This window comes from Mesonia phycicola (assembly GCF_900141885.1).
GTDB classification, from domain to species: domain Bacteria; phylum Bacteroidota; class Bacteroidia; order Flavobacteriales; family Flavobacteriaceae; genus Mesonia; species Mesonia phycicola.
This window is the reverse complement of the sequence record NZ_FQYY01000010.1, coordinates 1-57,671: the sequence shown is the minus strand read 5'-3', so window position 1 is coordinate 57,671 and position 57,671 is coordinate 1. Positions and strand designations below refer to the sequence as shown.

The window sequence follows — 57,671 nt, the reverse complement described above, 5'->3', positions numbered from 1 at the left end:
AAGCGGTAAAGTAGACTTTGGAGAAATTAATAACACAGATTTAGCAAATTTAGACAAAGCCATAGAGAATGTATTACTTGCTTTTAAAGATGGTTTATTCGTGGTTTTTGTAGACGATGAGGAAATAACCGATGTAAAAAAACCATTACAACTAACACCAGAAAGTGTTATTGCTTTTATCAGAATGACATTTTTAGTCGGTACGTATTGGTAAACTTTAAAATAATGACTACCAAAAAGATACAAGACCAATTGGCAAATCAAATTTCAAATTCTAATAAAACGTGGGGAAATTTACTTGCCAAATCAGAATTAGGAAACACTGCATCTAGCTATTGGGATGTGACGTTAAATTCTATCAATATCTTAGTAAACAGCACAAAAAAGAACTTTAAATTTAAAAATGCAGCCTTCACGTTTGATGTTAATACTGGCGTTTCTTATAACGACAATCATCAGTTATTTACAAAACAAATTTCGGGAGCTGGAAGCTTTCAAATTTTAGATACTAAAACTATAATGCTAGAAACTTTAATTCTAGATGAGAATTAAATTGTTTCGAAGAAATAAAATATAATTTCACCAAAAAATGTTATTTCACATAAAAAGAAAAACAAATTGTAATGGTTAAAATTATAAAAGCAAATTCCACACATTCCAATTTAATTGCAGAACTAGGAAAGCAAACTTTTTTTGAATCTCACGGTCATAGTGCTTCCAAAAAAGATATTGAAGATTACATCTCTAAAACCTATCGTAAAGAATTAATTATTAAAGAGTTTGAAAATGATAATGTACATTATCACCTGATTTATTGTGATGATGTTATTGCTGGATTTTCAAAAATCATATTAAATACGACCAACAAAAACATAAAAGATTCAGTAATTACCAAGTTAGATAGAATCTATCTTCTAGAAACTTTTCACGGAAAAAAACTAGGCGTAGAACTTTTTAATTTTAATGTAAAACTATCTAAAGCAAATAAACAAAATGGCATTTGGCTTGCCGTTTGGGTAGAAAACAAAAAAGCAATTCAATTTTATAAAAAAATGGGATTTAAAATTGTAGGCGCTTTTGATTTTAAAATATCAGAAACGCATACTAATCCCAATCATATTATGTATTTAGAGTACTAAAAAAATGATCCGTAGATTAATTAAAAGCAGTAAGCATCATTCTTCCGAAGAAAAAAATAATGAGAATATATTTTTTGTCATCAATGTTTTTGGAGCAAATCTTTATGAAAAACCTACCTTAGATTCTAAAGTTATTAAAAACATTAAAATTGGTGAGAGCATTTTAGCAAATAAAACGCTTAAAATAAGTCAAACCATATATATTGGGACTAGATTTCAGCTTACCGGCAACTTTGTTCAAGTAAAAAATCAAATATATTCAGGGTTTATTCACAGTTCAGATTTGACAAGATTTAAACCTAAGTTAGAGCCTATTTATGAGGATATAAGTATTCCTGATTTTAAAGGAAAAATTATACAAAAAACAACAAATAAGAGAATAGAAGTATTTAATAACCACGAATACGAAATAGAAGAAGAAATAACCACCTATGAAAATGTAATCCATACTTACACTAATTTTGGAGATTGTTTTGAGCATACTTGCTTGTATAAGTATATGACACTACCTGAAGTCTATCACCAATTGCCTGTTCATAATCCTAAAATTGATGTCACTCCAAAAGGAAATTTTATTTTAATGCCTGAGTTTATAAAAAAGACTGACAACAAATACGATTTTAAAGGGAGAGGTATTACTCGTAGTATCTCAATTATTAAAAATAAAGACCAACAGTATTTAATATCGTCATTAGATTGTCCATAAATAACTCCAATTTTTCATCCGCTAATTCTCTTATATAACTAAAACGTACTATTTATCTGTCAGAACTTTTTCTATAAGATTATCATTTAAAAAACTTGTTTAAATAATCCATTAAATCTTTAAATGGCTGAATACCGTGAGAAATAGATTGAAAGGCTTCTCTAGTTTTGTAATACACAATAAAATACAATCTTATGAGTAGTACAATTTACGGCCCAGAAAAAACACCAGAAGAAATAGCTAAAATAGTAGAACAAACTGAAAATAGCGATAAAAAAATCTATCCAATTTTAAAACCAGGCAACTGGGTTGGCTTAAAAGCTGGGGCTTTGAGTTCTACTTTAATTCCGTCTGCAGATGGTGCTGAAGTTGTGATTGGGTACGGTATGGATACACCAGACAACTTTGTATTTTTAACGCAACAGCATTTAGAGACTATGGATGCTAAACAGATTACCCAAGAGGCTTTTACCAATTTAGAAGCTTATCATACAGATTTCGAATTTGTTGAAGCACTTAACAATAAAGCTCTTGCCTCTAGCGGAAATGATTTTTCTAGTGAACGTATTCTTTCTAAATCGCATATGTTAAAAGCGCACGCTATGTTAGAAGCCGAAGAATTATTAGTTTCAATTCCAAGACGTTCTTGTATGATGGTGATCTCTAAAACCGCCGATGAAGATACGGTGAACAAATTTGTTTACTTACACAACCATACTTGGAATGACGATAGTTTTGGAAATGCTCCCATCATTAATGCTCTTTTTGTTGTAAAAGATGGTGCTATTGTTGGGCATATTTCATTATAAATATATAAAGTAAAAGCTGCTTTAATAGCAATTACGCTTCTTTAAAAGATATTTACATAGTTGTAAGTATCTTTTTTTTTATTTCTTAAAATTAAAAAAATTAGTAGATGAATCGTAATAATTAAATTCTTAAATGGCTGAATCCCGTGATAAAAATAACAAGGTGCTTTTATAATTTTAAACTCTATTAAAATGCAAAATGAGAGGGGTATTTATAACCTTTTAATAAGCATTACAGTAAAAATTAAAACGATTAAAAATGAAATATTTAGACTTTAGTATTAACGGTAGAGTACAAAATTTAATGGTAGATGTTTTTGATGCCATAAGTACATCAAAAGAATCAGAAATAAAAGTAAGTGAACTATTAGATACCAGAAGCATTTTTGAACTTGTTTTTGAAATTGTAAGAGAAACAGGCTTTTACAATCAAGATGAAAACTTTCATATAATTAAAGCCTTAAATATAGATACACAAGAAGAGAATAGGGAAGAAGCGCTTTACAATACTTGGATATCTATGGGGAGCAATTTAAACACTGCCAAAACTCAAGAAGAGTTTAATGCTAAGTTTGCCTTGTTTGTGCCTATTATTTTAAAAAGAATGGAAGCTATTAATCGTATTGCAGTATAAAAAATATGGATTTTAAAATAGAATATCTTAGTAGTTATTATAAAAATGTAAAGACTGCACCCAAATACCCAGAAGCCTTTTTATACGAGCTTTTTCTAGTAGGAAAAATCTCTAGAGACGAAAATATAGTTGCAGAAATTACAGAAACCTTAGAGCGTTTTGGGACACCAAAACTTAATGCTGCTTTTAATACCCGAAATAAGCTGCCTGAAGATGGTGAAAATTCAGGGAAGGTTTTAGGCACCTTACTTAAATTCGGACTTAAAGACCCATTGTTTCCTGTCGGGAAACTTTATACTATGCTAGAGTTTTCAAGACTTTCTATTAGAGATGAGGCGATTGCAGAACTACTTGAAAAGCAACCTGATCTTATTTCAAGTTTAAACGGTATTACCCATCTAACAATAGAAGATGTGTTTACCAACGGTTTCCCAAAAGAAATTTGTGATATTACCTCTTTAACAGCTTTAGAAATTGAAGGCGATTACCAGAAGTTACCTAGCCATATTGGAAATTTAAACCGTTTAGAAAAGCTTAGTTTGGAGTTACCACAATTGGCTTCATTTCCAGAATCGTTTTGGTCTTTAAAAAACATAAAAGAGTTAGAATTAAGTGACATAGAAACGGATTTTCAAGCATCGCTTCAGCTAGAAAAACTCACCAAATTAGAAGAATTAGGTTTCTACGAAGTCAATTTAAAAGACACGTCTCAACTTAAACTGCCTTCGAGTTTAAAAGAATTAGATTTTATAAGACTAGAGCACCTCACAAAACTGCCCGCTAGTATTTCTACACTTGTAAACCTTGAAAAATTCAACTTATTTAAATGTCCAAATCTTATTGAAATTCCTAACGGATTCCATCAATTAGATAAGCTTTTTGTTCTTAAGTTTAAAGCCATTCCTTTAATTAAAACCATCACAGACCATCAAATATTTACCAAGAGCTGCGAATACATCACTTTAGATGATGGTTTAGAAATTGTACCCGGAAATGCGCCAATTTTAAATACAGAATTATTAGTTAGAGATGTAAAAATCTTAAACTACATATTATCGCATCCAGAACGTTTTACGCATCTAGAAAAAATAATTATTCAATACATCACAGATTTTTCTGCTGTAACGCTCGGTTTCGGACAATTAACAACACTTAAAGCTATCGATATTCATCAAGGAACCCAAATGGAGACCTTGTTTCAAGATATTGAAAAATGTAAGCAACTCAATTATTTAAAATTGTATGGCGCCAGCATAGAAAGTATTCCTGAAGGTTTAAAAGACCTGAAACATTTAGACTATGTAAGTTTCAATAGTTGTCGTGAATTAATATTGAATGCTGCTAATTTACCTTCTAAAATTAAAGAATTACACGTATTCGACATACAAGAATATGTTGCTTCTGAAAAATTATTAGAAACAGAACAGGCTTATTTTGGGAATTTAGCGATTGAAAATCCTAAAATGTTATTTAGTAACCTAATTGCGAAAACACTTCATTTTTCGGGTATTAATGAATGCGAAAACACAGAAGAAGACTTAATACAATACTTGCCAAAACCGGAAGTATTGGCTACTCTAAAGGCTTATACCAATACGGGTCATTTTCAAAATGTACTTCACTATTGTACTAATTTAGAACATTTACATTTAGATAATAACGAAGCTAGTCTTGTGCTTTTAACGTCTAAACCTGCGCCTCAATTAAAATATTTTAAATTAGATTTTTATAAAGGCGACAACTTAGAATCTATTATTAAAAATATGCCCAATTTAGAGGGCTTAAATATGGCACATTATGACGTTTCAACTACGTTTCCTAAAGTAACGTTGCCGAATTTAAAAGCTTTAGATTTAAGTTATACCTCTTTTGAAACACTGGAAACTTTAGAAGCTCCGGCTTTAGAATCGTTATATATTGCCTTAAGTTACCAATTTGGAATGCAAGGGTATGCGAAATTAAATCAGTTTAAAGCTTTACAAAAACTAACCCTTTTGGGCATTAGTGATAACGTAAATAGCATTCCTGAAAGTATTACAGAATTAAAGCTTACCGAATTTTTAATTGGACACAAATACGACGCTTTACCAGAATACATTCAGCAGATTAAAACTTTAAAAACCTTATCCTTAGGCGGAAATGACTTTGTAGATTTACCTACTTGGATAGCCGATTTACCCCATTTAGAACGCTTAGATATTGATGGTTGTAAGTTTGAAAATGCCGTACCAGAATATTTTCAGAAACTACAACTGAAAGAACTTAAATATTACATCTCTGGTTTTGACGGATATAATATGAATCCAAAAAAATACAACAACTTAATAACGCCAGGTTATACAGAATTGAAAAAAGAGTTTAGCAAAGAAGCCAGTGCCTAACTTTTGAGGTTGTTTCTTATTTAAAACAAAACTATGAACATAGAAAAATTAATTAAAACTCGGGAGCCTTACCAAGAAAGATTATTTGAGAGTTTCTTAATCGAAAACATAAAGTCGTATGAGGAACTTATGAACGTTTACCAAACCTATAAACAAAATCATCCTGACAAGACTATAATCTTAACCCTTGATGATTTAGGTCAAGCCGAATATACTAGTGGTCACGCTTGTGATTACAATTCTCTGCTAGATACAGAAGGTTATGATTTAACTGGACTTGATGAAGCGTGTTATGATGAAGATAACGAACATTTGGGGCATCTTTCTACACCATCGGAATATTTTATTATCCGAGAAAACTTTTTAAAACAAACAAAAGGGATTGATTTTAAAACGGTTTGTGAAAAAGGCATAAGCAATGCTGAAGACGATGTTATCGATTTAGAAAACATCAACGAATCTCCATTAGCCTTTTTAGACCCACAAGTTATTTTGAAAATTCTTCCAGTAGAACAATCATACGAAGGACTTACGGGATTTCCTAATGGATATTTTGATGCCGACTTTAGTCCTTTTGAAAATTACGCGCTATCAAAACACCTATTTGAAACCTACAATTTTGAACTTTTTGGCATAGGCGCTTCCTTTTTAGGATTTATTAGAAATGAGCCTTTAAAAGACAATGAATTAAAAGCATTGTTAGCCGACTTAGCAAAACTGTATAACACCACCGAATCAGAATTTGAAAAATTAGCAGACATCCTTAAAAATAAAAACCATTTATTTTTAAGATATACCGAATAATTTCTGTCTTAAAAAAAACTAAAAATCCCAATTATAAAATTTATAATTGGGATTTTTTATTATTTACGATGCGTACCTAAAATTTACTCAGAAAATTGTTTTATAATTTCAAACAAGGTTAATTTAGTTCTCTTTATACTGCCATCATCGTGACGAAATATATGTACTTTAGTATTATCATAGCAACCAAAAAACAATAAATCACCTTCAGAATTAGCACCAATAGCTTTACCTAAAGCTAATTTTTCTAAACTCCACCTGTACCCATCTAAATCTTTAAATGTTGGGTTCATAAATTCACTTAAGGTTTTAACATACGGATGTAATGCGTAAATACGGCTAACTTCCATTCCGTCTATGTTGGTGCGTTCCATCATCTTTTCAAAATTATATAAGGTAAATTCTTCTTCCTCAAAAATTACAGTCCTTGGTTTTTCTGCAATAAACTCCCTGTAGTTTTTTCTAAATAGTGGTTTTAGTTCATCTACTGAGGATATAATTAAATTTTCATTCATAGTTATAACTTTTTAAAGTATTAATGCTTAGTATTTTCTTTGGTCTTTGTATCTACAATCTGTAATAATGTTGGCATTCGGTATTTACCGTGCATACGTTGTATGGCGCTACAAATCTTATCTCTGTCCGTACCAATAGTCGTAACATATAATGGTTTTTTACTTTCGCCACGAAACACTTCTTTAAATACCGCTGTTTTAGACACAAACTCAGATTTTGCAATACCAACAACCGGAATTTTATGGTCTAAAGCTTGGTACAAATAGCCACCTAAACCCAAGTGTTTTTCTTCTAAAATCACGTAACCATCTACAATAATTAATTCTACCTCATCTAAATTCACTTGTTTTAGTAAACTTAAAATACACGGCAATTCGCGTTTATAAAAAGATCCTGGTTCGTAAGGTGCTACACCTTCAATAATATCGGTGTAAATTTGCGTTGGAGCTTCATCTTCCCAATCTTTAAAGCTTACCGCAATGGTTTTGGCTTTTCCGTCGTAATAATACGTATCAAAAGCGAGTATCATAATTCTTGTTTAGATTTTAAAAATTTAATTAGTGCTTGTTTTTGTCAGACTTTCAATTAATAAAAATCGTAATACAAACTCCATTGGTTGGTATTGTTGTTTTTGGCGAACATTAAGCTACCACCATCTACCACGTTGAAATTTGCTTTATAATCTGATACAATTTGAAACACAAATTGAAAACCTTCACCAAAGCCCTCTGCATCGCCAATTCCTGATTGACAAAAAGAAGGGTAACCGCCTATTTTATGATCGTAGATGTGGTCGGTGATATCAAAATAATCATCAATAATGCCTTCGTTTTCTAGTTTTAAAATTTCATCTTCATCTTCTAAAGATAAACCGCCGCCATCCCATAACGGAAAATCATTGTTGTCTAATTCTGCTTGTAGCGGAAAGGCTTTTAAAAATGAATTTGGGTTTTCTAAATTTTTAATCTGAATATTTTCTAGGCTATCATATGTTCTAATTAGCCAACGATCTCCCATTTCTTCAAAACACTCTGGCCATTCTGCGGAAACAAAAACAGTGATGAGTTTTGTATGCTTTAGACTTGGATGAACGTATGGCAAATTAGGTAGGTAAAATTGCGCCAACGGAAACATTGGATTACCGTTTTTATCTAACGGAATCTCTTCATCGTCGTGATACGCAAAGACTTTACCTATCCAACTTTCATCTATCGTGTTTTTGGGTCTAAAGCCGCCTGTGGTAAATTTGGTAATCGGTTTAGATATTTTATTTTTAAGTTCTTTTACAGTCATTTTTTATGTTTTTTATCCAAACATTGTGGTATCGTCAAAGTTTTCACCGTCATAAGATTGTGCGATTAAATAATGATTCCCAAACATTCCATCTTCATTATAAACGACGTCTATTAAATCTTTGGCGTAAAAATGAATAGCTGTTATTGTTAATTTTTGTCTGAATTCTTCCGCACTTAACTCTGGATATCCATTCTCTTCATCTGCCCAATTTTCATTATAATTTTTGTGAAACGCACTAACAATTTCATCGGTTGCTTTTTTCTCCTTATTCTCAAAGTCGTCTAAAAATGAATTTCCTAAAGCAATCATATCCTCTAAACTAATGTCTTCTAAATTTAGACTGATATCAATTTTTTGCTGTCCAGATAAAATTGTTGTTCTATAACAATCTTCACTTAGTGAATCTTTTTTAAGCCTATCTTTGGTTATTTTCATTAGTATATGTTATTAAAACTTAGGCTATATAATTACCCTAAATCGGTTCTAATATTAGAGAAGTCGCCTTTGGCAAGTTTGTCTTTTTCAATAAAAAACATTAGAAACTCATCCCAATCCCAGTCCCAGGAAAAACAAATATCACTACGTAATGTAAGTAAAGACACCCATTCATCTGTTTTACGAGGATCGTAACCTAAGGTGTTGTAATACGGATATCCAAATAAATAGCTATATGTTTTTTTGCTTACCATATCTGGTATCTTATCACACACATAGTCCATCTGTTTTTTATTTAATCCTTTCTCTTTAAATAAATCTTTTCTATAAGGTATATCAACATTTTCGTGCAAGTCTATGCGTAGGCAATATTCTATGTTAGAGTAATTTAAATTAGGGTTAACATAGGTTTTTAACGGAGTACCTTCTTCAAAATAATAAATTTTAGCGTAATCTTTTGCTCCAAAAAACACATTTTTATCATCGTCATTTGCAATAAAAAAACTTAGCATCCCTGTTTTTGGTAATGGGGTTTCAAATTTAATTTCACTTAAATTAATCTGTAACGCAAAATGGTAATCGCCAAATTCGTGTTTAGGCCATTCAAAATCTTTAGGTACTTCAGGGAAACCACCTAGCTTACTTAAACCTACATTTTCTTTGCTACGGTTTTCGTGTTCTATTTTAATAGAGGGCAACATAATGGACCTTAAATACGCTTCTTTTTTATATAAATCATATTTTTCAATTTTAACTATCTCTTCAAATTTAGCTTTGTCCATAAGGTTATTTTTATTTCTGATACATTACAAAAATGAAGCTTTACTTAGGTTTTTAGGTAACGGTTTTCCGTGATATTATATATTCAACGGTTTATAATGCCGCTTTTCGTTCTTCAAGTTTTTTAATAAGTAAATCGATATTTTGTAACTTTTCTTTATATGCTTTTTTAATAGCTATTTGAGATTCTGTGATGGTTTGAGAAGAATTAAATTCTATAGGTTCTATATTTTCTTTATCATTAATTATTTGTTCTGCATTATTTATTTTGAATAATACAGGAAATGATTTGTTAGTAGCTTGTAAATCTTCTTTGGTAATTCTTTTTATAGCCCCGTACTGAGCAATATTTATATTTTGAGTATCTAGCGTAATACTGTTAATTTCTGTGTTTAATAGAGTAGGGGAAGTTTGAAGACAAAGAATACCTTCTATTGGCTCTGTTTTAGAAGAAGCAGAAATTTTAAGTTCTGGTAATTTAGGCGTAGTTAATTTTATGGTATCTAAAAGAACGGTATTTTCTTTAAAAATATACGTGGGGTATACAGTATGGTAAAGTTGATTGTTTTTTAATTCAGACCATTTACCTTCTTCAGTATATAGTTTTGCAGGATCAATAACTACCGTGTATTTTATTTTTGATTTTTTTATGTAGGGTTTAAAGTCATTATTAAAAGTTTGAAACTGAGATTTGTAAAATGAAACTAAATTATAGGTCATTTCTAAATCTTTTTTGGTTTTAATTTTAGAAATGTTATTCAGAATTTCTAATACTGCGTTATAAGCTTCAGTTTCTAAATCAGAGGCTGTTAGATTTGCAGATAGGGTAGAGGTAGAATTTTTTATGTTTTGAAGAGTTATTGTAGTAGTATCTTCTACATAAATATTTTTTTGCACAGAATCACCATTAATAAATTGCGAGTTAGCTAATTGCTTGCCTGTAATTACAAATTTTCTCGAAGTATCTGGAGCTAGCAAATTAGTTATTTTTATGGGATCTTCAATAGTAATTTTAGTAGTACTAGTGCTTAAAGGTAGATCTATTCCACTTTTTTCTACTCTTGGCTCATTTAAAGTATAAATTACCTCTAATTGCAGTAAATTTTTTGGTAAATAATATGGAGTTTGGTTAGAAACTGAAACGTCAGTTTCTTGGTATAAAGCCGTATATGTTTTACTACTACAAGAAGAAAGTATAACTAATAATAATACGAAATAAGAATATTGATTTTTCAATTTAATTTTTTTTAGTGAATGTTTTTATAAGAATAGTAACCACTTAGTGCATTATTTTATCAAATATTATAGCACTAGTAAGCTTGCCTACTTGTAAAAATCAAGCAGGAAAAATTTTTTATTTTAATATGTAAATGAAAAAAATTAGGTCTCTATGAGAGATATTTTACCATTTTAAAACAGGCTCTTCTTTCCAGAAAAACATACGGAAATCTTCATAATGGTTTCTGGTATTTATAGAATGATTATCTGTTAAAATCATTGCAACTCCCTGTTTTTAATTACACCTGCAAATAATATTGCAGGTATTATGATGAGTTTTATTTCAAGAAAAATTCAACTAGAAAATTAATTAAAAAGGATTGCTGTTTTGTTTTGAATACTAAATTTTGCTGCATCTATAAGAGTCACACACACTAAAATTTCGATCCAAAAATTGTCTTCGTTAGTTATAATTGCATTCAATTCATCCACATTAGTAAGGTTGTCATTTTCATCTAAACCAATGCCTAAATGTGCGGTAAGACTTTTTAATTCACTTAACAAATCATAAGACGAACCAATCATAGCTCCAGGTACCGGTGCTTCTTCTGTATCAAAAAGAACTTCTGGTAATTCTACAGGAAGATAAAAACCTTCTGCATCAGAGTGTGTTAAAAGATGACTAGACATATACGTATAATGCTCCTCTAAAATTGCATCTGCACCAGGTTCATCATCAATAGAAAATGGTGTTGGGGTCCAGTCCCAATTTTCATTGTCTTTCTGTTCCCAAACGTGTGCTGCAAATCGTCTTAAATGGTGTAAAAAACTATAAGGAAAGCCGCCAAATTGTAATGGCTCTTTATTCATCTCTATAGGTTCTTCGTACGGCGCTACACCATTTTTTGCAAGAATAGTATTTATATTTTCAAAAATCGCCTTGTAAGCTTCAAAAGCTTCAGGTTCATTGTCTTTAAAATCTACTAATATCCCACTTGAAATTGTTAATCCCATAATCTTTTTGCTTTATTGTTATAAGACAAAATTAGAGCTAATGCGGTTTGTTCTTATCCCTGAAACCAATGATAATTATAAATACTGTTTTCAATTTTATCTAATTTTAGACAAATAAAAGGCAAAAAAAAGCACGCCAATTAAAGCGTGCTTTTATAAGTATTTACAGCTAAATTATAACCATTCTGTCTCTATCCCTGATTGTTCAAACTCCTTATACGCTGCATCTGTAGCATAGCATAATGTTACTTTTTTAAGATTAGGAAATTGTTTGGCATCTATGGCAGTTTCTATATCCCAATACTCAACAGCACCACCAGAAAACGGACATAAATTCATATAAATATCGTTTCCGCCGTCTTGGTAAAAATCGGTAATTTCAGAAGCTAAACGTTTTGGTATGGGTAAATCTTTAAAATACTGGGTAACTTCTGCAATGGGTTCATAACCTTCTTCATCAATATCTATTGCTCTTGCTCTGTACCATTTTGCAAATTCATATACATCAAATACAGGTTCAATAAGCGCTTTCATATACATCAACTCTTCTATAATAGATAGCTTAAATCCAAAATCTGTAAATGTAAGTACTTCTTCTTCTAAAGGTTTTATACTGTATTTATCTTCCGGAATACCTTCCCAACGTACGTAAGGATTGTAAGAAGAAATTTCTATCGCGTTAATGTTTTTCTTTCTAACACTAAACCAGGCAGAAATTGTATTTGCTACTAAAGCTCCAGTTCTATCACCTTCAAAAAGTTTTACACGTTCTTTTTTATGAGAATTATAATAGCTAATAATGTCTTGATTGTTAAAGTGAAAAATTCCAGAAAACGCATTTTTCGGACTAAAATCAAAAGTTTCGGGATGGTATTTTACAGTAAGAGACTCAATACTTTTTCCATCTTTAGAATACGCCGTAATTCCTAAATCATCCCAAGTAAAAACCGTATTATTTTTACCATTTAATGTTCTGTATGTGGTGTGTAAACATCCTTCTAACTGTGATAAAGGTATCGGAAATGTAATGGTTTCCGCATTGATTTGGAATCCTTTTGGTGATAAAAATAATGCTATCATAACTCTGTGTTTAAGAGTCACAAATATAAGCGGCTTATTTAAGCGGTAAATGCCTGTATTCCGTGATTTTTTCTTCGGAAGAATTTAACGCTACACAATATCACTGTTATCAGGGATAAAAATGAAGACCACAGCCGCTAACTTTGTAAAAAACCTTTTTTTATGGAAGACAACACCAAAACTGCTGCGTTTTTAGAATCTCTAAAACGTAACAACGAAAAAATAAGAGACGACCGCGCTCACGCTATAGCAGAAGATGCTCAATTAATGTATAAGCGCGAAACAGAAGATTTAGCCTTGGCGTTAAAACGTTTAAAACGCGAACAAGATAATATGTTAGATATGAGTCCTACAGATGCTAACAGTTTAGTATTAGCTTCAGATTTTGATGCTAAAGATTATGTAGCAAAAGACTTAGAATTATCTGTAAAAATTAGAAACCTAGAAATTAAATTAGAACTAGCCAAAAAGCGTTATGCGCATTTATTTGGTGCCACAATAAACGAACTGTAATTATGGGAGGAGGAAGATTTAGTAACGATGCCTACGCACGTTTAAGAAAAGCAAAAAATTACAGTAATAAATCTAGAGAAGAAATATTTACATCTAGAACACTAGACCCAGAAATGGACCCCGTTAAAGCACTTGTTAGAGAATCTAGAGATTCTGAAGAGCATCCAGAAAGTGTATCTATTATTGTAGCTTTAGATGTTACCGGTAGTATGGGGTTTGTGCCAGAACATATTGTAAAAGAAGCGCTACCAGACCTTATAGGCTCATTAATGGAAGCGGGAATTGAAGACCCACAAGTACTCTTTTTAGGGATTGGTGATTTTATATACGACAGAGCACCTTTGCAAGTAGGTCAGTTTGAATCGTCTGCCGAGTTGTTAGACCGTTGGTTAACTCGTGTTTACCTTGAAGGAGGCGGTGGTGGAAACAATCAAGAAGGTTATAATTTAGCACATTTATTTGCGGCGCGCCATACGTCTATTGATTGTTGGGAAAAAAGACAACAAAAAGGATTTTTATTTACCATTGGAGACGAACCTGTTTTTCCTACCATTCCTGCAGAAATTATTAAAAGATATACCTGTACTAATCAAGCAGAAACCATTACTACAGAAGCTATTATTGCAGAAGCACAAGAAAAATATAATGTGTTCCATATGCATTTAGAACATAACGAATGGGCAAAACAAGAAAGCCGTAAAGGCAATTGGAAAACACTTTTGGGAGAAAATTTTATTAAAATTCCTGATTATAAAACCGTTGCTAAACGTATTGCAAATGTGGTGATAGAAAACCATAAACCTTATACAGCTACAAGCAATACCAATACATCTTCAGATGATTCTGAAGTAGAAAATATGTTATAAATGCCAAAGTGTAGCTTAGTAATAGATTTAGGATTTGGTGATGCTGGAAAAGGGTTAACTACCGATTTTCTGGTATCACAACATCCTGAAGAAAGCCTTGTAGTTCGATTTTCGGGTGGCCACCAAATTGGGCATACAGTAACTACAGAGGTGCTTACGCATACCTTTAGTAATTTTGGTTCAGGAAGCTTGTTGGGCGTACCAACCTATTATTCAGAACATACCACATTATTTCCGCCTGCTATTGTAGATGAAGGTAATTTCTTAAAAACCTATCAGCCAAAATTGTATGTTCATCCGTTAGCAATGATAACCACGTTTTACGACATTGCTTATAACAGAGCGATAGAAAAACAACAACAGCACGGTTCTTGTGGTTTGGGATTTGGAACTACAATTGCCAGAAATAAAGATGAAGTTTACCTGTATGCTAACGATTTACAGTTTCAGTGGGTTTTACAACAACGCTTGCAAAGTATAAAAACCTATTACAAAACACAGTTAGAGCATCAACCAAAAGCGGTACAAGATTATTATAAAAACGAGCTAAAAGATTATAACGAAGCCTATTTTTTAGAAAGTTGCAAATCTCTGCAACCGTTTTATAATGTGGCAGCTCTTTCTCAACTAGCTTCTAAGTTTGAGCATTTTATTTTTGAAGGCAGCCAAGGTATTTTACTCGATACGCAGCACGGTTTTCATCCGCATACCACGTGGAGTTACACGACGTCTAAAAACGCAGTTCAGCAAATAACATCGCATTTAAAAACCATTTCTGAAATAGACATTTATTATGTAACCCGTTGTTACCAAACCCGTCACGGCAGTGGCCCAATGGCAGAAACCGAACCTGTAACTCTTCAGAATAATGAAAATGAAGCAAATGTGACTAACGAGTTTCAAGGTGTATTTAGAACACAAGCTTTAGCTACCGAATTACTGAATTATGCGTTAAGCTGCGATGCTATTCATCATCAAAATTTGCAGAGCAACAAACATCTTGTAATAACTTGTTTAGACCAATTGCCTCGGTTTTCTTATGCTAATTTGATTCAAAAAGTAAACACAAATTTTAAAACTGTATACGGTAGTTACGGACCAAAACGTCAGGATATTAAGAAACTTTCTCTACAATAATCCGTATTCATTTTTAAAAAATAGATGCTGTAGTTTTCAAAATCACTAATTTCAGTGATAAGAACTTCAAGCATCCAAGTTACCTTAGCTATCTAAATTTATAAGCGTAAAATGATTAACTATACCGCATATTCAGATAATTTTAAAGATTTACAATGGAGCGATTTTAATGTAGAACGCCTTCAAATCAATACTTTTCCTGTTCTTGAAGACCCGTATCATTATAATAACAGTTTTACATTTAGAGACGCTCTTTTAGAAGCTGTTGAAAAACATACAGAAAAAGCCGTCTTTAAACTCTTATTTATTACGCCAGATAACATCCATATTCACAAATTTTATGGCATTGCCTATCTTGAAGGTAAAATTGTTTACGTCTTTGAAATTGAAAAAACACCACTTTTTGAGGAATGGTGTGACACTATTTTAGATGAAGACCCAGATGAAAAAACGCTAACATCTTCTGTGTATTCTTTCAAACAGAATAGTTTTAGCTCACAACCGGTTAGCAATTTAAAAAACATCACGTTTCAAGAGCATACTGGTGCTTTTATAAATCATTTCATCCCAAATCAATTTATAGCCGAACAATTAGCTAAAGAGAAATCTGATTTTTTAGCGCCGTTTATTCAGCTTGATGCAGAAATAGATATGAAAGCCTTGGTGCAATCTTTTATGGCGTTAATTACAGAAAAACGATTAACCATACATCCACCAAATAATAACGAGGCTATATATGCAAAGTTTGAAGCAGAAGCAGGCTACCCATTTCCGCAAATTATTAAAAATTATTTAAGTCTACATAACGGGATAGACCGATGTGCCATTATGGGAGCAGAAGATATTTATAACGAATGGAAACAGTGGAAAGATATTTATGACGATTGGACGCAAGAAGAGTTGTTAGATACGTACTCTACCAATGAAGGCAAAGCCTTATTAATGTACACCACACCTTATTGGATTCCGTTTTTCGATTTAGAAAATGGTAATTTTTTAGCCTTCGATTTTGCGCCGAATACAAAAGGTAAAGCCGGACAAATTATTCGTTATGGTGCCGACCAAGAAATTGGATATATCGAAGCCGACGACCTTGTTTCTTTTTTTGAGAGTTTAAGACGAAGCGATAGCGAAATAGAAGATAACGAATGGTTTTATATTGCTTAAAACTGCAATAATACACAATCTATAATTTAAATAATGCACAGCAAATGTCTGCGATTTTTAAAGAACATATAGTCCCTAATATTACAATTGAGTCTTTACAGACTACAGAAACCAATGCGTTACTTCAGGTTTTAGAATTAATGGACGCTACAGAAACCAGTGCTTATAACAAGCTTAAAAATAGTAGTGAGGCTACAGAAAAGGAAGTACATTTTACAGAACAAATAGCACAGTCTATCTATTTTCATCCGAGAATATATGCTAACGAGCAAGAAGGTTTAGAGCTTGTTGCTTCTTGGCTTCCGTTGGTGAAACACGGATTTTATCCAGACGAAAAAAGTACCGACAAACTGATTACATTTTTATATTTCAGTTTAAGTTATTTTAATTCTGATGCCATTTCAGAAACACTAAAAACACAAATTTTTCAAGTGTTAAAAGCTTTGGTACAAAGTAAATCTGTAGCTGCTCTACCCGTAGCACGATTTTTAGTACAGCGTATTTTTGATATTCGTGATGTACTAAATTCAGATTTCTTAATCCAAAACTGTATAAATCACCACATTTTAGACCAAACGTATGCTGTAGTAAATACAGATAATACGATAACCGAATTTCCGTTTAAAATAGACAACGATTTTATTCAGTATTTTTTTGATAATAATTGGCGACATTTTATAGCAGAATTTCATCGCGTATTACCTGTTGGTCGTGTGTATGCAAAAGGGGCTTACGACTTAATGCTACCTTGGTTTTCTGAAGATTTAGCCGATTATTACTACAATAATCTAAGCCTTATTTATGAAGCTCATAAAGCGCTAAAAGACCGATTTATTTTTGGAGAAAGTAAAAGTTTAGAATTACTAAACCTACAAACCTCAGAAGGTTTTTATCCGTTAATAGCGGGTTTAGGACCAAAAACTTGGGATGCTGGAGATGTGTTGTTATTTAGTAATCGTGATAAAAACATACCTCAAGAGTACTTACAAATCTGTTACGAACAATTTATAGAATGGTTAAATGCTGATGGCGGAAGTAATTTTTACACAGAAGCTTTTAACGATTATGGAAAAAAAATACTCACCGAGCAAACTGCCGAATTGCTTCCCGTGCATTTTATACCATTTTGGTTTAGTAAATGTCATCCTAAATCTGGCATTAAAACACAGACGGAAACTTACAACACTATTTTTTCTAAGTTATTGTTGGAAGACCCCAAGGGAACATTACCAAAAATGTATTTTCAAAATGAACCTTTTCAAGTGACTGGTACATTTTTAATTCAAGAGGTGTTTCAAATAAATGATAATTTAAAAGCTTGGCTTCACCACTTAACTAAAGCAGGAATTTCTAATCCGTTAAATCAGTTTTTAGTGTGCACTTTTTATGATGCAGACAAAGAAATATTAGAACATTATTCCACAGAACAACAAGACATATTGCAGTTGTATTTGTTAGAATTAGCATACTCGGCAAGGGATGCTAACACTGATATTAGAACACAATATTTGCCATTAATTGTAGCTACATTAGGCAATCTATGTGTAGAATCTGGCAATTTTACACGAGTTAATGAAATTTGGGCTTTAAAAGATATTGATACTTGCGTAACCAAACAATGTAACGACTTTGCACGCGCTCACTATGTTAATGAAAACAATCCGTTAACCTTACACATTGTACAGGCGTGGTTTAATTATTTAGCCGATTATTATTATAGTTTCACCCAAGAAGCCGTTTGGGTAGAAAATGTGTTAAGCACGCAAGGGTTTAAAATGGCAAGCTATTTTAATCATTACAACGATGATGTTCGTTTCTTTTTAGACCGCGCATTAAACAGAATTATAACATTTCATAGAAAATCGAAACTAAAACAAGCAGAAAATGACGTTTTAGGAGGTATATCAACAAAAATAGAATACTTTTTAACCGATTTTCTTACAGAGTTAAATGAAAATAAGCTAAACCAAAATACGGTACAATACCTTAAAAATTATAATGAAAATGACGTTGCTAATTTTAAAAATCATCCTGAATTAGTTACCGCTATTGATGGTTTTTATGATTTTTATTTTAAAGAAGAACCACAAACAGCTCCAAAAGTTAATGTTGAGCAATTACCAACCTCTAAAATTGAAATTGAGTTTGTAGAAATTAATAAAAATTATGTAGAAGCTGTACTGCACAATTTAGAGCATTATAAAGACAAAGGTGATTGTAATACCGAGCTGTTACAAGTTTTTGAAGATAAGATAGACGATTTAAAAATCTGGTTAGCAAATGATACAACCGGAATTGAAAACCGATTTAGTCAAGCACTATATATGGCATTACTAGACCCAAATCTTGCACCAAAAACCCAACACGAAAAATACGGAGCCTTATGCCGAAGCTTATTTACCCATTTAGTAAAAGGCTCTAAAATGGCAGCATCTTATGCTATGGGATTACAAGCTATGGCAAAATCTGGAGCCTATTCAGAAGCGTTAACAACTGCATTATTGCAAGTGGTAGACCAATTAAATGCATAGAAAATGACACAAGAAATTACACCCAAAATTCAAGACCAATTAAATCTATCGGCCTTGATTTTAAAGAAAAATTATAAAAAAGCCGAATTAACTACTTGGTCAGGTTTCGAATTAGAAGATGAAATGCAGGTGAAACAAGCCAAACGCCTTTTAAAACTATTTGGCATAAAATCGGGTTTGCATTTACGTAATAGTTTACAACGTTATGAAACCGGACAAATGGTATCTCATACATTTCATACACTAGCTTTAGAGTTTAGAATGATGACAAGCACCGACTTTGATGCTAAATACAACGCTGAGCAAAACCCACAAACTAAAACCATTTACAAAATGGTTTGGAAATACCGTTTTATACTTAAAAAACAAAAACTTATTGGGTATGAAATGGCGTATTACATATTTCAAATGCGCTTAGGTCACGTCTTAGGATTTATAGAAACAGACGAAATGATTTTACGTTTAGAAGAAGCCAACCACATTATAAAATCTCACTTTTCCAGTTGGGGAGAATTTCATCGTAATGTATGTTTAGGAGACGAATATGTTTTAGGAGGAACTGAGCAAGATATGAGTAAATTTCCAGGAACAGAAACCCTTTGGGAATGCTACCAACGTTTACATATACAACACGCCGACTGGTTTAAAGAATGGAAAATATGAGTTTAGAAGTACAAGACCTTATTAAAAAATTAGAGCGTGCCGAAGCACTTTTTAAGGCCTATAATTACGGTCCTTTACAAGAAATAATTACCAATCTTCAAGAAGATATTGAAATGCTAAGCGATAAATACCCTGCAGTAAACGCAAGGTATTACCGTATATATATGCTTTACATTGGTGTGTATGAAGAGCTAAATATGACAGCAATGGAGTCTTATTTACAAGCTTTAATTAGCATTGGGCAAGAACTACCATCAGATTACGAACACGTTTGTAGCTATTACAAAGAATGTAGTGAATGGATATTTACTACAGCTTTAATGACCAATCCCTATAACGAAACTTTACACTTATTTTATGCGTTAAAGTTACAAGCAGAAAAACGTTACGACGAGGCTATATTAACATTAAAATACATCTTAGAGTGTTATCCCGCACTTACAGAAGCCCGTTTTTTACTTTGGGAAATAGAAGCTGCACATTTAGAAGTTTTATGCCATTCTAACGAAGAAGAAGATTGTAATGAAATACTAGAATTAGCTTCTGCAACCCATAACAACACCGTATTAAAAGGTTTAGAAATAGAAGACCGTTTAGACCAAACTAGTAGAAATTTAGCAGCCATTCAGGTAGCTTTATGGGAAGGCAAAGCCTCTGAAAATAAAAAACGTTGGATATCAGAATGGAGGCATCTAGAATTAAATAATAACACCCGTATATTATTAGCAGATTATGCCAAATCATTTATGATGTACGATATGGTCTCTCAACTTATAAGCGCTCCAGAAGAACCTCAATTTCCTGAAGAAAACTATATTAATTTTTCAGAATATGAACAATATATGGAGGCGCTAGTAAATTCGGGTTGGCAATTGGCGCAGCATCAATATTTGTTATTAGGTAATTCCTCTTATTATTATTCTAAAAACAACACAACCATAGAAATTTGTGTGGAACGCGGCTTGGCTTTAAACCCAAAAAACCCATTGCTTTTAGTTTTAAAATCTAATTATTTTTTATTAGAACAAAATTATAATGAGTCGGGAGCAGCTCAACACGAGGCATTTAAAAATGGCCTCCGAATGAGCGAATATCTATTTAATTTACTAACTATAAATAGCAGAATAGAAAGCTGGCAAGGTATTTTAGATATTGTAGTACAATTTCATAGAAGACAAACCCCAACCTTAAAAACCTTATTTTTTCAAGCTAGAGCCTTGGTAAAATTAGGTCGTTATGAAGAAGCTCTAACAGTGATTAATGAAGCCCTTTCAGACTATCCGTTGCCACCACATTCTTACGCACCTTGGTTGTATAACTTACGTATGGTGATTCATAAAATCAATCATAACTACACTGCGTTTTTTGAAGATATGCAATCAGAAATCAACTTTTATGTAGATGGTGATTCCGATTATTTTAATACAATGAATATGTGTATTGAAGCCTTACTAGAAATGAAAAATTATGAAGAATGCCATAAATACGCCATCTATAATTTTGAGCAAGGGTATTTACTAGATGAGTTAAAACCCGTTTTTCAATGGATTTGCTATCAAACTTTTTTAGAAAATCCTGAAGCATTAGGAGAAGCCAAAGCCGAAGATTTAATAGATAACCCAAAAACCTTCGAAGAATACAGAAACAACGGATTTATACAATGGATGCTAGATGACTATACTGCGGGAGCAGCATCTTTAAAAATGGCAGCAGAATTATCTACCAATAAAGCGTTTTATATAACTCTAGCTTTAGAATGTTTAACCTATGGCACTAATAATAACGCCGTAATTCAACTCTGTGAAACGATAAAAAGAGAAGTGCCAGAAGCCAGAAATTGGAAAGTAGATTACAACTATGCCAATGCATTTCAACAAGAAAAACGCTATAAAGAGAGTTTAGTGGCAAATTACGATGTAATGCAACGTTATACCGAATACACTTTTTTTAATTTTGAAAAAGACGATTATCATATCATGTTAAAGACAGTAAAAGAAGCTACTAAAGGTTTAGAAAACATAGAAGAATTTACGAAATACAATGCAATGTTTTTAAGTAAAGACAATCCGTCTGAAATGGCAATGTTAGAGCATTTAGAGTTAGCACAAACCCATTATGAAGAAGCAATTTTTCTTCAGCATAATTTATTAGAAACCATCTCTAAATTAGATGTAGAATTAGAAGACAACATCTTAGAAACTTTAAATAGTGTGAAATCTAAAATAAGAACCCAATATTTCGCTTAAAGGCATTAAGTTTGCGATTTTAAGATGACACAACCTATAAAACATATTTTTCTAACCTTATGCCTAATTTTAGGCGTATATACGGTTTCTTGGTCTCAACTTTCAGATAATACGTCTTTAATAGACTCTTTATCTCAAGCTTACCAAACTAACTTGTATACCAAACCACAATTAGCAAAAGAAGCGGCATTACAATGGTTAGAAGAAAGTAAGTCATCTAACATACCTTTGCAAGAAGTGAGGGCGCTGTATGCTTTAGGGAATTTAAGTAACGTTACGGGAGATTATAAAAATACAATATACTTTACCAACAATGCTATCACATTACTTAAAAAACTAGAAATACAAGAAGGTTTAGCAGCTTGTTATAATATATTAGCGTCTGCCTATAAAAATATAGCCGAGTACCCTAAAGCTATAGACAATTTTATGGAGTGCTTACGTTATGCTGAAATAACAGATGATAAAACTCAAGAAGCCAATGCATATCAAAATATAGCGACCCTCTATTTATTGCAAAAAGAATATAAGAAATCTGCAGAAAATTTAGATCGTGCTGCTAATTTGTATCGTGAATTGGGAGACGATGATGGTGTTTTAACTACTCTATTTAATTTTGCTAATATTTTAAAAGAAGAAGGTAAGTTTGATCAAGCAAGAAAGCATTATCAAACTGTTTTAAATTATAGAGAAAAAGAAGGAAACAAAGCAGTTGTAGCTTATATAAATATTAACCTTTCTCAAATGTTAGTAGAAGAGGGTAAATGTGAAGAAGCTATACAGCCCTTAAAAAAAACATTGTCGCTTTTAAAAGAACTTCAATTTACTTCAGACATTGCTATAGTTTTAAATGATTTAGGTTTATGTGAATCTAAACTTGGGCATACAAAATTAGCAATTAATTACTTTCAACAAGCCCTAACCATAGGGGAAAACCAGTCTTTACTACGTTATAATTCTGATATATATAAAAACTTAGCTAATTTATATGAAGAAGAAAATAATTATAAAAAAGCTTTAGAATATTACCAGAAAGGAGTAGCGACTGTAGAAGAGAAAAACTCACTGGATAAAGAAAAATACGTAGCAGAAATACAAGAACGTTATGAAACAGAATTAAAAGAAGCACGTATTCAGTTATTAGAAAAAGAACAAAAATTAGGAGAAGCAGAATTACAAAAAGCAGAACTAACAGTAAAAAGACAACTCTTAGTAAGAAACGTTTTAATAGCAGGCTTTGTATTAATTTTGTTAACCTTAATTATTTTAAGAATTTCTTATGTAAAAAGGTTACGAATACAAAAAGAATTAGGAGAGCAACAAGAAGAAAATGCCAAGCAAAAGATAAATCAAATGATTAACGATCATAAATTATCTGTTATAGAGCGTTACCAAGAAGGCCAAGATGAAGAAAGAGCTAGATTAGCAAGAGAAATACATGATGGTATTGGTAGTGATTTGGCCGGAATTAAAATTGCATTTGAGCATTATGTAGAAAATCATGAAAACGAAGCACAATCTAATAGAATTGCAAAAGCTATAAATAATGCTTGTATAGACGTGCGTAGTCTCTCTCACCAATTACACCCTTTATCATTTTCTAAAATAGGATTTACTAGTTTTTTAAATGATTTTATTGAACAAATTTCAGTTAAATCAGAATTAACTATTAAAACTTTTTTCTTTCCAGAAGAAGAAGTAGATCAGTTATCAGATACTATTTTAGCAGATGTGTATCGTATTGTACAAGAGCTAATTAATAATATTTTAAAACACGCAGAAGCTACCGAGGCAGATGTGCAGCTTACTAAACATGAAGACCATCTCAATATTGTTATTAACGATAATGGAAAAGGTTTTCAGAAAAATAAAAAACCAGGAATAGGTCTACGTAATATTAAAGATAGAATTCATAAAATGAAAGGCACACTAGAAATAGATAGTACCTTAGGGAGCGGAACTTCTATTATGATAGATATACCTATAAATTAATAGCTTATGAAAAAGATAAATATAATTATAGCAGACGATCACTTAATGTTTCTTGAAGGTATTAATACTATTTTAAGTGATATGGAAGAGATTAATGAAGTTCATTTAGCTACAGAAGGGAAGCAGGTAGTTAGACTATTAAATCAGTTTGAAATTCATTTAATTATAAGTGATATTAGTATGCCTAAAATGGATGGTATAGAGTTGCTTACAGAAATTAAAAAGAAACATAATGGCGTAAAAATTATTATGTTAAGTATGCTAGATAACCACAGAACTGTGCATAAAGTTATACAAAAAGGAGCAGATGGTTTTGTACCAAAATTTACAAGTAAAGAAGAGTTACAAAAAGCAGTAAGAACGGTTTTAAATGACGAACAATACTTCTCTGAGTTAATTAAACAGCGTTATATGGAGAGTGTTTTTGAACGTAAAAAGTATAAAAACATAGAACTTTCTCCAAGAGAAAAGCAAGTTTTAGAGCTTTTAGGTGAAGAGCTAACTTCTAAAGAAATATCTGAAAAGTTATTTATTTCTGTAAACACTGTAGAAACGCATAGAAAAAATATTCTTTTAAAAACAGGCTCTAAAACAACTACAGGAGCCGTGAAATTTGCCATAGAATCTGGCTTGTTTGATTAGATTAACATTAAAACGGGGGAAGCATAATGTTATAATCCGTTTTAATTAGCTATTCTGTTACAATGCCTTCTTCATTTAAGGCTTTTTTAATTTTGTTTATTTCTTCTTCATAAGAAATTACACCATTATTTTCAGTAAGCATTTCTCCTCGATAAATAAAGTTTGTTTCAAAATCAAAATACACTATATAAATTCCCACTAGCGGATTTTCGTATTTTTCATTTTCTTCATTATTAATTCTTGTATCTAATAAATATTGTACCCAAGCACCTTTAGATAAAGATGATTTGTCTAAAAACACTTTTTTATATTCATTTATTTTGTAATATGGGTAATGTTGGTCTAGTTTAGCTTGTATATTACTTTCAATTTTTGTTTTAAAAGCTTCAGCATTAACTAAGTTTTCTGCTAAAAAATAATAACCTATAGACCACTGTTGTTGTTCTTCTATTTGTAAAGGAATAGATACTAATCCATCATTAAAATTAGGTGTTTTTACAAGTAGTTTACGTGAGGTACCATTGTGTAAAATTTCATAAGATTCATTTAATCTATTTAAAAATTTAGTGCAAAAGGTTTTTAATTCTTCAGCGTTAATTTCATAATTAAAATTTAAAGCAATTATTTCGTTATCTAAAAAGTCTACAGATAAAGTATCATTACTAAATTCTGTTATTACTTTTTGTTCTGTGTTATAATATTCTACAATTCTTTGGTATTGCTCTTCCAATTTAATTTTATAAGAAGTAGCATATTTGTTAGTCACAATTTTTTTTGCATCTATGTAGGTATAAAATTCTATTTCTGGATTTTTTTTATTGTAGACGTGAATAAAAAATGAATTAGGGTTCATTGTAGCGGTGTTAAATGCTCTACTCAAATTTTTATATGCAAGTTTACCTTTGTATTCTTTCTTTAAAAATTCATCTATATTTTTAGCTGCTTTTTTTTTAGATATTCCACCAGCTATTTGCGCGCAATTGGTAAAAAGAAATAAAATAAGTAAAAGGCAAGAGCCAACAATTAGAATAGTTTTCATAAAAAAATGTATATAAAAAGTAAATTTAAAACTATAACCTTTTTTAACGCTCACGGAATTCAGTGAGTTTTTATATTCACTTAATAGTGTTGCTTAACTGTGGTAAGAGAAATATATTTTTGATTTATAAACTAAAAAATAAAATTATGGGCTTACAAGAGAAAAGAGCAGCAAAATCTATAGAAGAACAATATTTAGGAGATTACCAAAAAGAAATTAATGAAATTGTAGGAAAAGAGTTACCTATCAACATTAATTGGGATACTTTTGAGTTAGATTTTATAAAGTTTGTGCCAAGTGTGTGTTTACAACGTCTTACAGACGGATTAAAAGAGGTTTGTAAAGACGATATGGGGCAAGAGGCTATACAAGAAAGCGTAAACTCAATAGAGGTTTTTTGTATACCAAATGAAGATGCAGAAGCTAAGAAAGATCTTAAATTAGAGAATGGAGTATTTTCTTTAACGGCTTGTTGGGGTGGTCATCACAGCGGTTATTATACAGATTTAGTAATACGTGAATATTTAGAAAACAATTTATAGTAATATAATTGTAATAAAAAAATAGGGGAGAAGCTACTGTGGTTTTTCCCTTTTTTTGTACACTAAAACAGAAGTAATATTCATAAAAAAACCTTTAAGAAACTATCTTAAAGGTTTTTACTATTGTATGCTTTGCTGTAATAAAAGATGTTTTTTTAATTCAATTTTATGTTATTAAAAGAAACACCTTTAAGAATAACAGTAAAGTAGGCATCATTATGAGAGTTATACTCAGAAAATGATTGGCTAAAGCTTACTACAAAAGATTTATCAAATTCTAAAGAAATAGAAGCTTCTTCTTGATCTCTATGAAATACTTTTGCACTACCAGACCATTCTGCTTCTGTGTTAGCAAGCCACTCTATAAATAAAGAATCATTCATCATTTTAGTAGTTCCGGAGAAATTAATATCTATCGGGTTTTTTTCTTCTGAATAAAAATCTTTATTAAAATTATAATCACATTGACTTAAAACAACTTTTTTTTCAGCGTTATTATCTTTTCTAATTATTAATTCAATTTTACTTACTACGTTAGAATCTTGCATAATATATGTTTTAAATTTATAAACCTTTTTCTATTTGTTCTTGTAATTGCTTTTCTTTTGGGAAACTCTTTAATCCTTTAGAAGTATCAATAGTTATTGTGATAACTTCTTTTTCTTGAACGGTTTTGTTTTCTAAGCCTAAGCAGAAGTTAACAGTAGTTATAGTATCTGTAAACGCTGTTTTTGCTAAATTATCTGCTGCTATGTTAGATAATGTTTTTTGTAATAATTTTATCACTTTAGAAGCGTAAAATTTATCTATAGCTTCAGGAGTACCGTTATAGTTAAAAGCTATAGAAAATCCTTTTTCTAAATTTGCCTTTACTTCCTCTTCTAATGCTTTGATATCTTTTTTAAGCTGAAGTACTGTTGGTATCTCATCATCTTCAGGAACAAAAGGAATATTTCCGTCTGATAATAAATAGCTGTATTTATTAATGTTACTTACAGTAATTGAAGCAACAGAATGTACTTCTATATATTGAAATTGTGCCTTGCGGTCATACATATCACATAATAAAATAGTATGCTTATCTGAGTCGTAATTCACAAAAAAACCATTTGCACTGCTAGAAGAAGTGGTTATGCTTACTTGAGGCATTTGAGGTCTTTCTTCGTTTCTTTCTATATCTGCAATTTCTTGAAGTACGTTTATCACGGTTTTAGTATCTAATACCGGTAATTGTAACATTGTTTTAAAATCCATCTTTGTATCTTTTGTTTAATACAAATTTGGCTTTATCAAACGGATATTCTTTAACTGTATTCCGTGATATTATAAATTGATAAGAAAAAGCACATATACTTTTAAGTTATTGTGTAGCTTTTTTATTTAAAGCTATTAAACCCAAAATGGGACCTATTGCTAAAACCACATAAACAATAGTTGGGTTATAATTATTTTGTAAAAAACTTAATAGTTGTATACTTAAAATAGTTACCAAAAACCCAATAGAGTTTATAATTGTAAGTGCGGTACCTGTTAATTCTGCAGAAGTATTTTTGGCAGCTAATGTAGAAAATAGAGGAGAGTCTGCAACTACCACCATACCCCAAAAAAGTAGAAAACTAAGAAATAAAGAGGAAGAGTTTGTACTAAACATTATAGGGGAAATTAAACAACAAATACAAGACAATAGTAATATTATACTTGTCATTTTTTTGGTTTTTATATATTTTGTTAGTGTACCACAAACAATACAGCCTAAACATCCTGCAGCTATAATTAAAAAAGACCATAACGGAATATTAAAAGTAGCGTGGGAATGAAAGCTTTTATAGGTATTTAAAATAAGAGGAATAAATGCCCAAAAAGCATATAACTCCCACATATGGCCAAAATAACCAAATGCAATAGAGCGAAATTTTCTATTTTTAAAAACATCAAGAAAAGCAAATAACTTTACCTGTTGCGCTTCTTTTCTAAAAGGGCCATTTGGTACTAGAAAAAACATTAAAAATCCGCCGAGAATAGCTAAAAAAGACGTGAATAAAATAACATAATACCAAGGGAGTGAGTTAGATATTTCTTTGGTTAAATGAGGGAAAGCTGTACCAATTGTTAGTGCTGCTACTAATAAACTAAGAGATTTGCCTAAACCTTTTTCAAAATAATCTGCAGCAATTTTCATGCCTACAGGGTAAATTCCTGCTAAGAAAAATCCTGTAAAAAAACGAAGAATAAGTAGAGTAGTTAAAGTATTATTATTCCATATAATACCAGCATTAAACAAAGCGCCTATTAGAGCACAAGTAAAAAATACTCTAGATGGAGCAAAACGATCTGCAATTGTTAAGATGGCAAAAAGTAAAGTACCAGAAATAAAACCTAGTTGTACAGCAGAGGTTAATTGCCCTAGAGCATTACTCTGTAAATTAAAATTGAGTATAAGATCACTCATTACTGCATTACCTGCAAACCATAATGAGGTACAACAAAATTGAGAAATTACAATAATTGGTAGTATTTTTCTAGTATACTTCATAAATGGTTTGGTTAAATAACTAATTGCAGAATAATACTTTAACTTTATTTAAATCTATGTCTTGGCTAACTTTATAGAAATAATTTAATTGCCATTTTTGAGTTTGAAGTGCTTGTTTACTACTTAGAGTAGACCAACTTGGGTAAACCCTAAAGCCCATTTTACCTTTGTTTTTGGGAGTTGAAATAATTCCCTTTTTTATTAAAATTGATTTAGGAAATACAAATTGAGCTATTTCATTTTTATTTCTAACATTTACTATATAAAAATCTACTTTATCTTGTTGATCAAAGGCTTGTGTTTTTCCTTCTTTATTTCTTTTCCAAAAAGTAACAAAGTAGCCGTTTTTTTTAGGAGTAGTTTTGCCATTTCTACTAATAACATAGCAATTATTCAATTTAAATGTACACGCAGCATATGCTTTACTTTCTTCTTCTTCTTTAAAATCAGAAAAATTGAAGTTTAGTAAATCATAAACCTTTGTTTTTATTGCTAATAAATCTTTGTTCACCTGTAAATTGTTGTAGAGTTTAATTCATAATTAATTGATAAGCTAATTGTAATAAATTTTCTTTTTCTTGAAGAGTAAGTACAATAGGCAATTGCGCTAAACCAATTAACCTTCTCATAATTTCTATGCCCGTTACTTGTGCTAAAAGGGCAGACTCTATGGTGGTTGGATAAAAATCTTCAATAGTGTCTATCACAGCTTTATCTTTAGATATTAAAATAAAATGTGCTGCTAATACCCCTAAATCAAATTCTGCAAAACCAAGAAAACTAAATTCAGGGTCAATTATGTAAATATTTTCTTGTTTAGACATCCAACTACCTGGGTAAAAATCTCCGTGTATAAGTGTAGTTCCTTCGGATAAATATTTGTCTCCTATTTTTTTTATTTTCTCTTTTAGTAACTCATCTTTTTTATAAGGAATAGAAAGTTTCTCTAAACCTTCTTGCACGTTGTTTAATGAAAAACCATTATTTTCTAGAAAAGGAAGCTCAAATATATGCTGATGATTTAGTTTTCTTAATTCTTTATTTTCAGGATATTTATTAGCCACTTTGGTTTTATGAATGTTGCTAACAATATTTACAAGTAATTTTAGTTGATTTCTTTCTATTTTATAAGAAGAATATAAACTAGTCATATCTTCACACTTCCCTAAATCTTCTAAAATTAAAAGGTGATGCTCTTTAATAAATTTTAAAACTTGAGGTATATGTTGATTTAATGAGGTGTTATTAGCTATTATAGCTTTATAAAATTGATGTTCTACTTCTATGCGCTCTATAGGAGCTTTTATCTCTTTATATTTTTGAACAAAAGGGCGAGATTGCTTTAAAATAAATGAACGTAGATTAGTTTTTACTCTCAATACCACATTCATATTACCTTCACCTGGCTTGGTTATTTCTGTAATTTTTTCATTTTTATTGCTAAAAAATTCAATTTGATGTAGAAAAGATTCAACTTTATGTAAAGGGCTTTGTAGATCTATAAACATAAATATGTGGGGCTATAGTGTTTTTAAAGTATTCCAAAAATCAATATTCATTTTTTCAGAATCAATATTGGTATGTATATTAATTTTACGCTGTGTATTTTCTGGAGGCGTAGTAAACTCTTTTATGGTAGACCATTCTGGTTGTGCAAGAGCTTCTATTATAGCAACATCCCACATGATCCATTTTTCTTTTTCAAGATCTTCTTTTGTCCACCAACGATCATAAGTTTCCCATCTATTTACCAAGTACTGTGCAACCCCTTTTTTATCTTTTAAATAAGTATCTACTTCGTTTTTGGTAAATACTAAATGCTGACTAGTAGTAGCCGTCATTACATTAAAATCTAGATTTTTTGTGTTTAGTAAAACTTCCACAGCAATTGGGTCGTTACTAGAATTAAACTCTTTTTTGTTATAAATATTGGTAGCAGGAGTGTGCCAAAAACCTATGTAATGTATTTTTATTTTAGGGATAATTGTAGGATCTTCTAAAATGGCAGAAGCTATATTTGTACAAGAACCTAACACTACAATGTTTAATTTCTGATTTTGCTCCATTTGATGAGCTGTTTCAATAATAAAACGTGAAGCTTCCGAAGAAACAGGTTTACCATATTCAATTAAAGGTTTATTACTACCTAAAGGTAGAGATACACCTTTTACATTCATTAATTGTATAATATCTTTATTAATTAACTGACTTTCATTCACCGAATTATTAGAAGCTAAAGGGGAAGTATGAAATTGAGCAGAACTTATACCTATTAAATTGAATTTAGGTTCTAAAATAGCTCTTACTATCGCAAATAAATCATCTACCTCATTGGCTGTATCTGCATCTATAATTAAAGGTAGGGGAGAAGTAGAATTTTGTGCAATGGTAATAGAGAAACAAAAAAATAAGAGAGTATTAAAAAAGTAATGTTTAATTTTTAGAGAAAGACGTTGGGGTAAATATTTCATTAATTGTTTAACAGATTAAGTTTTTACAAAATTATGTAATAAGGTTAGATAGTCGGTAAATATTAGCTTTACTTACTAATCATAAATATTTACGTAGAATTTTTGTAAAAGTTTTAAAACTATGCTAAATTTTTACAGATATTACATTTGTAAAAAAATAGCTTTACTAAAAAACTATTTAGTAAAGCTATTGAGAAGGTATATTATATTAATTTCTAGTTAGTTAAAATAAGCTCTACTGCAATAGAATTATATTTATCTCTGTATCTTTTAGAATAATTAATTTTTTTAGGCGTTGAAATATTTTTTTCTCTTTTTCTCCATTTACCAAAGTGGAAAATCCAATTATCTTCATTTGTTTCAGAAGGGATAGTTCCAATACTTGGCTCATAAGAATAGCCAATTCTCTTTTCATCAGAATTGTACATATTGTATTCATACGTTCTTTTATTGGCATCTACTATTAACCACTCTATAGCAACAAAAAAGCCTTCTTTTGGAAACTGAATATTTAAATTAGAAACATCTACTTCTGTTATATTTTTTCCTTTTTCTGCAGTGCCAATTATGTTTTCCTGGTAAATATATTCATCAGGTTCACCATTACTATCTATACTGTAGAGCCTGATATTGAATTTTGCATTATCGATATCACTATTAGTTAAAACATTAATTTTATTAAGAAAAGGTGTGTTTTTGTAAGCTTCTTGATATTTAAAAAATCTAGCAACAATCCACGGTTTTTTGCCCGTAGAATAATAAAAATCAATTTTAGATTTTTTAAATTTTCCTATAGAAATTTCTTTTGTTTCTAATTTATTTTGAATAATTACTTCTTCTAGTTGAGTAACTGTAGGGTTTAATGTAATAACGCTTTTAATAGAGTCTGAAATTATTTTTTTAGTCTCAAAACCAATGGCAGAAAAAATTATAGTTTTAGAATTATTGATGTTAAGTTCAAATTCACCGTTATTATTAGAAGTAGTACCAATATCTTCATTTTCTACCCAAATATTTACATACGGAATTACTTCTTTTGTATTATTATTTACAATAACAGATTGTATTTGACTAAAAGTAAAGTTGCTAATAAGTAAAATAAGTAGAAATGGTAATTTTTTCATAAGTAGTTTTATTAAATGAGTATAATTATTTTTCACAAAAATTAGCAAGCATACATCTTTAAACAATTCCGCAGCATTTTTTATATTTTAAACCACTGTTACAAGGACAAGGGCTATTTCTTTGTATGTTTATAATACTAGGTTTTAAATTTCTAGCAGACATATCTTGGTTAAATACTTTTTCTAAACAGTTGTATAAATCTGGGTGTTTTCTTTTTAATAATTTAGGTCTTTCAAAAAAATATTCACTTGCTACAGAGAAAAACTCTGCTTTATTTGTGCCTCCGTATGGATTAATATCAGATTCTTTTTGATAAATTTCTTCCATTTTTTGATTAATCATATCTATCCACGGAATAGCATATTGTTTTTGCATAAGAGCAGAAGGCAAACCATCAATTGGTCCATCTGTTTTATCTATTAAATGAACAAACTCGTGTATAGCTGTATTTTTTTTATCAGATTCATTTTTAAATCCGTGATGTAAAGCTTCTTGAGATAGTATCATTGTACCTTCCATATAACCATTACCAACCATCCCTAAAATTCTTCTACCCTCACCATCTGTTTCAAAATTTTCATTAAACATGGTAGGATAAATAAGTATTTGCTGAAGATTAGTGTACTTCCAAGTATCAAACCCAAAGATTGGTATGATAGCGCTAGAAGCAACAAGTAATTTATCTAGAATTTCTATTTTAGTATTTACTCCAAGTATTTTATAATTAAGTAGAAATTCTTGTATTTTATATTCAAATCTTAGTTTTTCTTCTGCAGATAAAGAATTATAATATATAACGTGTTCAGAAATTAATTTTCTCCAATCTGAATTAAATTTTTTTGTAGGTATAAGCCAATTAGTATGTTTTTTTCTTTTAAAAAAGAAATACAATAGAGCTATTATTAAAATAGGGAATATTAGTAATAGAAACTTCATTATAATAATGTAACTAGTAAATATAGTTAGTGAATGTTAGTAAAAAATATCTAACGTAAATATATAAAAAGAAGTATAGTAAGTTTTTTTTATTATTGAATTTATAAAGTAGGTTAAAACAAAAAAGGCTCAAACAATTAAGTCTGAACCTTTTTAAGTATAAAAAACTATTTATTAAATAGTTTCTGGTTTCCAAGCAAATTGCTGAAAAGCCTCATCTACAGGTGTATTTGCAATATGATTAGTGTAATTACTAATTACTTTTTGAGATAAAGCTAAAATTACTTCTAAAACTTGTTGCTCTCCATATCCTGCAGCATAAAAAGTATCTAAATCTTCTTGCGTTACGTGCCCACGATTACGCACTACTTTAAGGGTAAAATCATGTAATACTTGTAGTTTTTCATTAGGCATTGCAGTTCTATTTCTTAATGCTTCGCTTAATTCTGAATCTACTTTCATCATATTTGCAATTCCAGTATGTGCTGGTACACAATAGTGGCATTCATGCTCTACATTAATAGTTTGCCAAACTACTGTAAGCTCTTCTGCATTAAAAGAAGACTCAGTAAATAATTTATGAAGCGTTTGGTATGCTTCTAATATTTGTGGAGAACTTGCTAATACTCCGTGTAAACCTGGAATCATCCCGAATGATTTTAATGATTGTTCTAATAAAGGTTTACTAGCTTCTGGTGCGCTTTCAATAGTTTGTACTTTTAGAGTTGTCATAGCTTATAATTGTTTAATTTATAATTATTAAAATTTCTAACCGTTCGGTTAGTTATTAGTTAAAAAAATATTTTTCTTTCATATTCTGATACAAAACTAACCAATTGGTTAGTTATAAAATATTTTTTAACTTTTAATTATATATTTTTTATTCAGATATGTGAATGTATAATTGAATATGATTTTTATAAGATAAATATGTTGTAAATATATTTATAAAAACAAACCCCTCTAATTTTTTAAAAATAGAGGGGTTTGACTTACATTAAGAAAATTACTATAATTATTTTACAATTAATTTTCTTGTAGTTTTAATATTATCTATAGAGATTTCGATAATATACATACCTGTAGAGAAACGATCTACATCAAAATTGATGGTATTTGCGTCTTTTAGATTAGAATTAACCTCAAAGCGTTGTCCTAAAGTATTTATTAAAGCTATTTTAGCATTAGCCATAGACTCACTAGATGTAATAGAAACTCTATCTGAACTAGGGTTAGGGTAAACACTTAAAGAAGTTAATAAATTAAACTGCTCATAAGATAAAAATCCGCTACTTGTAAAACTATAAGTCACTTCATTACCAAAATCTGGATTAATAGTTTTTAATACAGTACCATTTGTAGATTTTATAACAGCATAACCTGTACCTTGAGCAGAGTTAGCCCACCAGTACAATCCGTCACTTCCAGAATCTGTAATCTCTAATTTTAAACACCCTGAATTTTGAATGGTTTCTTGGTAAACTGTATTAGCAGAAGTTAAACTGTTAGAATACATTACATTTCCATCTACATCTACAACTTGGTAGCTATTTTGTGATGGGTAATTATTGGTTTTAATTTCTAGAATAAACGTATCTGGTAAAGCTTCTGGTACATCAAAGTTAGAAGTGTACTTGTTGTTATATACGTATTCATCTGTTCCGTTATTTGGATTCATTATTTCTACGTGAAACTTGTTATCTGCACTTAATATATCTTGCCATAAACTTGTAGTAGATGGTAATTCAACATCTTCAGTTTCTAAAAACTCTAAATTTCCTGTCCAAGTATAAGTTTGTGGAGTTGTACCTCCATTCATCCAATAGTTAATGGTTAAAGATGTTAAGTTAGTAGAACCTGTGTTTTTAATTTTAATAATTGGGTTACCACATATTGTACCAACTCTAGTATATAAAGCCATATTATTAGGTGCGATAATATCTACTACAGCAGCATCTAATGTATGATTTGCTGGTCCATATCCTACAAGTTGATGTGCTACGTGATAGTTATAAGCTCCGTCTGTTATAAGTGGAGTAGAAGTGGTATAATCTATTGTTACATTAGTACCAGGGGTAACATTAGGTGTTAAATCATGCTCTTGTAACAATGTTTCTTCACCAGGGCACCAACCTTGTCTATTATAAACCCAAGTACCTCCTTGTGGATATATAGGGTTATCTCCACAATCTTGGGTAATTGTCCAGTTATATAATTCTGCATTATCAATTAATAACTTGTGATATATTGTACCTCCATTTTGACTAAATTCACCTTCGCTACCGTGACCAGTAATAGAAGATTTTATTTTAAAATTAGTTGCAGTTGCATCTAATGCTACTGTTTTGGGCTCTAATTTAGTATCATTTAAAATTTGTGTAATAGATGCTATACCAAGATTATTTGTCCCTTGCCATAATTGATCATACTGTACTAAATCGTGTGGAGGCGTACCAACAATAAACCAGAATTCTAAATCCATATCTTCTTGCCATTGGCCACCTAACGTCATTAAAATTCTTCGGTCACCATTTAAGATAGTTTGGTAATCTGTTACATCCATAATCCAAGATTTACCTTCCATCCCTAAATCTAAATTGATACCGTAAGGGGTAACAAAAGATACAAGTTGGTTATAATATGGTGATCTTTCTATATAGTTTAGATCTGTGATATTAATAACTCCATCTTGAGTTAAAGTATTTGTAGAAATTAAATTTCCAGTACTTTCATCATAAATATTCTCATCTAACGTCCAAATTTCTTGAGGAGCAGTTTCATTTATTATATCTGTAAGACTTAAGGCTTGTTGAGAAACGATTGATCTTTGAACCATTAAATATTGTAAATCTTTATCTACTGGTCTATCTACCGTGGTAGTGCTTATGCTATTAACATATGTACCTTGGTAAAAACTTATGTTAGGTCTTTCACGGTTTATTTCAAAATTTTTAAATAACCCAGCACCATCTTTAAAAGATGTTCTAAACTCATTACCAAAAACAGTACCGTCGTTAGCGTTAGGAGAGCTATCTAAAACGTTAGTTCCTGTTTCTTCAAATTCATAATTTAATTTTAAATTTGAGTAATTAGGGTGTGAAGAATCTAATTTTAAATTTTTCCAAGTGTTTAAAGTGGTAGAGGTTAATGCTGTATCCCAAATTCTTACATCATCTACTAAACCAGTTAAATATCTATTATTTGTACCTCTACTAACTCTTACATTATAAGAACTTTCATCTGTAGTATTTGTGTTTACATTTACAGTACTGGTTGTAGCATAGGTTTCTAAAACACCATCTAAATAAAAACTTACATCACTTAGGGTAGTTCCATCTAATACTACTGCAACGTGATGCCATTCACCATCATTTATATAACTACTAGCTACAGTAGACCCGTTACTAACTTCTAACCTTAGTCTACCAGCATCTAATCTAAATGTCCATTTTTCTTCGCTTGCTGTTTTTCCCCAGCTACAAATTTCACCATAAGCACTTGATGTTTTAATCCAAGCTTCTACGGTTCTATTTTGACTTCCAGAAATTCCTTTATAAGTATTACTTTCTATATAGTTATTATTAGAAAATAAAAAGTCAGTTTCATTTACCGCATTTAAAGCAGAATAAAAGTTAGTAGTTGTTGATTCTACTGTGGTTTGAGTTAGTGTACTAGCATTAACATTAGTAAAACTAAATTCTACTAATAAGTTAGAGGTACCATTCCAAGTAAAAGGAGTGTGAAATTGAAATCTTTTTGATTGGTTTGCTGTAAAAGTTGTGTTTTCATAAAAAACCTCTGTAAATCCAGTAGTATCTATAGATCCGTCAATATCTGTTTTAGAGGTTTCTTTAAGTTTTATTTTTAAAAACTGAGCTTCACCAGCATTTTGTAAAATATTAAGGCTTAAGCCGTCTATATCTCCAGCAGTTATTCCTGCAGCTGTTAATTCTGCAGCAGTAAATAAATAATGTGATTTACCTGCTAAGTTGCTTGTGTTTATAGCTTTATCTAAAGAGTTTGTACTTGTACCAATAGTAGCAACCGTCTCGTTTACGGTAGATGTTATTTGTACATTAGATTGTGAGCTTCTATAATAATCGTAAACAGGAGTATTTTTGTAAGGAAAACTTGTACCACTAAAATTTGTAATAAAGTGGCTAGATACAGTTTTACTAACATCGTTTGTTTTTGTAGAATCTACTACATATGTATTATTAGAATAATCCCACTCACCACAACCTAAATTAGTATCAGATCCGTTAGAAACTAATCCATCTTTACAACGCATACTATATTTAAGAAGTATTTTTTCGTAAGTATTTGATGAAGCAGGAGGGAAGGTAACTAAAGTATCTCTAGTGAGACTTTCATAATTAAAGGCTTTCACTTTAATGGTATCGCCAATATTTTGGGCTTGAAAAGCGATAGTATTAAAAAATAATAATAGGAGTAAATATTTCTTCATTTTAGAATAATTTATTTAATATTATGTTAATAATAGGGTTTTAAAAACCTAAAAATAGTTAATATATATATACATTTTATGATTAATTAAACTTTTTTTATTCTTAAAATTAATATGTTAACCTAAATGAAATTTTATATAAAGAATTTTTTTTTGTAGAAGTTCTTCAACAAATTAATTTTTTAACGTCTAAAATTAATGATTATAAACACAGACAAAGAGGAAGTAGAATGTTGACTGTTTTATATATGAAGATATTAATAAAGAAGTTTTACTACAGATTTTTTTTAGTAGATAATAAACTTTTATGAGATATTTTCTTTTAAAAAATTATCTATTAAAACTTTAGATTTTTCTAAATCATTTTTTAAAACGTACAGTTCTACATTATTATTAGGGCTACCAAAACCGGCTAATCTTGCAGACTCTACATTGTCTTTTATTTTATAATCAATGTTATTATCTTGTAATAGATAAGCAATTCTATTTACAATAATTGAACTATCCGTTAGAATTCTGCTAAATTTTTCCATTACTTTTTAGTTTACCTATTAATATAATTTTTTACCAACGTGTATATAAGATTATTAATATACAGCTATAAATTCAATTTTTAAAAAGTTTTTTAATCAGTTAGTATTAATTGCATACTTAGACTATAGATTTTAGATTTTTCCCATACATTATTTATATAATACCAGCTATCTGTATAATCTTTAACCTTAATAGCATCTAAAGAAGGCTCATAATAAAACCAATTATGCTTTTTATTTGTATATGATTTATTTTGGTCTAAAAAGATATAGTTTAAGGCAATAAAAACTCCGTTTTTAGGAAAAATTATATTTAGGTGACTCAAATCTATTTCGTATTTTTTATGTCCCTTTTTTAAATAACAAATAAGATTATTATTGTGGAGAATGGTATTTGGTTTTCCATTTTTTCCTACAGAATAAACTACAATTGATATTATTCTATTTTTATCTGAACATAATGCCTTAAATTCCAGTTTGTCTAAATAAGTTATCTTATCAAATTCATTTAAAAACAGTTTAGAAACTTGAGATATTTTATTATGTTCTGCTGTACAAACAATACCTACATTTCCGTTTTTTATTAAGCCTAATTTATAGTTTTTTAAATGTTTTTTTTGTGTTATAAATACAGAATCAAGAGTAAATGGCTCTACTTCCATAAAAAACTTAGTACGGTTTTCTAAGGAAAGACTATCCAGTGTTTTATAACCAAGTGCTTTAATTTTAATATTAGAGTTTAAGTGATTATCATTTAATTTAAAAATACCTAATGAATCACTATATGTAGTTATTTTATTATCTACATAAATATATGCATATTTTATTGGAGAGTTATTTTCTGAAGATTTTAAACAAAATACATTTTGACCTTGACTAAGGTTATAATAAAATAGAAAAGATAGAATTATAAATTTAGCTTTCATCAATTGAAAATATAAAATATTTTATTATAACAAAAACCTTAGTTATTATTTCTTATACCAGATTGAGTAAATAAGAAATAATGTAACTAAGGCTTTAACTAATTAAAATCTTACTAAAGATTTTTTAAAACATCAATAATTTCATTTGGTTCTGATCGAGTTCTATAATCTACATTAACATAATTCCATTTAACTATTCCGTCTTTTCCTAAGATAAATGTAGCAGGAATTGGTAAAATATTCTCGTTTCCATTATTAATTTCTTCAAGATTAAGGTTACGATCAACTTTCATATGTTGCATTAAATACTCAGGTACTTGCCAAGCAACACCATATTTTGATGCTATTTTTGCATCTTGATCTGATAAGACAATAAAGTCCATTTTACTAATTTCATTCTCAGACAATGACCCATCTGGTACTTCTGGACTTATAGCTATTAAATTAGCACCTAATTCTTTAATTTCTGGTAATTTAGCTTGTATTGCTCTAAGTTGTAAGTTACAGTACGGACACCAACTACCACGATAAAAAGTAACTACTACTGGACCTTGTGCTAAGAGAGAAGATAAGACTATTTGTTCTCCTTTTGCATTTGGAAGTTTAAATTCAGGCGCTTTTTCTCCAATTTTAATGGCATTTTTTCCCTGCTGAAAAGACTTTGCTTCCTCGATAATTTGATCAACTTTTTTCATAAAGTCTGGATTAGCTTTTCTTCCAGCTTCAATTTTAGCATCTGTCTGTTCTTTTAAATTTTTCATTATCTTCTAATTGTGAGGTATATAAATTATTTAATCTTTAATTATTTTACAATTGTTTGTATTTAATTTCTTCCGTATTCTAAAAAAATACGAAAGAAGAAAATTGTAGTTAATTACAGTTTTGTAAAAATGTCTGAGGTTATTTGGTCTGTAACAACTACGTTTTTTGGTCCTCCTGCATTTTCACTTCGGTTAAATGATAATAAGACTTTACCTACGTTTTGATAATTATCCCAAGCTTTTATAAATCTTGGCTTTTCATCAGTGTAATTAACAAAAAATGCCCATTGTTTTACCAAATGATCTTTTTGATCTATATAAATATGATATTTATTTTCAGGAGTGACACCTACACCATTAAAAGTCATTTCTAATACGTCAGCTAGACTTCCGTTTGGTAATTTTTCTGTTTGTAGGTATTTAATTTTTACACCATCATCTTTTAATTTCCAAGGCATAGTTAACCAGTAAGAATCATTAATCCACCATTTTTTTCCTTGTTCAAGTACTTGATTAAGTGTGTTTGTATCTGTAATTAATTCTCCGTCTTTAATAGCTTTTCCTTCTCCTGTATTGATGTTTACAATCACTACCATATTTTCATTAGGATTTTCCACTCTCACATTACCAGTCCATTTATCCCAGTAGAGAGTTCTTTTTCCAAAATCCCATTGTATAAAATGAGTGTTATTCCAATTCTCTATACCACCCATAGCTTCAAAAGATTGCTGTATTATTGGGTCTATTTTTTTATGGTCATCTTGTGCTTGAAGATTTATTACACTTAACAGAATTAAAATAATTGTTTTAAAATTTTTCATCATATTTTTTTTGTAATGCGAATTTAAACATTATCCAACTAAAGTTTAATTAAATTTATTTTAGTTGTATATTCTAATTATTTCTCCGTTTCCTTTTCCGAAAACACTTCTTACATATCCGTTAATTACTTTTTTCATAGGGATAGGGTTATGTCCAGGAAAGTAATCTTTATACTTTTTGTAAGCATCTTCTACCATCCCAGAAGAAACTACATTTACTCTAATTCCATTTTCTATTTCTAGAGTTACTGCTTTAACAAAACTATGGATAGCCCCATTAACCATTGCTGCACTTGTGGTTTTTACAACAGGATCATCTGCTAAAATACCTGTAGATAATGTAATTGAACCATTTGGCTTTAAAAAATGCTGACCAATGCGTACAAGGTTTACCTGTCCCATTAGTTTACTTTTTAAACCAATATAATAGTCATCTTCGGTAAGTTTATTAAAATTTTCCCATTTAGCTTCTCCTGCAATACAAATGATAGCATCTATTTTACCAATCTTTTCAAACATAGACTTTATAAACTTACTATTGGCAATATCAACAATGACATCTCCATTAGTTCTTCCACCGATAATTATTTCATTTTTTTCTTTAAAATGAGAAACTACCTTTTTACCTATTGTTCCATTACCCCCAATAATTAAAATTTTCATTATTTATAACTTTAAGTTAAACATTTTTCTTTATTACATTTATTATTTCTATTTCTTGATTTATAAATGGTTAGAGTAGCTATAATGCTCCAAATTAAATTAGTTACAAATGGCGGAATTGCATTATAGTAATAACAATTTATAGCAATTAAAATTCCGCCTAATAAGTTTAAATACTTAGCATAGTCTATATTTTTTTTGTTTTTAAATAGGGTTAGGGCATAGGCTATAATAATAATCCCTGATCCTGTCCACCCTAAAATATCAATTAATAACTTCATAGTTTTATATATTGCGAAATGTAGATATGAGTTTTAAAATTTTTTTAAGTAAGAAAATCTGTAAATTGTTTAATAATTTCTTCATTCCTTTTTAAATAAGACCATTTACCGTGTCGGGTAGAAATTAACAATCCGCATTTTTCCATATTAGTTAAATATGTTGAAATAGTTGATTGTGATAATCCGGTTTTTTCTTGAATATAAGTTACACAAACCCCATCATTAAAATGCTTTAATGTTTCATGCGGCGGAAAGTGTTTTTCAGGTTCTTTTAACCATTCTAATATCTGAAACCTAGTTTGGTTAGATAAACATTTTCCTATTTCTGTTGCTATCTTTAAATTCATATTTTAAATATATCTATAATTCTAGATATATGAAAGTTATGTTTTAATTATTTATTTTTAAAACAATTACTTTTTTGATTTACTTTTAATATATTGATTTTTAGTTGTTTATATTTTTGATGTAAAGTTTTAGTTTAATAATAGTTTCAAGAAATATTTAAAAACTAAATTAAATGATGTATAACTAATTCTCTTTATTTGAAGATAATGAAAAGAACTTGTTGGAAGTTATACATTAGTAGTTGCAGTTTTTTCTTTTTTAAAACTATGTAATAACATTCCAATAATAACTAATACAATTCCTATAATAGAGTAGATATCTGGTAAATGAATTTTTAAAATAATAATTTCTCCAACAAGAGCAAAAAGTACTTCAGCAGATTGCGTTGCTTCTACAGAAGCCAGGGCTTTTTCGTCTTTTTGTACTTTATCTGTAGCCATAAAAAATAACACTGTAGCAATTACACCAGAGCATATAGCAACAATTAATGTTTGGTATACTTGAGGCTCATTAGGGAACTCATCTATGCTAAGGCCGTAAATAGATAATAACATCCAAAAAGGTAAACTACCTAATGTCATCCCTAAAGTTCTTTGTATAGCGTTTAGTTTACCATTACTAATCTGCATCATTTTACGATTACCTAATGGGTAAGCAAATGCAGCTATTAAAACAGGTATTGTACCCAGCAAGAGTTCATTTATAGAAATAGATTTAGCTTGACTTATTTGCATTATTAATATACCTAACAGTATTATTAACGAGAAAGCTAATGCTTGTATAGATATGGTATTTTTAAAACTTGTTTTATTTATAATAGGAGATATTAACATACCTGCTACAATTGTAATTTGCCAAGTACTTGCTACAAGCCAAGAAGGTCCATAAGCAGCAGCAAAAGTTAAAGGAGCATAGAAAATACCAAAGCCAATAGTACTCCAAAGTATCCATTGCCAAGGCTTTTTCTTCATTTCTATTAGCAGTGATTTGAAGTTTTTTCTAAAAAGAACTAAAATCAAAAGAAAAGGAATCATCCAAAAGAAACGTAGTGAAGAACTCCATATCCAATGTCCACCATCAACAGACATTAATCTATTTAGCACAAAAGTTACTGCAAAAAATAAAGCAGATAATACACCTAATAAAATTGCTGTTGATTTATTTGATTTCATTGAAAGGTAGTCTTGTTTTTTGGGTTGTTTTAACCATTCTTAAACAACTTTATTTGGGAAAGAAAGATTAGTGATAAAGGTACTATAAAAAGAACTAACTATAAATAATTACCTATTTGTGCCCAAAAAACAAAACTACCTTAGCTGTAGTTATATGGTTTGTTAATAGTATAACTAACTATTAATTTTTATAATTGGTTGGTACTTATGCCAATTTGCAATAATTGCCCAAATATTGATGACTAATAAAATTAAAGCTATTGCAATACTTGCTATATCATGAACTAAATGATGTACAAAAATACCTATCGTAATAGGAAGAATTATAATTGCACCTAATGCTCTTTTTTTAGGAATTGCTATTAAAATACCCCCAATAATTTCAACAATAGCCACCAGAGGAAAGATCCATTTTATAGTTATAAATGCACTCATTATTAACATCATTTCTTCAGACATTTTTGGCATTGGCATATAGTTGAAGAATTTGTTTAAACCAGAATTAACCATCATTAAACCAAAGAGAATGCATAAAACTGTTAGAACTTTGTTTTTCATTTTAAATATTTGTTAGAAATTATAAACCAAAATTAACTATTTTTGGTTACCATAAGTAATCAGATACCTTTAGGTAATCAGTTACCAAAAGGTAATCACTAATGAATTATGATGAAAAAAAAAGAACATAAAGAATGTATGTCTGCATTACTACCTATAAGAGATACATTAGATGTAATAGGTGGTAAATGGAAAATTTTAATTTTAATTTCTATTTGGGAAGGAAACAAACATTTTAGAGAAATTGAACGTAGTATTCCCAAATTAAGCACAAAGGTATTATCTAAAGAATTAAAAGATATGGAAGAAAATAAGTTAATTACAAGAACTGTGTTAAATGGTTTTCCTGTAAGAACAGAATATGCACCTACAGAATACTCTAAAACTTTAAAAAAAGTTATTTTAGAGTTATATAATTGGGGGGTTAACCATAGAAAAAAAATCTTTGCTTAAAAATTTACACCAATTACTGATAGAACTAAAAGATTTATTAGATTGAAATAAAAAACCTTTAAAAATAAGAAAGAAAACTTACATTTTTGTAATAATACGATTAGCAGCTTATCTTATGTTTTATTCTGAAAAAAAACTATACGATCCTTCGCTTTTAATAAATTCTTGGTATGTATAATTATTGTTACCTAATCTATTACGTGTATTTATATAATCTTTCCAGAAATAAAACGGTTGACCAGAATATACCGGATCTTCTATATTAGATTCGCTATTAATTAAAACAGTTAACCTTAATTCTCTTAGACCTTCTTCTTCCCATAAGTGATATCTCAATCTATAGAGTTTGTTATTTTGTTTGTCTTCCCAAATTACGGCATCATAATTTTGATGCTCTTTGTCATAATTGGTTGTATAGTGTCTAAAACTAGGTAATCCTATTTTATCTTTTAATAAATTATAAACAATTTTAGGTTCTTCTTTCAAGGTATAATATGCTAATGTATATTCTGTAATAATATTTTTTTCATTGTACTTGAATGAAACATAATTATAAAAACTTGTATCTTTAGTTTGGTTTTGTAGTTCTACTTTATTAACAGTTAATATTTCTTTAGACCTTGAGCTTCTAATTTTATCATCACCTAATTGATAGTCATTTTTTTCTGTTTTTTCAGGTATAATAACATTAACGTTAGTTTCTCCAAATTTGACTTCGGTTAAGTCAAAATTTGATTTACAAGAAGTAATAAGCAAACAGAAAAATAAATATTTAATACTTTTTTTAAATAATAAAAGATTTATCATAATAGGAGGTAGGTTTGGTGGTGATTATTAAGAAGAATTAATTTCTGTTTACAGACTAATAAGAGATTTTAATGTAGCAATTTCATAATAATCTTGATTAATTTTTGAGAATAAGATTTGCTAAAAAATAAACAAATCAGTAAAATCGAAAATATTCTCAAGGTTACTTTCATATTTTGGGTAACAATTTTGTATAATTTTCTGGTGAAGGCAAGTTTAGGAGTAAAGATAGTAAAAAGAGCTAACTTTGAAGCTTTTGTGTCTTTTACTGTAAGATATAAACTAAATTTAGTTGAAATTGTACGATGTTGTATGTCGTTTATTTTAATTATTAAGTAATAAACCTTCAAGTAGTCTTATGTCGTTGTCTATTCCTTGTTTAATTTTATTGAACATTATTGGTAATATTATTTTTAGAAATCCTTTAGCTTGAAAAGAGAACGAAATTTTAACAAAACTTCCTCCATTAGTTTCTTCAATATCCCAATTTATGTCAGCAAATAACCCTTTAGACTCAATGGTTTTGTATGCCACTTTATTATTAGGTTCAAGAGCTGTAAATTCAAGAATCATAGTTCCTTTATTAGTATACTCTTTAAATTTACTGCCAACCTTAATAGGACTATCTAATAATTCTACTTTTTGGATTATTGAAATCCACTCGCTTCTTTTTTCAACATTTTTCGCAAAATCATACACTTTATTGACAGAAGCAGGTGTTTGAAATTCAATGTTATGAATAAACTTTTTTTTCATTTCTATTAATTTTATTTATTCAATTCTTCTGCCAATCTTTTTAAATACTTCTTCATTGTGCTACCGTAAAACATTTTGGTCATAAATTTTGGTATTACAAAAGGAGCCGTTTCTCCGGTCATTTTATTATCAAATATTAAAGTGTAAGTAAATCTAGATTCTCCATTTTCGAGTGTAGTTACTTCTCTAATACTTTGCAAGTAATATTTAGAGGTATCTGGAGTCGTATAAATAATTTTATGATCTTTATTTTCCGTTACATATGTTGGTGTTATGGTACGCTTTTTTCCAAACGAAGAATATTCGGTAAAACCTTTACCATATTTTGGTGAAGTAATTTGTACCATGCTATCAACTTCAGCTCTCCACACGACATCGTTATTTAAGTCTGATATATAATTGAATAATTTATCCTTACCTATAGGAATATCAATAGTTTTAGTTATTGAAACATTTTTTTGAGCCTGAAGTTGACTACTGATAGTAATCAATAGTATTAGTAATGAAAATTTAAATGATTTTTTCATTCTTTTAGATTGCTATTAAATTTTTTTTAAACACCATCAAATTAGATAGTGATATATTCTAAAGTACTGATTATACGTAAAGTCTTCCTAAAACTATAAATAGAGCTAGTAATAAAAGAATAAGGTTTACAACTACTTTGTCTTTTTCTTTTCTTTTAAGATGAATCATTAACGCTCCAATCATAATCATAGATATTCCAATTGCAGCAATTGGCACTAGTATTGCTAAAGCGCCAATAAATATAGGTAAAACAATACCTATGGCACCTAAAATTTCTAAAAGTCCTATTAATTTTAGCTTGTTTTCAGAATAGTTATCTGTCCAATCTCCTAGTTTTTCACGAAGTGTCTCTTTATTTTTTGTTACTTTCATTATTCCTGCCATAAGGAATATAAAGCCTAATAAGCCTTGTGCTATGTAAAGTGTAATATTCATTTTTTCTGGTATTTTAGTTTAAAATTATTTAAGCTGTAAATAACAGAAGAAGTGAATTTAAATACATTAATGTAGATTAAGAAATCTACTATTGTTTTGAACGTAGTCGTTGACTTTTTAGAGAGCTCAAAGCTTCGGGTGTAATGCCAAGATAAGAAGCAATCATATGTTGCGGAACTCTTTGTATAATATTTGGGTAGGTAGATATAAAATGCTCATATCTATCAACTGCTGAAGCACTCATAAGCATAATTACTCTGTTTTGTAATACCCGAATTCGTTTTATAAACTTTTTTAAATCAATATCTTGTGTAGATGTTTTTTCTATAGGAATAATTACAGAATCTTCTAAAGCATCAATATATAATTCACAAGGTTCTTTAGGTGACACATAGTCTGTAACAATCCAACCCTCAGGCCCGAACATAAAAATATGCTCTTTTCCTTTTTCATCAATTGTATAACTTCTTAATAAGCCGGATTCTACTTTATAAGATTTACTGTATAAATCACCTTTTCGTTGTAAAATCTGTTTTTTTACTACTTTAATTTTTTTCATTTAAATTGTATTCAATTACATATAATAGTTATGTGTAATTTTCTAGCTAATTGAAGTGTTAGGAGTAAAAATAATAAAAAGAGCTAACTTTGACGCTTTTGAGTCTATTTCCGAAGGACACAACTAAACCTTAGTTGGAATTATACGGTGTTTTGCAACGTTTTTTTTATCAAATTTATATTTTTTATCATTTATGCAATTGTCTTAAAAAGCTTTGTTCTTTGATTATGTTCTTAATAATTATAATAATAACAAAAGTAAGAGAAAGAAAACCTGAAATTAGAATGTAAGTGTAAAACCCTTTTGAAAAGTAATCTTTAAAGTAAGGTAGTAGCAAATAAAATCCAACTATATAAACTGCAATACAGATTGGTGTAATAACAAAGTTTATCATTTGTCGAGCTTTGTAATACTTTTTCAGATAGGAGCGGTAAGCTTTTTGAGCCATTGAGATTAGTTGTTTTTCTTTGCGATATAATGAATAGAACTCCAAGAAAATTCGTAATGTAAGACTAGAAATCATTAGAATTAAACCTAGATTAAAGGTATTCCATTGACTAAATGCATAATAAAAAGCATAGATCATCAATACCATCACTGTTAACGACATTACAGTGATGCTGATATATTGACTGTTACGTTGCTTCTTTGCTTTTGTGATTATTTCTTTGGGATTAAAGTTTGATATATCATTAGTTTGAATATCCCATAATTTATTTAAGTTATCATTTTCCATTTGTAATACATTTTAAAAGTGATTTTCGAATACGACTCAAGCGCGTTCTCAATGTTCCGTGTGCTAAACCAACGGTGTCTGCAATAGTAGTTTGTGGTATGTTTTCTAGTTCTAATAATATCAATGCTTTATTTTGCTCATTTAGTTGGTCAATACAGTGATACATTTTTTTGATATTTTTTTCATCATCTTTTTTATTATCATCATAGTTACTATTTGACAATAAGTCTTCATTAATAGTGATGCTTTTTTTTGTTTTACGTAAATCCCCTAAACACACATTTACGGCAATTCTATAAATCCAAGTGTCAATAGACGACTTTCCTTTAAATGAGTTTCTATGTTTCCAAACTTTTATAAAAGTCTCCTGATGCCATTCTTTTGCAAGCTCATTATTTCCTGATGCATATCCTAAACACAACCTGTGGACTTTAGAAGCGTGTATATTATAGATGTTAGTAAATTCTTGTTCTGTAATCATTAATTAGATGATAATATCGTTTGCATTTGTTTTAAAAACCATTCGGGTTTGTCAAGCATTATAAAATGGGCACTATCTTCCACTATAATAAAATTGTAATTTTTTAAATTTGCATATTGATTTTTATAAGTTTGCTTAACCATTTCCTCACCATATGGTTGTGACGCTGCAATTATAGTAACTGGAATCGAAATATTTTTTAAATTTTCTCTAAGATCTAATTTAAGGTAATCTGTATATCCGTAAACATATGTTTTTCGGTCAGATTCTAGTATCCAATTTTTAATTTTTTCTTGAGCTGATTCTTTAAGACTCATACTTTTCGACATTGCTGTGGCAGTTTGCTCAAAGGCTACATCATCCATTGCTAGTTGTTGATTGTTATAAGGACTTTCATAAATTAAGTTTTCAGGGTCGAAATTAGGAATCATTAATGCTCCAGAAGCAGGAAGCGCATCAATTAGTATTATTTTAGAAAGTTTTAATTCGTCTTGTGCAGCAAGCCAAGTGGCAATTGTTCCGCCCAGGCTGTGACCAATTATGGTAGCATTTTGTAAATCATTTTCTAATATGTAGTTTTTTAGAGACTCGTTGACTTTAGGTAACCAAGGGAATTCAATTGGTTCTGTTCCTCCAAAACCAGCTAATGTTATTATGTGGCATTCGTAATTCTTTTCAAGTTCCTTTACAAGTGGATTCCAAATGTCGCCAGGAACTGTAAAGCCAGGAATTAATACTATTGGTTTACCTTTTCCCGTAACTTCTACACTGATTGTCTGACTTTCATTTTTTGCATAAATAGATAAAGAAAATACGAATGAAACGAATAATAAAATAAGATTTTTCATTGTTTTTATGTTTTGATTGCCCTTTAGATGCGGAAATCAAAAAATGTTACATCTTATTTCAAAAGTGACATAAAATAAGGTCAATTTATTCTACGATAATGCTTGATCTAAATGTTGCACAACGGTTTTGTATAATTTCCCAGCTAAGGGAAGGTTAGGAGTAAAGATAGTAAAAAGAGCCAACTTTGACGCTTTTGCGTCTGTGTCCGCAGGACACAATCAAACCTTAGTTGGAATTATACATTGTTGTAAAACGTTATTTTTTCAAGATGGTTGTCGTTTTTATCCCATCAGAAGTTTTAATTTTTAGAAAATATGTGCCAATATCAAAATTCGATAAATCAATTTTATCGCCCTTTATTTCTAAAATACGTTGGCCTAAATTGTTATATAAACTAACTGCTTCTAAATTATCTATATTTTTCAGATAAAGAATATCTTGCACTGGATTTGGATAGAAAACGATATTGTTAGAATTGAAATCCGTATTTGACAATTGACCATTTATAAATAAATTATCGAAACCAAATAACGAACCTGACGAAGTAACTGTAAATGACGTTACATCAGTCCAATTTAGGTCTACAGATGCACTTCCGTTTGTCAACGATGCCACAACAATTGAATTATTTCCTCCCGTTGGTGTGAAAGTATAATCAATATTTGCACCGTTTCCGTCAATAGCTAAGATTGTATTAACATTTACAGTTTCACTAAATGCAAAAGTAACACTCATTCCATTATTTGTGCCATCCGATACCACCAAATTATTTGACGATCCAAAACATCCTCCACAATTCGTTATTGTTAGGTCTGGTAAACCCGAAAAGGTTGCAGTAATTCCATCAATCGTTTCTGTAACATTATCTCCATTGTCAGTAGCGGTTTCCCACTCGAATGTCGTTTGAGCCATTGTTATTTGAATTTGAAACATTAATAAAAGAATGGCAAATAAGTAGTTAATTTTGTTTTTCATAAATTGATTTTTAATTGGTTGTTTTTTTAATGTTTTACAACGGTTTTGTATAATTTTCCAGCTAAGGGAAGGTTAGGAGTAAAGATAGTAAAAAGAGCTAACTTTGACGCTTTTGCTTCTGTGTCCGCAGGACACAACCAAACCTTAGTTGGAATTATACGTTGTTGCCAGTAGTTTTTAATCAGTCATTTTTTTTATTTTAGAGGCTATATCATTCTCTAAATTTCCAATATATTTTATTTGACTCGGGTGATTATTAGTAATTATTTTATAAAAATGACAAGCATTTAGGAAAGATCCTTTTTCATTAGGATGAATATTGTCTTCATATAGATTAATATCAATTTTACCACTAAGTGATTTGTAAAAATAGTCTCCGTTTGATGATATTAAGAGGTTCTGATTTTGAACAATTGAATCGTAAGCTTGATTGATTAATGAAAACTCTTGTGTTAAATTTTTTATTTTAGGTGAACAACATTTTTCTTTTTCAATTCTTGGGTCAATTATACTAGATTGACGACAAAACTGTTTAGGAAAATCTTTTTTACTAGGCCAATTTTTAAATAAAATGAATTTGCATTTTTCATTTCTTACTAACCCTTTAATTTTTGATATGGATTTTTCGACTTTAAGTTTTCTTATCTCTGGAATAAGAAAACGAGTAGAGCTTTCTTGAAGGATAATAATATCCCATTTTTTTTCCTTTATTTTTTTCTCTGTTTCGGTAATTTCGTTAGGTTTTTTGGTTCTAGTATAAATATTATTTTCATTATCACTAGACATTATAATACTATTCAAATGAGCATCTAAAGACATTCCAGGAAAAGTACTTTGTTCAACATTAAAATTTTCTGAATTTTCACTAAGCATTTTTTGAAGTGTTTCAGGCATGTTATGGAAATAAGTCAAACTATTACCAATTAATAGAATATTAATTTTTTTCTTTTTATTGTCTTCTGAAAATTTACAGCTAAAAAAAGTTAAAAAAAGTAATAGTAGTAGTTGTAGTCTTTTCATATTCTTGGATCAATATTAAATTACTGGCAACGGTTTTGTATAATTTCACAGCTAAGGGAAGGTTAGGAGTAAAAATAGTAAAAAGAGCTAACTTTGACGCTTTTGCGTCTGTGTCCGCAGGACACAACCAAACCTTAGTTGGAATTATACAGTGTTGGCAGTAGTATTTATTTTACTAAATGTAAAGTTTATTTGTCAAATAGTTTTCTTTGTTTTACATTTATTTAAGTTTAAATTCGAATATTATGAAAACAAATTATTTATTTCCTAATAAGTTTAAAAGAATAGGTTGGTTTATTCTTATTCCATCTGCAATTATTGGTTTGGTAACACTTGTTTACCAATATGAACCAAGCTTTTTAGATTTCAATGTTCCTGCTATTTTAGTTAATGAACTCAAGTTTTCGGAAAGTAAGAAATTTTTTAGAATGGTAAATAATAATGTTCTAAACGAAATTTTCGGTATTTTAATTATAATAAGTTCCTTAATTGTCGCTTTTTCTAAAGAAAAATCAGAAGATGAATATATATCTAAAATCAGATTAGAATCGTTGGTTTGGGCAGTTTATTTTAATTACGGAATTCTTTTATTTTCGTTTCTGTTTATTTTTGATTTATCCTTTTTATGGGTTATGATATTCAATATGTTCACAGTTTTATTGTTTTTTATAATCAGATTTAATTGGCGAATTTCCAAATTAAAAAAATCAGCTAATTATGAAGAATAGTATTAAAGTTGAAAGAGCAAAAAAGAATATTACTCAAGCTGAATTAGCAAAATTGGCAAAAGTTAGTAGACAAACAATTAATGCAATGGAATTAGGGAAATACGTTCCGTCAACAGTTTTAGCTTTAAGATTAGCTCAAATTTTCGACGTTGAAATTAGCGAAATCTTTACTTTGGAAGATTCAGATTGGGTTTAGTACATATTACTGCCAACGGTTTTGTATAATTTCCCAGCTAAGGGAAGGTTAGGAGTAAAGATAATAAAAAGAGCTAACTTTGACGATTTTGGGTCTGTATCCGCAGGACACAACCAAACCTTAGTTGGAATTATACATTGTTAGCAACAGCCCTTTTTACTCGAATAATGATTTGGTCGAATTAGTTTCCTCAATAAAAATCATGGTATCAAAATTTTTGATTAATGGAAGATAATAAATATCCTTTTCCGATTCTTTTGAATAGCCAATTAATCTTGTAGCTCCAATTATTTCATCTGTGTTTAATTCATTTTTTAAGTCTAGCATATCTATAGCAAACGAGTTGCCATTTATTAATAGTTTATTTTCCCAAAACAAGCTATCGACAGGTTGTAACAATTCGGTTTTAAGTTTTTCCGTATAAAGATGGTCTCCATTTATAATTTTTTCATTCATATACGAATAACTGCCTTTTAAGGTCGTAAGTCCAATGGTATAATAATCTTGATTAAAATCTTTTTTTAAATCTCTGCCCATAATCCCTATTTCATTATCTGTGATAATTTCGTTTGAAATATGTGCATTGTGAGCCCATACAATAATTTTACTACCCGAATTTTTTGCTAAAAATGATATTCTATCAGCCATTATTTCATCTCGACTTTGAAATGGTTTTTGGTCTTTAATGTTTACATAATTGATATATGTGTTCTTGCCATTGAATAAAATTTCTTTGATTGATTTGGTTATTTTTTTAGTTGATTCTAAATAATTTTCAATTTCTAATATGTTATTGTAAATTGAGTTATTGACTTTATATTTTTTTTCTGAATTATCAGTTGAACTTTTTGAAATATTTGATTTTAATTCTTCTAGATGCTTATTCAATACCTTGTCATTAATTGAATTAATATTGTCTTTTAGTAATTCATAGAAAACCCAATATGAATCATCACAACCTTTAAACTCAATATTATATTCCGGTTTATTATCCTTATACCATTGTAAAAAAGATTTAATTTCTTGAGTTTGATAAATGGAAAATAAGTGTTTATGCATTAAACTATCTAATGATATTTTATGTAAATCTCTGTTTAAGATTTCAATATCATCGTATGGGTTTTCTAACACCACAAGGCGATATCCTTTTTCTTTTATCAGTCTTTTTGTTATGATTTCTCTAAGTCGATAAAATTCTGAGGTTCCGTGAGTACTTTCCCCTATAGCAACTATCTTTTTGTTACCTATTTTTTCTATCAATGGATCTAAACTATTACACAGATTTTCTTCGTTGGAAAAGTCCAATTTTCTAGATAATTTTGATAATGCCGATTCAAGTTCATTAGAATTATAGCTTTCTAAAGTTATTTTTTTTGTTTCCTTTAATTCTTGAATATCTTTACCGTCAATAGTTACTTTAAAATCATCAAACCAAGCAATACCTTTTTTACCCAAAATACCACCTACATAAATTATTTTTGCGTTATCAGGAAAAGGTAATTTTATTGAATATTCTTTCCAATCACTTGTACCTCTTAGTTGTTGACCTTGCATTGATTTAAATGCTAAAGAACTTTTCTTTGAATGTCCGTCAATCCTCATCAAAAGCCCTACAGACCCTTTTACATTTTCGTATTTAATTCTACCAGATAGTACAATGGTATCTCCAACATAATTGGCTGGAATCTTATAAGTAATACAGCCAAACGTTCCATTTTTATCGGAAACAATTTTTCCAACAGAATTACCATTGCTAATTAACTCTCCCATTAAATTTTCAAAATTTCCCCACTTAATCCATCCTGTAGGCATTTTTTGTTTTTCCTGATTAAATTCGTTAAAGTCTAAATTGTATTTATTTTGACTATTTAAATTTTTTGGTATTAAGAATAGAAGAACTAAAAAGTAAAATGTTTGATTTATAAATTTCATATTTTGAATGAATGTTTTTTCGGATTGTTGCTAACGGTTTTGTATAATTTCCCAGCTAAGGGAAGGTTAGGAGTAAAGATAGTAAAAAGAGCTAACTTTGACGCTTTTGCGTCTGTGTCCGCAGGACACAATTAAACCTTAGTGGGAATTATATATTGTTGTGTGCAGGTTTTTTATTCTTTTAAAATTATTTCAATCGCATTTTCCAAAAGTTCGTCTTTTCCTTTTGTGATACCCTCAATTGTTGGCTTAACTTCAATGTCTGGAACTATTCCTACTCGTTGAGTTTCTTGTCCGTTTGGATAATTCACTCCAATTCCCGAAATCATTGTTCTTAATCCACCGGGAAGAAAAATAGGGGATACGTTTCCATCTGCTCCTGCCGTTGTACTTCCAATAATTGTGGTATTATCGCCTGCTCGAAATGCCATTGAAGTGTATTCTGCTGAACTTTGAGTTAATTCATTAACCAAAACAATCAGCTTTCCTTTATATGTTTTTCCTTTACTCGGAATCTTTAAGTTATCTGTAAATGTAAATTCGCCTGGGTTGTTAACATTGCCGTTTGTGAATTTCACGAAAGGTGTTGATGAGGAAACAAAACAAGAACCCAAACTAAAAGGAACAAAAGTTGACGGATAATTGCGGATATCAATGATGATTCCCTTCGTATTTTTAAATTCATCTTTGATTTGTGCAATATCATCTTCTTTGATTGTCTGAAGTGTGACATAGCCTATTTTGTTATCTAACATTTTAAAGGATTTAACATTACTTTTTCTATACCAACGATATATGTCAAGGCTATCTTTTGAGTATAGTTTGAGGTTCTTTGTTTGAGGATTGGAATTACCCGAAACAAACTCAATTTCAATATTATTTGAATTTGAGCGTAAAAGGTCTGCCGAAATATCTCGTAGTCTTGTTGGTTCGTTTGAGGCAGGATAATATCTCGATTGTTCTTTTACTATTTTGTCGATAGGAATATCATTTATTTTGGTAATTACATCACCAATTTTTAATCCAACTTCGTTTTTTAATTCTTGATTGTAATAATCTATGACAACCAATTGGTTTTCGATAAAACGAACGTGTATAGGAGGATAGTTTGAACCTTTCCATTCATCAATTTTGTCTGCTCCTCCCCATAGATTTGCGTGCGTGTCTTGAATATCTCCAATAAGTTGAATAGCAGCCAATTCATATTCTAATTCATCTTTAGCATTAATAAATAGAGGGATATATTCTTTTAGTTTCTTATTCCAATCTTCATCCATTAAGTGTTTATAAGGGAAAAAATAGTTTATCATATTCCAATATCGATAAAGTGATAGTAGTCTAAATCCATCATCGGGAAATGACATATTTGAATATGGATTTTCATTTTTAAATTTTGGATTGCCAACATTGGCTGTCATTCCAATGTAATAGTGTTTGCCTTGTGAACGGTTGTTATATATGAAGAGTAGTTTGTTCTTCAAATCTGTACTTTGATTGTTAATCCATTCCATATTGGGTTTTAAATAAGCATTTTCATCTGTTGGTTCACATTTTGCACATTCTTTTAATTGACCAAAAGAGTTAATCCATTCAACAATACGTTTATCTCTTTCAATAGTGTTTTCTGTCTTAATATATTTTGGTAAAAATCGAAAAAGTTCATAGTCCCAATTGTAGTTCCCTTTTGCAATTTCTGGATGATGATATTTGAGAAATCCCCAAACTCTGCCTAATAATTCGAGGTTTTCTATTTTTTCGGTGGCTAAATTTGAAAACTCAATTAAAGACCCATTATCAAATTCCTTGTCAAGCTGTGCTTTTGACAATTGTTTTTCGACTTCTTTCAGGGTTTGAACATTTTTACCATCAATTGATAAAACAAAATCATCAAACCAAGCTTCTCCTTTTCCCGAAAGTATTCCTGCAATAAAAATATTTTCTGCTTCTTCTGGATAGTCAAGTTTTATAGTGTACTTCTGCCAATCTTTAGTTCCCGATATGTTTTGATTTTGCATATTGTCAAATGCCAAAGAAGTACCATTTCCGTCAACTCGCAACAACAAACCTGCAAAACCGTTTTCAACATCTTTAATTTTCATAAAACCCTCAAGTTTTATTTTCTTTCCTTCATAATTTGCTGGAATTTTATAGGCTATACTTCCAAAAGAACTTCCTGTTTGGTCTGATGTGATTTTACCCGATTTTTTGCCTGAATGAGCAACATTTTCTATTGTCAAATTATAGTTTCCCATTTGAACCAATCGTCAGAAAGTGAATTTTCGTCTGTTTGTTTTTCAAATCCAAGATTGTATTTTTCGGTTTCTTGCCCTTGACAATTCAAAGAAATTATTGTTAATAAGGTAATGAGTATTTTATTCATCAATTTCGTTTTTTTTCAACTTGCACACAACGGTTTTATGTATGATTAGTGGCGTGTTTAAGCACCTAATTTAGCAAATAAAAACCGAATAGAAAATCCGCGAGGATTTTCGTAAGTAGGCGAGTACTAGCCATTAATTATAAACATTGTTAGGCTTTCGTTTTTCATATTTCTTTAGTCAGTTTATTCGGATTTTGTCTTGTGTCAAATAATGTAACAATATTTATCCGTTTGGAATTATAGCGATAATATAAAGTAGTTTGTTTTGTGATTACGCATTTTCTTAAAGATTTACCTTTTTTAGATTCTGGAAATATTTCAGGCTGGTTTTTAATTATCTCAATTGAGGAGTCTAATTTTTCAACAAAATCCTTTTTTAATTTTATAGACCATTTTTCTATTAAATACTCGAAAAGTTCTTCTAATTTCCTTTCGGCTGTTTTTGAAATAACAACTTTTCTACTCAATTTATCTGTGTTTTTCTATAAAAAATTCGTAATCCGTTATTTCTCCGTTTTCAATTTCAAGAGAAGCTGTTTCAATTTCTTTACGTTGTTCAACAGATAAATCGTCCCAAAAGTCAGCAGTTTTTGCTTTTTTGAAGATGTTTTTAATTGATTCAATGATTTTAGGATTTTCGGTGTCCAAAAGCATTTTTATCAATTCTATTTTTTCCGTTTGAATATTCATCTCATATTTATTTATAATCAAAAATAATGAATTTAACCTGAAATTGTGATTGGGAACGATTTTTTTTAAATGAAGCCTAACGGTTTTGTATAATTTTCCAGCTAAGGGAAGGTTAGAAGTAAAGATAGTAAAAAGAGCTAACTTTGACACTTTTGCGTCTGTGTCCGCAGGACACAACCAAACCTTAGTTGGAATTATACGGTGTTGGCTGCAGTTTTTTATATTCAGATGGTAATTCAATACCATAGACTTTTTTCATATACCAAAGCGGCGGCACGTCAAATTCAGCTCGTCTTTTATCTACGTTTTCGATGTCTGTTATTGGATATTCATCAAATTGATTCCAATACATTCCATAGATCTGTTCTTTTTTATTGACTATAGAATTCTCTTCCTCAAA

At 29.9% G+C, this 57,671-nt stretch carries 65 protein-coding genes (1 of these 65 running past the window's edge); 21 read left to right on the top strand and 44 right to left on the bottom strand.

Features of this window, described 5'->3' with window-relative positions; genetic code table 11:
- From BUC03_RS14010 to BUC03_RS13975, 8 genes are all read left to right on the top strand, one after another.
- A protein-coding gene (locus tag BUC03_RS14010; protein WP_073153450.1) for a hypothetical protein crosses the window boundary here: on the top strand, positions 1-214 show its 3' portion. The gene continues 200 nt to the left of window position 1, outside the view; 214 of the gene's 414 nt are visible here — the last part of the coding sequence; its start codon lies beyond the left edge, outside the window; its stop codon occupies positions 212-214.
- A gap of 11 nt (positions 215-225) precedes the next feature.
- Positions 226-552 carry a hypothetical protein gene (locus tag BUC03_RS14005; RefSeq protein WP_073153447.1) on the top strand — a complete coding sequence of 109 codons (327 nt, stop codon included), beginning with the start codon at positions 226-228 and terminating at the stop codon, positions 550-552.
- Positions 553-623: 71 nt separating this feature from the next.
- Positions 624-1,139, top strand: a complete 516-nt coding sequence (locus BUC03_RS14000; RefSeq protein ID WP_073153444.1) for a GNAT family N-acetyltransferase — start codon at positions 624-626, stop codon at positions 1,137-1,139.
- Positions 1,140-1,143: 4 nt separating this feature from the next.
- A complete protein-coding gene (locus tag BUC03_RS13995; protein ID WP_073153441.1) occupies positions 1,144-1,845 on the top strand; it encodes a hypothetical protein in 702 nt (233 codons plus the stop codon).
- A gap of 194 nt (positions 1,846-2,039) precedes the next feature.
- Positions 2,040-2,654 (top strand): DUF1444 family protein, encoded by a 615-nt coding sequence (locus BUC03_RS13990; RefSeq protein ID WP_084112982.1) that lies wholly within the window; start codon positions 2,040-2,042, stop codon positions 2,652-2,654.
- A gap of 259 nt (positions 2,655-2,913) precedes the next feature.
- Entirely contained in the window at positions 2,914-3,288 is a 375-nt protein-coding gene (locus tag BUC03_RS13985; RefSeq protein ID WP_073153438.1) for a hypothetical protein, read from the top strand.
- Between the two features lie 5 nt (positions 3,289-3,293).
- On the top strand, positions 3,294-5,669 hold the full coding sequence (locus tag BUC03_RS13980) for a leucine-rich repeat domain-containing protein (protein WP_073153435.1): 2,376 nt from the start codon (positions 3,294-3,296) through the stop codon (positions 5,667-5,669).
- Positions 5,670-5,702: 33 nt separating this feature from the next.
- Positions 5,703-6,473, top strand: coding sequence for a hypothetical protein (locus tag BUC03_RS13975; protein ID WP_073153432.1), 771 nt, complete (start codon positions 5,703-5,705; stop codon positions 6,471-6,473).
- A gap of 83 nt (positions 6,474-6,556) precedes the next feature.
- On the opposite strand, the gene BUC03_RS13970 is transcribed toward BUC03_RS13975, so the two are convergent.
- The 8 genes from BUC03_RS13970 to BUC03_RS13935 all read right to left on the bottom strand — a co-directional run bounded on the left by BUC03_RS13970 (position 6,557) and on the right by BUC03_RS13935 (position 12,812).
- Positions 6,557-6,988 (bottom strand): hypothetical protein, encoded by a 432-nt coding sequence (locus BUC03_RS13970; RefSeq protein ID WP_073153429.1) that lies wholly within the window; start codon positions 6,986-6,988, stop codon positions 6,557-6,559.
- Positions 6,989-7,008: 20 nt separating this feature from the next.
- On the bottom strand, positions 7,009-7,518 hold the full coding sequence (locus BUC03_RS13965; protein ID WP_073153426.1) for an endonuclease V: 510 nt from the start codon (positions 7,516-7,518) through the stop codon (positions 7,009-7,011).
- A gap of 56 nt (positions 7,519-7,574) precedes the next feature.
- On the bottom strand, positions 7,575-8,282 hold the full coding sequence (locus BUC03_RS13960; RefSeq protein WP_073153423.1) for a DUF1963 domain-containing protein: 708 nt from the start codon (positions 8,280-8,282) through the stop codon (positions 7,575-7,577).
- A 12-nt stretch (positions 8,283-8,294) separates the two neighbouring features.
- The gene (locus BUC03_RS13955; RefSeq protein ID WP_073153420.1) at positions 8,295-8,720 is read right to left on the bottom strand and encodes a DUF2262 domain-containing protein; all 426 of its coding nucleotides are present in this window, start codon (positions 8,718-8,720) and stop codon (positions 8,295-8,297) included.
- A 32-nt stretch (positions 8,721-8,752) separates the two neighbouring features.
- Positions 8,753-9,502: a DUF1963 domain-containing protein gene (locus BUC03_RS13950; protein ID WP_073153417.1), complete on the bottom strand. Its 750-nt coding sequence runs from the start codon at positions 9,500-9,502 to the stop codon at positions 8,753-8,755.
- 91 nt (positions 9,503-9,593) lie between these two features.
- The gene (locus tag BUC03_RS13945; protein ID WP_073153414.1) at positions 9,594-10,736 is read right to left on the bottom strand and encodes a hypothetical protein; all 1,143 of its coding nucleotides are present in this window, start codon (positions 10,734-10,736) and stop codon (positions 9,594-9,596) included.
- Between the two features lie 348 nt (positions 10,737-11,084).
- Entirely contained in the window at positions 11,085-11,732 is a 648-nt protein-coding gene (locus BUC03_RS13940) for a hypothetical protein (protein ID WP_073153411.1), read from the bottom strand.
- A 174-nt stretch (positions 11,733-11,906) separates the two neighbouring features.
- Positions 11,907-12,812 carry a DUF6892 domain-containing protein gene (locus tag BUC03_RS13935; protein WP_073153408.1) on the bottom strand — a complete coding sequence of 302 codons (906 nt, stop codon included), beginning with the start codon at positions 12,810-12,812 and terminating at the stop codon, positions 11,907-11,909.
- A 162-nt stretch (positions 12,813-12,974) separates the two neighbouring features.
- Here BUC03_RS13935 and BUC03_RS13930 point away from each other — a divergent pair, with 162 nt between their 5' ends.
- The 9 genes from BUC03_RS13930 to BUC03_RS13890 all read left to right on the top strand — a co-directional run bounded on the left by BUC03_RS13930 (position 12,975) and on the right by BUC03_RS13890 (position 24,569).
- Entirely contained in the window at positions 12,975-13,325 is a 351-nt protein-coding gene (locus BUC03_RS13930; protein WP_073153405.1) for a hypothetical protein, read from the top strand.
- Positions 13,326-13,327: 2 nt separating this feature from the next.
- On the top strand, positions 13,328-14,191 hold the full coding sequence (locus tag BUC03_RS13925) for a hypothetical protein (protein ID WP_073153402.1): 864 nt from the start codon (positions 13,328-13,330) through the stop codon (positions 14,189-14,191).
- Positions 14,192-15,328: an adenylosuccinate synthetase gene (locus BUC03_RS13920; RefSeq protein ID WP_073153399.1), complete on the top strand. Its 1,137-nt coding sequence runs from the start codon at positions 14,192-14,194 to the stop codon at positions 15,326-15,328.
- 111 nt (positions 15,329-15,439) lie between these two features.
- Positions 15,440-16,495, top strand: coding sequence for an SMI1/KNR4 family protein (locus BUC03_RS13915; protein WP_073153397.1), 1,056 nt, complete (start codon positions 15,440-15,442; stop codon positions 16,493-16,495).
- A gap of 44 nt (positions 16,496-16,539) precedes the next feature.
- A complete protein-coding gene (locus BUC03_RS13910) occupies positions 16,540-19,026 on the top strand; it encodes a hypothetical protein (RefSeq protein WP_073153394.1) in 2,487 nt (828 codons plus the stop codon).
- A gap of 3 nt (positions 19,027-19,029) precedes the next feature.
- Positions 19,030-19,689: a DUF1266 domain-containing protein gene (locus BUC03_RS13905; RefSeq protein WP_073153391.1), complete on the top strand. Its 660-nt coding sequence runs from the start codon at positions 19,030-19,032 to the stop codon at positions 19,687-19,689.
- Positions 19,686-21,935, top strand: a complete 2,250-nt coding sequence (locus BUC03_RS13900) for a hypothetical protein (protein ID WP_143159206.1) — start codon at positions 19,686-19,688, stop codon at positions 21,933-21,935. Before BUC03_RS13905 ends, BUC03_RS13900 begins: the two co-directional genes overlap by 4 nt.
- Positions 21,936-21,959: 24 nt before the next feature.
- A complete protein-coding gene (locus BUC03_RS13895) occupies positions 21,960-23,927 on the top strand; it encodes a tetratricopeptide repeat-containing sensor histidine kinase (protein WP_073153386.1) in 1,968 nt (655 codons plus the stop codon).
- A 6-nt stretch (positions 23,928-23,933) separates the two neighbouring features.
- Positions 23,934-24,569 (top strand): response regulator transcription factor, encoded by a 636-nt coding sequence (locus BUC03_RS13890; protein ID WP_073153383.1) that lies wholly within the window; start codon positions 23,934-23,936, stop codon positions 24,567-24,569.
- A 49-nt stretch (positions 24,570-24,618) separates the two neighbouring features.
- On the opposite strand, the gene BUC03_RS13885 is transcribed toward BUC03_RS13890, so the two are convergent.
- Positions 24,619-25,608, bottom strand: coding sequence for a hypothetical protein (locus BUC03_RS13885; RefSeq protein WP_073153380.1), 990 nt, complete (start codon positions 25,606-25,608; stop codon positions 24,619-24,621).
- A gap of 146 nt (positions 25,609-25,754) precedes the next feature.
- Here BUC03_RS13885 and BUC03_RS13880 point away from each other — a divergent pair, with 146 nt between their 5' ends.
- On the top strand, positions 25,755-26,150 hold the full coding sequence (locus BUC03_RS13880; RefSeq protein WP_073153377.1) for a hypothetical protein: 396 nt from the start codon (positions 25,755-25,757) through the stop codon (positions 26,148-26,150).
- Between the two features lie 155 nt (positions 26,151-26,305).
- Here BUC03_RS13880 and tssD read toward each other — a convergent pair whose 3' ends face one another.
- The 19 genes from tssD to BUC03_RS13785 all read right to left on the bottom strand — a co-directional run bounded on the left by tssD (position 26,306) and on the right by BUC03_RS13785 (position 43,746).
- Complete coding sequence (gene tssD / locus BUC03_RS13875; RefSeq protein ID WP_073153374.1) at positions 26,306-26,698, bottom strand: type VI secretion system tube protein TssD; 393 nt, start codon at positions 26,696-26,698, stop codon at positions 26,306-26,308.
- 16 nt (positions 26,699-26,714) lie between these two features.
- On the bottom strand, positions 26,715-27,404 hold the full coding sequence (locus tag BUC03_RS13870) for a hypothetical protein (protein WP_073153371.1): 690 nt from the start codon (positions 27,402-27,404) through the stop codon (positions 26,715-26,717).
- 106 nt (positions 27,405-27,510) lie between these two features.
- Positions 27,511-28,683 (bottom strand): MFS transporter, encoded by a 1,173-nt coding sequence (locus BUC03_RS13865; RefSeq protein ID WP_073153368.1) that lies wholly within the window; start codon positions 28,681-28,683, stop codon positions 27,511-27,513.
- A gap of 19 nt (positions 28,684-28,702) precedes the next feature.
- Complete coding sequence (locus BUC03_RS13860; RefSeq protein ID WP_073153365.1) at positions 28,703-29,194, bottom strand: MepB family protein; 492 nt, start codon at positions 29,192-29,194, stop codon at positions 28,703-28,705.
- 19 nt (positions 29,195-29,213) lie between these two features.
- Entirely contained in the window at positions 29,214-30,191 is a 978-nt protein-coding gene (locus tag BUC03_RS13855; RefSeq protein ID WP_073153362.1) for a phosphotransferase, read from the bottom strand.
- 12 nt (positions 30,192-30,203) lie between these two features.
- Positions 30,204-31,154, bottom strand: coding sequence for a nucleoside hydrolase (locus BUC03_RS13850; protein ID WP_073153359.1), 951 nt, complete (start codon positions 31,152-31,154; stop codon positions 30,204-30,206).
- 215 nt (positions 31,155-31,369) lie between these two features.
- Positions 31,370-32,278, bottom strand: coding sequence for a carboxypeptidase-like regulatory domain-containing protein (locus BUC03_RS13845; protein ID WP_073153355.1), 909 nt, complete (start codon positions 32,276-32,278; stop codon positions 31,370-31,372).
- A 58-nt stretch (positions 32,279-32,336) separates the two neighbouring features.
- Entirely contained in the window at positions 32,337-33,215 is an 879-nt protein-coding gene (locus BUC03_RS13840; protein ID WP_073153352.1) for a M90 family metallopeptidase, read from the bottom strand.
- Positions 33,216-33,389: 174 nt separating this feature from the next.
- Positions 33,390-33,947 (bottom strand): carboxymuconolactone decarboxylase family protein, encoded by a 558-nt coding sequence (locus tag BUC03_RS13835; RefSeq protein ID WP_073153348.1) that lies wholly within the window; start codon positions 33,945-33,947, stop codon positions 33,390-33,392.
- Between the two features lie 283 nt (positions 33,948-34,230).
- Positions 34,231-37,683 carry a T9SS type A sorting domain-containing protein gene (locus BUC03_RS13830; RefSeq protein ID WP_073153346.1) on the bottom strand — a complete coding sequence of 1,151 codons (3,453 nt, stop codon included), beginning with the start codon at positions 37,681-37,683 and terminating at the stop codon, positions 34,231-34,233.
- Between the two features lie 305 nt (positions 37,684-37,988).
- Entirely contained in the window at positions 37,989-38,216 is a 228-nt protein-coding gene (locus tag BUC03_RS13825) for a putative signal transducing protein (RefSeq protein WP_073153343.1), read from the bottom strand.
- 92 nt (positions 38,217-38,308) lie between these two features.
- The gene (locus tag BUC03_RS13820; protein WP_073153340.1) at positions 38,309-39,142 is read right to left on the bottom strand and encodes a hypothetical protein; all 834 of its coding nucleotides are present in this window, start codon (positions 39,140-39,142) and stop codon (positions 38,309-38,311) included.
- Between the two features lie 113 nt (positions 39,143-39,255).
- Positions 39,256-39,903, bottom strand: a complete 648-nt coding sequence (locus BUC03_RS13815) for a peroxiredoxin-like family protein (RefSeq protein WP_073153337.1) — start codon at positions 39,901-39,903, stop codon at positions 39,256-39,258.
- A gap of 113 nt (positions 39,904-40,016) precedes the next feature.
- Positions 40,017-40,727, bottom strand: coding sequence for a hypothetical protein (locus tag BUC03_RS13810; RefSeq protein ID WP_234971635.1), 711 nt, complete (start codon positions 40,725-40,727; stop codon positions 40,017-40,019).
- A gap of 57 nt (positions 40,728-40,784) precedes the next feature.
- Positions 40,785-41,387 carry a short chain dehydrogenase gene (locus BUC03_RS13805; RefSeq protein ID WP_073153331.1) on the bottom strand — a complete coding sequence of 201 codons (603 nt, stop codon included), beginning with the start codon at positions 41,385-41,387 and terminating at the stop codon, positions 40,785-40,787.
- A gap of 11 nt (positions 41,388-41,398) precedes the next feature.
- Positions 41,399-41,668 carry a CBU_0592 family membrane protein gene (locus tag BUC03_RS13800; RefSeq protein ID WP_073153328.1) on the bottom strand — a complete coding sequence of 90 codons (270 nt, stop codon included), beginning with the start codon at positions 41,666-41,668 and terminating at the stop codon, positions 41,399-41,401.
- A gap of 44 nt (positions 41,669-41,712) precedes the next feature.
- Positions 41,713-42,015 carry an ArsR/SmtB family transcription factor gene (locus tag BUC03_RS13795; RefSeq protein ID WP_073153325.1) on the bottom strand — a complete coding sequence of 101 codons (303 nt, stop codon included), beginning with the start codon at positions 42,013-42,015 and terminating at the stop codon, positions 41,713-41,715.
- Positions 42,016-42,243: 228 nt separating this feature from the next.
- Complete coding sequence (locus BUC03_RS13790; protein ID WP_073153322.1) at positions 42,244-43,188, bottom strand: DMT family transporter; 945 nt, start codon at positions 43,186-43,188, stop codon at positions 42,244-42,246.
- A gap of 174 nt (positions 43,189-43,362) precedes the next feature.
- On the bottom strand, positions 43,363-43,746 hold the full coding sequence (locus BUC03_RS13785; RefSeq protein WP_073153319.1) for a DoxX family membrane protein: 384 nt from the start codon (positions 43,744-43,746) through the stop codon (positions 43,363-43,365).
- Positions 43,747-43,854: 108 nt separating this feature from the next.
- Between BUC03_RS13785 and BUC03_RS13780 the strand changes: the two genes are divergently transcribed.
- The gene (locus BUC03_RS13780) at positions 43,855-44,199 is read left to right on the top strand and encodes a winged helix-turn-helix transcriptional regulator (protein WP_073153317.1); all 345 of its coding nucleotides are present in this window, start codon (positions 43,855-43,857) and stop codon (positions 44,197-44,199) included.
- Between the two features lie 120 nt (positions 44,200-44,319).
- Here BUC03_RS13780 and BUC03_RS13775 read toward each other — a convergent pair whose 3' ends face one another.
- From BUC03_RS13775 to BUC03_RS13725, 10 genes are all read right to left on the bottom strand, one after another.
- Positions 44,320-45,006: a hypothetical protein gene (locus BUC03_RS13775; protein WP_073153314.1), complete on the bottom strand. Its 687-nt coding sequence runs from the start codon at positions 45,004-45,006 to the stop codon at positions 44,320-44,322.
- A gap of 324 nt (positions 45,007-45,330) precedes the next feature.
- On the bottom strand, positions 45,331-45,762 hold the full coding sequence (locus tag BUC03_RS13765; RefSeq protein WP_073153308.1) for an SRPBCC family protein: 432 nt from the start codon (positions 45,760-45,762) through the stop codon (positions 45,331-45,333).
- An 11-nt stretch (positions 45,763-45,773) separates the two neighbouring features.
- On the bottom strand, positions 45,774-46,289 hold the full coding sequence (locus BUC03_RS13760) for an SRPBCC family protein (RefSeq protein ID WP_073153305.1): 516 nt from the start codon (positions 46,287-46,289) through the stop codon (positions 45,774-45,776).
- 70 nt (positions 46,290-46,359) lie between these two features.
- Positions 46,360-46,725 carry a DoxX family protein gene (locus BUC03_RS13755; RefSeq protein WP_073153303.1) on the bottom strand — a complete coding sequence of 122 codons (366 nt, stop codon included), beginning with the start codon at positions 46,723-46,725 and terminating at the stop codon, positions 46,360-46,362.
- An 88-nt stretch (positions 46,726-46,813) separates the two neighbouring features.
- Positions 46,814-47,284, bottom strand: coding sequence for a Crp/Fnr family transcriptional regulator (locus BUC03_RS13750; protein WP_073153300.1), 471 nt, complete (start codon positions 47,282-47,284; stop codon positions 46,814-46,816).
- A 187-nt stretch (positions 47,285-47,471) separates the two neighbouring features.
- Positions 47,472-48,020: a hypothetical protein gene (locus BUC03_RS13745; protein WP_073153298.1), complete on the bottom strand. Its 549-nt coding sequence runs from the start codon at positions 48,018-48,020 to the stop codon at positions 47,472-47,474.
- Positions 48,010-48,501, bottom strand: coding sequence for an RNA polymerase sigma factor (locus BUC03_RS13740; protein WP_073153295.1), 492 nt, complete (start codon positions 48,499-48,501; stop codon positions 48,010-48,012). The genes BUC03_RS13745 and BUC03_RS13740 overlap by 11 nt, the downstream gene beginning before the upstream one ends.
- Complete coding sequence (locus BUC03_RS13735; RefSeq protein WP_073153291.1) at positions 48,501-49,349, bottom strand: alpha/beta fold hydrolase; 849 nt, start codon at positions 49,347-49,349, stop codon at positions 48,501-48,503. The genes BUC03_RS13740 and BUC03_RS13735 overlap by 1 nt, the downstream gene beginning before the upstream one ends.
- A gap of 256 nt (positions 49,350-49,605) precedes the next feature.
- Positions 49,606-50,325 (bottom strand): T9SS type A sorting domain-containing protein, encoded by a 720-nt coding sequence (locus tag BUC03_RS13730; RefSeq protein WP_084112980.1) that lies wholly within the window; start codon positions 50,323-50,325, stop codon positions 49,606-49,608.
- 177 nt (positions 50,326-50,502) lie between these two features.
- Positions 50,503-51,345, bottom strand: coding sequence for a DUF4886 domain-containing protein (locus BUC03_RS13725; RefSeq protein ID WP_073153285.1), 843 nt, complete (start codon positions 51,343-51,345; stop codon positions 50,503-50,505).
- 245 nt (positions 51,346-51,590) lie between these two features.
- On the opposite strand from BUC03_RS13725, the gene BUC03_RS13720 reads away from it, so the two are divergent.
- Both BUC03_RS13720 and BUC03_RS13715 read left to right on the top strand, forming a co-directional pair.
- Positions 51,591-52,073 (top strand): hypothetical protein, encoded by a 483-nt coding sequence (locus BUC03_RS13720; protein WP_073153282.1) that lies wholly within the window; start codon positions 51,591-51,593, stop codon positions 52,071-52,073.
- On the top strand, positions 52,063-52,269 hold the full coding sequence (locus BUC03_RS13715; protein WP_073153279.1) for a helix-turn-helix transcriptional regulator: 207 nt from the start codon (positions 52,063-52,065) through the stop codon (positions 52,267-52,269). Before BUC03_RS13720 ends, BUC03_RS13715 begins: the two co-directional genes overlap by 11 nt.
- 156 nt (positions 52,270-52,425) lie before the next feature.
- On the opposite strand, the gene BUC03_RS13710 is transcribed toward BUC03_RS13715, so the two are convergent.
- The 6 genes from BUC03_RS13710 to BUC03_RS15380 form a co-directional block, all read right to left on the bottom strand.
- Positions 52,426-54,201, bottom strand: coding sequence for an erythromycin esterase family protein (locus BUC03_RS13710; protein ID WP_073153276.1), 1,776 nt, complete (start codon positions 54,199-54,201; stop codon positions 52,426-52,428).
- A 173-nt stretch (positions 54,202-54,374) separates the two neighbouring features.
- Entirely contained in the window at positions 54,375-56,453 is a 2,079-nt protein-coding gene (locus BUC03_RS13705) for a S41 family peptidase (protein WP_234971633.1), read from the bottom strand.
- Positions 56,435-56,581 carry a hypothetical protein gene (locus BUC03_RS15390; RefSeq protein ID WP_234971632.1) on the bottom strand — a complete coding sequence of 49 codons (147 nt, stop codon included), beginning with the start codon at positions 56,579-56,581 and terminating at the stop codon, positions 56,435-56,437. The genes BUC03_RS13705 and BUC03_RS15390 overlap by 19 nt, the downstream gene beginning before the upstream one ends.
- A 164-nt stretch (positions 56,582-56,745) precedes the next feature.
- A complete protein-coding gene (locus BUC03_RS13700; protein ID WP_073153273.1) occupies positions 56,746-57,048 on the bottom strand; it encodes a type II toxin-antitoxin system RelE/ParE family toxin in 303 nt (100 codons plus the stop codon).
- Position 57,049: 1 nt separating this feature from the next.
- Positions 57,050-57,448 (bottom strand): hypothetical protein, encoded by a 399-nt coding sequence (locus tag BUC03_RS15385; RefSeq protein WP_234971631.1) that lies wholly within the window; start codon positions 57,446-57,448, stop codon positions 57,050-57,052.
- Between the two features lie 7 nt (positions 57,449-57,455).
- The coding region (locus tag BUC03_RS15380) for a hypothetical protein (RefSeq protein ID WP_234971630.1) at positions 57,456-57,671 on the bottom strand (216 nt) is incomplete at its 5' end.

Excerpts from the sequence above, each read along its gene's own strand:
- BUC03_RS13980 (WP_073153435.1), top strand. The coding sequence starts at position 3,294 with ATGGATTTTAAAATAGAATATCTTAGTAGTTATTATAAAAATGTAAAG.
- BUC03_RS13845 (WP_073153355.1), bottom strand. The coding sequence starts at position 32,278 with ATGAAAAAATTACCATTTCTACTTATTTTACTTATTAGCAACTTTACT.
- BUC03_RS13745 (WP_073153298.1), bottom strand. The coding sequence starts at position 48,020 with ATGGAAAATGATAACTTAAATAAATTATGGGATATTCAAACTAATGAT.
- BUC03_RS13840 (WP_073153352.1), bottom strand. The coding sequence starts at position 33,215 with ATGAAGTTTCTATTACTAATATTCCCTATTTTAATAATAGCTCTATTG.
- BUC03_RS13765 (WP_073153308.1), bottom strand. The coding sequence starts at position 45,762 with ATGAAAAAAAAGTTTATTCATAACATTGAATTTCAAACACCTGCTTCT.
- BUC03_RS13885 (WP_073153380.1), bottom strand. The coding sequence starts at position 25,608 with ATGAAAACTATTCTAATTGTTGGCTCTTGCCTTTTACTTATTTTATTT.
- BUC03_RS13935 (WP_073153408.1), bottom strand. The coding sequence starts at position 12,812 with ATGATAGCATTATTTTTATCACCAAAAGGATTCCAAATCAATGCGGAA.
- BUC03_RS13940 (WP_073153411.1), bottom strand. The coding sequence starts at position 11,732 with ATGGGATTAACAATTTCAAGTGGGATATTAGTAGATTTTAAAGACAAT.
- BUC03_RS13710 (WP_073153276.1), bottom strand. The coding sequence starts at position 54,201 with ATGAAATTTATAAATCAAACATTTTACTTTTTAGTTCTTCTATTCTTA.
- BUC03_RS13730 (WP_084112980.1), bottom strand. The coding sequence starts at position 50,325 with ATGAAAAACAAAATTAACTACTTATTTGCCATTCTTTTATTAATGTTT.
- BUC03_RS13890 (WP_073153383.1), top strand. The coding sequence starts at position 23,934 with ATGAAAAAGATAAATATAATTATAGCAGACGATCACTTAATGTTTCTT.
- BUC03_RS13920 (WP_073153399.1), top strand. The coding sequence starts at position 14,192 with ATGCCAAAGTGTAGCTTAGTAATAGATTTAGGATTTGGTGATGCTGGA.
- BUC03_RS13835 (WP_073153348.1), bottom strand. The coding sequence starts at position 33,947 with ATGACAACTCTAAAAGTACAAACTATTGAAAGCGCACCAGAAGCTAGT.
- BUC03_RS13790 (WP_073153322.1), bottom strand. The coding sequence starts at position 43,188 with ATGAAATCAAATAAATCAACAGCAATTTTATTAGGTGTATTATCTGCT.
- BUC03_RS13760 (WP_073153305.1), bottom strand. The coding sequence starts at position 46,289 with ATGAAAAAATCATTTAAATTTTCATTACTAATACTATTGATTACTATC.
- BUC03_RS13750 (WP_073153300.1), bottom strand. The coding sequence starts at position 47,284 with ATGAAAAAAATTAAAGTAGTAAAAAAACAGATTTTACAACGAAAAGGT.
- BUC03_RS13850 (WP_073153359.1), bottom strand. The coding sequence starts at position 31,154 with ATGAAATATTTACCCCAACGTCTTTCTCTAAAAATTAAACATTACTTT.
- BUC03_RS13780 (WP_073153317.1), top strand. The coding sequence starts at position 43,855 with ATGATGAAAAAAAAAGAACATAAAGAATGTATGTCTGCATTACTACCT.
- BUC03_RS13795 (WP_073153325.1), bottom strand. The coding sequence starts at position 42,015 with ATGAATTTAAAGATAGCAACAGAAATAGGAAAATGTTTATCTAACCAA.
- BUC03_RS13930 (WP_073153405.1), top strand. The coding sequence starts at position 12,975 with ATGGAAGACAACACCAAAACTGCTGCGTTTTTAGAATCTCTAAAACGT.
- BUC03_RS14005 (WP_073153447.1), top strand. The coding sequence starts at position 226 with ATGACTACCAAAAAGATACAAGACCAATTGGCAAATCAAATTTCAAAT.
- BUC03_RS13725 (WP_073153285.1), bottom strand. The coding sequence starts at position 51,345 with ATGAAAAGACTACAACTACTACTATTACTTTTTTTAACTTTTTTTAGC.
- BUC03_RS13960 (WP_073153423.1), bottom strand. The coding sequence starts at position 8,282 with ATGACTGTAAAAGAACTTAAAAATAAAATATCTAAACCGATTACCAAA.
- BUC03_RS13815 (WP_073153337.1), bottom strand. The coding sequence starts at position 39,903 with ATGAAAAATTTAAAAGAACAGACAGATGCTAAAATTGAAGCTGGAAGA.
- BUC03_RS13775 (WP_073153314.1), bottom strand. The coding sequence starts at position 45,006 with ATGATAAATCTTTTATTATTTAAAAAAAGTATTAAATATTTATTTTTC.
- BUC03_RS13965 (WP_073153426.1), bottom strand. The coding sequence starts at position 7,518 with ATGATACTCGCTTTTGATACGTATTATTACGACGGAAAAGCCAAAACC.
- BUC03_RS13715 (WP_073153279.1), top strand. The coding sequence starts at position 52,063 with ATGAAGAATAGTATTAAAGTTGAAAGAGCAAAAAAGAATATTACTCAA.
- BUC03_RS13975 (WP_073153432.1), top strand. The coding sequence starts at position 5,703 with ATGAACATAGAAAAATTAATTAAAACTCGGGAGCCTTACCAAGAAAGA.
- BUC03_RS13990 (WP_084112982.1), top strand. The coding sequence starts at position 2,040 with ATGAGTAGTACAATTTACGGCCCAGAAAAAACACCAGAAGAAATAGCT.
- BUC03_RS13865 (WP_073153368.1), bottom strand. The coding sequence starts at position 28,683 with ATGAAGTATACTAGAAAAATACTACCAATTATTGTAATTTCTCAATTT.
- BUC03_RS13955 (WP_073153420.1), bottom strand. The coding sequence starts at position 8,720 with ATGAAAATAACCAAAGATAGGCTTAAAAAAGATTCACTAAGTGAAGAT.
- BUC03_RS13880 (WP_073153377.1), top strand. The coding sequence starts at position 25,755 with ATGGGCTTACAAGAGAAAAGAGCAGCAAAATCTATAGAAGAACAATAT.
- BUC03_RS13870 (WP_073153371.1), bottom strand. The coding sequence starts at position 27,404 with ATGGATTTTAAAACAATGTTACAATTACCGGTATTAGATACTAAAACC.
- BUC03_RS13985 (WP_073153438.1), top strand. The coding sequence starts at position 2,914 with ATGAAATATTTAGACTTTAGTATTAACGGTAGAGTACAAAATTTAATG.
- BUC03_RS13915 (WP_073153397.1), top strand. The coding sequence starts at position 15,440 with ATGATTAACTATACCGCATATTCAGATAATTTTAAAGATTTACAATGG.
- BUC03_RS13855 (WP_073153362.1), bottom strand. The coding sequence starts at position 30,191 with ATGTTTATAGATCTACAAAGCCCTTTACATAAAGTTGAATCTTTTCTA.
- BUC03_RS13910 (WP_073153394.1), top strand. The coding sequence starts at position 16,540 with ATGTCTGCGATTTTTAAAGAACATATAGTCCCTAATATTACAATTGAG.
- BUC03_RS13900 (WP_143159206.1), top strand. The coding sequence starts at position 19,686 with ATGAGTTTAGAAGTACAAGACCTTATTAAAAAATTAGAGCGTGCCGAA.
- BUC03_RS15390 (WP_234971632.1), bottom strand. The coding sequence starts at position 56,581 with ATGAATAAAATACTCATTACCTTATTAACAATAATTTCTTTGAATTGT.
- BUC03_RS13970 (WP_073153429.1), bottom strand. The coding sequence starts at position 6,988 with ATGAATGAAAATTTAATTATATCCTCAGTAGATGAACTAAAACCACTA.
- BUC03_RS13995 (WP_073153441.1), top strand. The coding sequence starts at position 1,144 with ATGATCCGTAGATTAATTAAAAGCAGTAAGCATCATTCTTCCGAAGAA.
- BUC03_RS14000 (WP_073153444.1), top strand. The coding sequence starts at position 624 with ATGGTTAAAATTATAAAAGCAAATTCCACACATTCCAATTTAATTGCA.
- BUC03_RS13705 (WP_234971633.1), bottom strand. The coding sequence starts at position 56,453 with ATGGGAAACTATAATTTGACAATAGAAAATGTTGCTCATTCAGGCAAA.
- BUC03_RS13805 (WP_073153331.1), bottom strand. The coding sequence starts at position 41,387 with ATGAAAATTTTAATTATTGGGGGTAATGGAACAATAGGTAAAAAGGTA.
- BUC03_RS13820 (WP_073153340.1), bottom strand. The coding sequence starts at position 39,142 with ATGAAAGCTAAATTTATAATTCTATCTTTTCTATTTTATTATAACCTT.
- BUC03_RS13925 (WP_073153402.1), top strand. The coding sequence starts at position 13,328 with ATGGGAGGAGGAAGATTTAGTAACGATGCCTACGCACGTTTAAGAAAA.
- BUC03_RS13800 (WP_073153328.1), bottom strand. The coding sequence starts at position 41,668 with ATGAAGTTATTAATTGATATTTTAGGGTGGACAGGATCAGGGATTATT.
- tssD (WP_073153374.1), bottom strand. The coding sequence starts at position 26,698 with ATGCAAGATTCTAACGTAGTAAGTAAAATTGAATTAATAATTAGAAAA.
- BUC03_RS13810 (WP_234971635.1), bottom strand. The coding sequence starts at position 40,727 with ATGATGAAAAATTTTAAAACAATTATTTTAATTCTGTTAAGTGTAATA.
- BUC03_RS13825 (WP_073153343.1), bottom strand. The coding sequence starts at position 38,216 with ATGGAAAAATTTAGCAGAATTCTAACGGATAGTTCAATTATTGTAAAT.
- BUC03_RS13735 (WP_073153291.1), bottom strand. The coding sequence starts at position 49,349 with ATGAAAAATCTTATTTTATTATTCGTTTCATTCGTATTTTCTTTATCT.
- BUC03_RS13720 (WP_073153282.1), top strand. The coding sequence starts at position 51,591 with ATGAAAACAAATTATTTATTTCCTAATAAGTTTAAAAGAATAGGTTGG.
- BUC03_RS13950 (WP_073153417.1), bottom strand. The coding sequence starts at position 9,502 with ATGGACAAAGCTAAATTTGAAGAGATAGTTAAAATTGAAAAATATGAT.
- BUC03_RS13785 (WP_073153319.1), bottom strand. The coding sequence starts at position 43,746 with ATGAAAAACAAAGTTCTAACAGTTTTATGCATTCTCTTTGGTTTAATG.
- BUC03_RS13740 (WP_073153295.1), bottom strand. The coding sequence starts at position 48,501 with ATGATTACAGAACAAGAATTTACTAACATCTATAATATACACGCTTCT.
- BUC03_RS13895 (WP_073153386.1), top strand. The coding sequence starts at position 21,960 with ATGACACAACCTATAAAACATATTTTTCTAACCTTATGCCTAATTTTA.
- BUC03_RS13755 (WP_073153303.1), bottom strand. The coding sequence starts at position 46,725 with ATGAATATTACACTTTACATAGCACAAGGCTTATTAGGCTTTATATTC.
- BUC03_RS13830 (WP_073153346.1), bottom strand. The coding sequence starts at position 37,683 with ATGAAGAAATATTTACTCCTATTATTATTTTTTAATACTATCGCTTTT.
- BUC03_RS13905 (WP_073153391.1), top strand. The coding sequence starts at position 19,030 with ATGACACAAGAAATTACACCCAAAATTCAAGACCAATTAAATCTATCG.